The sequence below is a fragment of the Novispirillum itersonii subsp. itersonii ATCC 12639 genome (genome assembly GCF_000381985.1).
In the GTDB taxonomy this organism is placed as follows: Bacteria; Pseudomonadota; Alphaproteobacteria; order Rhodospirillales; family Rhodospirillaceae; genus Novispirillum; species Novispirillum itersonii.
Genome location: NZ_KB907337.1, coordinates 133,368 through 191,038, shown reverse-complemented (window position 1 = coordinate 191,038; position 57,671 = coordinate 133,368). Strand labels below are relative to the sequence as shown.

Here is a 57,671-nt window from a genome sequence, read left to right as displayed (position 1 = left end):
CGCCATGGACCGGGATCACCATCTGCGGACGCAACAGGCTGTAAAGCTCCGCCACTTCTTCCTGCCCCGGATGACCGGAGACGTGAATGAAGGCATCGCGGTCAGTCACCACCTCAACGCCTTCACGCACCAGCTGGTTATGCAGACGGAAGATGGCGCGTTCATTACCCGGAATCACGCGGGAGGAAAACAGGCAGACATCGCCCTTCCCCAGCTTGACATAGGGGTGGTGCCCCCAGGCGATACGGGTCATCGCCGCCCGCGGCTCCCCCTGACTGCCCGTGCAGATATACAGCACTTCGCGGTCCGGCAGCCGGTCTGCCTGCTCGGCTTCCAGAAGGCGGCCGACATCCTGCAGATAGCCGCACTCACGGGCGACATCAACGATCCGCCACAGAGAGCGCCCGACCAGACAGACCTGACGGCCATTGGCCCGGGCCGCACCGATCACCGTTTCCAGACGCGCCACGTTGGACGCAAAGCAGGACACCGCCACCTTGCCGCCATACTGGCCGATGACCTCGGTCAGGCTGCGCCGGACCTCCCCTTCAGACCCGGAGTGGCCCGGATTCATGATGTTGGTGCTGTCGCTGATGACCGCCAGCACCCCTTCATCCCCCAGCTCCCGCAGGCGCTTGGTATCGGCGTCGGGGCCGACCAGCGGCTCCGGGTCCAGCTTCCAGTCGCCGGTATGGTAGACATTGCCATGCGGGGTGCGGATCATCAGGCCGTTCGGCTCGGGGATCGAGTGGGTCAGCGAGACAAATTCCACCTCGAACGGATCAAGGGAAATCTTGCCCCCCAGCGGCACCACATGCACCGGCACCTCTCTGTCGATGCCTTCTTCCTTCAGCTTCAGCTTCAGAAATTCGGCCGCAAAGGGGGTGGCGTAGACCGGGCACCGCAGGTCAGGCCACATGTAAGCCACCGCGCCGATATGGTCTTCGTGCGCATGGGTGATGACGATACCGACCAGATCGTCAGCCTGCTCTTCCAGAAACAGGTGATCCGCCATCACCACATCGACACCGGGGATCAGATCGTCACCGAAGCTGACCCCCATATCCACCGCCAGCCACTTGCCGTTGCAGCCGTAGACGTTGAGGTTCATACCGATTTCGCCGGTGCCGCCCAGGGGGAGGAACACCAGACCATCTTTCGGGGCCCGCCGGATCTGCGGGAGGGTTTTGTCGCTCATGCTGCCTTATTTCTTCGGTAAATCTCGACCAGGCCCCGAAGGGTCAGATCCTGATCAAGGTGATGAATGGCCTCTGTGGCCTCGATAAACAGGGGGGCGAGTCCGCCGGTGGCGATGATCGTCATCGGGGCGCCGAATTCTTCCGATATGCGTTTGACCAGCCCGTCGATCAAGCCGACGTAACCCCAGTAAATCCCGGAGCGCATGGCCGGTACGGTGGATTTGCCGATAACCTGCGCCGGGCGGCCGACTGCCACCCGCGGCAACTGGGCAGCCGCCATGTGCAGCGCCTCCAGTGACAGGTTGATACCGGGGCAAATACAGCCACCGTGATAGTTTCCCTCTCCATCCACCACATCGAACGTGGTGGCAGTGCCAAAATCAATGACAATCAGCGGGCCGTTGTACTTAACGTGGGCGGCGACAGCGTTAACCAGCCGGTCAGCCCCCACTTCCTCCGGACGGTCCATGATGATCTGCAGCCCCAGATCCACCGTCGGCTCACCGATGACCAGCGGCTCGGTATCAAAATAGCGGCGGCACAGGGTCTTCAGGGTAAACAGGTTCGCCGGAACCACCGAGGCAATGATGGCGGCGTCGATATCTTCGCGCTTCAGGTTAATGAACTGCATCAGCTGCGACAGCCAGACGCCGTATTCGTCGGCAGTCCGGTCAGACCGGGTCGAAGACCGCCATTCGCCACGCAGCTCATCACCATCATACACGGCAAACACCGTATTGGTGTTACCGGAATCAATCACCAGAAGCATTTCTGACTCCGCTCTCTCGTCCGGTTCACCGGCCGTTGCTGTTTCCTCCGGGGGCTTTTCAGGATGACCCAACCCCTCTGTTCTCCGCGCAGCCTGTCAGCCTGACGATGGCCCGAAAAAGACATCGGCAGCCATGATACGGCTGCGCCCCATGTTGCTTTGCAACACAAGCGCCCCATCGGCGTCAAGGTCAACGAACTCTCCCTGCTGTTCTGTACCGTCATGCAGCCGGGCAATCACCGTCTGCCCCCGCCCCTGTGCCACCTCCAGCCATGCCGCCCGGATCGGGGCGAAACCGGCATCGCGCCACAGGCCGACACAGGCCGCCATATGGCGGCACAGCGCGGCGGCCAAAGTTTCCGGGGAGACAGCCGCCCCTTCCTGCCGCAGGTTGGTCGCCGCATACAGGGCCTGCCCGGGGGGAGGCGACCACGCCAGATTAACCCCAATGCCGACAATGACATATGGGTCATCACTTTCCAGCAGAATACCGGATACCTTCGCACCGTTGATCAGCAGATCGTTCGGCCATTTGCACCGAATCGGCACGTGCGGCGCCACTTCCCGCAGTGCATCAGACAGGGCCACCGCTGCCACAAAGGACAACTGGGCTGCCGTCGCCAGACCGCCGGGGCGGCTGTCCAGCCGCAGCGAAAGATACAGGTTGCCTTCCGGGCTCGACCATTCCCGCCCGCGTCGCCCGCGCCCGCTGGTCTGACGGGCTGCCATCACGGCCAGCCCCTCCCCCGGGTCGCTGTCGCGGCGGCGGCGCAGTTCCTGATTGGTGGAATCGGTTTCCTGCAAAAGCACAAGGCGCCACCCATTGGGCAGCGCCTCGCGGCTTACACGCTCATTCGCCGTGTCCAAGGGATCAGCCCGGGAACAGGACCTGAGCCGCCGTCTGCGCCGAGTTAATCAGCGCCGCCGGCCACAGCCAGAACAGCAGGGTGACGGCAGAGGTCCCCCACAGGATAACCGTGTTGGCAGTCGCCGGACGGTCGAAGCTATCCACCGGCTCATCGAAGTACATGATCTTGATGACGCGGATGTAATAGAACGCCGACACCACCGAGGTCAGAACACCGATGATTGCCAGACCGAACATCCCGGCCTTCACCGCCGCCATAAACACGTACAGCTTGGAGAAGAACCCGGCGAGCGGCGGAATACCGGCCATCGAGAACATGAAAATGGTCAGCGCGGCGGCCAGACCCGGCGAGGTCCGCGACAGGCCGGCGAGATCAGAGATACCTTCAACCGCACGGCCCTTCTGACGCATCGACAGCACGACGGCAAAGGCACCGACGTTCATGAACACGTACAGGGCAAGGTAGACCAGCGCGCCACGCACGCCTTCCGGCGAGGCAACGGTCAGGCCGACCAGCACATAACCCATGTGACCGATGGACGAATACGCCAGCAGACGCTTGATGTTGGTCTGGTTGATCGCACCGAAGGCACCGATGGCCATCGACAGGATCGAGATCAGCCATACCACCTGCTGCCACGCGCCGACCAGATCAGAGAACGGACCGGCCAGAAGGCGGATGAACAGGGCAATCGCCGCCACCTTAGGGGCAATGGCGAAGAACGCGGTGACCGGGGTCGGGGCGCCTTCGTACACATCAGGGGTCCACATATGGAACGGCGCGGCAGAAACCTTGAACGCCATACCGGACAGCATGAACACCAGACCGACCATCACACCGGTAGAGGGGTGATGCGACAGCACTTCCGCCAGTTTATCAAAGCTGGTGGTGCCGGTGAAACCGTAGACCAGCGACATACCGTACAGCAGCAGACCGGAGGCAACCGAGCCCAGAATGAAATACTTCAGACCGGATTCGGTGGACTTCAGATTATCGCGCTTGAACGCGGCAAGAACGTAAGCCGCCAGCCCCTGCAGTTCCAGACCGAGGTACAGGCTCATCAGGTTATTGGCGGAGATCATCATCAGCATGCCAAGGGTGGCGAAGATAACGATGACGGAATACTCAAACTTCTTCACCTGTTCCTGAGCCAGCCACGACAGCGACAGGATCAGGGTCAGGGCCGAGGCCCCCAGCGTCGCCAGCTTGGCGAACACGGCGAAACCATCGGTGATGAACAGGCCGTTGAACAGGGTGACCGGCCCTTTCGAGCCAGTCAGCACCAGACCGGCAGCAGCCACCAGCGCGGCGACGGCCAGCCAGCCGACCTGCGCGGTCGCGTCGGTCTTGCGGAACACACCCAGCATCAGCAGGACAATCCCCGCCCCTGCCAGGAACAACTCGGGAGCAGCAGCACCCAGGTTTGCGATCACAGTCATTGTGTCTATACCTTCTTCTGCCTGCCCGTCGTCAGTTCGCGGCAACCGAACCGCCGTTGGCGGCCGCCAGCGCGGACTGATAGTTCTCGATCAGGTGAACGACCGACGCATGCATCGGATCAAGGAACGAGGACGGATAAATCCCCATCCACAGCACCATCAGGATCAGCGGAACAAACATCGCGATTTCGCGCGGGCTCATATCCAGCAGTGCCTTCAGGTCTTCCTTGTCCAGCTTGCCGAAGCAGATGCGGCGGTACAGCAGCAGCGCATAGGTCGCGCCCAGGATCAGACCGGTGGCGGCAAACAGGCCAACCCAGGTGCTGGTCTGGAACGCCCCCAGCAGGACCATGAATTCCCCGACGAACCCGGCGGTACCCGGCAGGCCGACGGAGGCCATGGTGAAGAACAGGAAGATGGTGGCGTACTTCGGCATGGTGTTGGACAGGCCGCCGTACCGGGCGATTTCACGGGTGTGCAGGCGGTCATAGACCACACCGACGCACAGGAACAGCGCACCGGACACCACCCCGTGGGACAGCATCTGGAAGATCGCACCTTCGATGGCCTGCTGGTTAAGGGCAAACACACCGATGGTCACAAAACCCATGTGGGCAACAGAGGAATAGGCGATCAGCTTCTTCATATCATCCTGCACCAGCGCGACCAGCGAGGTGTAGATGACGGCGATGATGGACAGAGTAAACACCATCGGGGCGAAGAATTCAGTCGCTTCCGGCAGCATCGGGATGGAGAAACGGATGAAGCCGTAGCCCCCCATCTTCAGCAGCACACCGGCCAGAATGACCGAACCGGCGGTCGGGGCTTCCACGTGGGCATCCGGCAGCCAGGTATGAACCGGCCACATCGGCACCTTCACCGCGAAGGAAGCAAACATCGCCAGCCACAGCCACAGCTGCATTTCATACGGGAAACGGGTCTGCATCAGGGTCGGGATGTCAGTGGTACCGGCGACATACAACATCGCCAGCAGAGCAACCAGCATCAGCACCGAACCGAACAGGGTATAGAGGAAGAACTTGAACGCGGCGTAGACACGGCGCGGACCGCCCCACACCCCGATGATGATAAACATCGGGATCAGGACCGCTTCGAAGAAGATATAGAAAATCACATAGTCCAGCGCGCAGAACATGCCGACCATAAAGGTCTCAAGGACCAGAAAGGCCAGCATATATTCCTTCACGCGCTTTTCCACCGCGCCCCAGGTCGACAGAATGCAGATCGGGGTCAGGAAGGTGGACAGCAGGACGAAGAACAGCGAAATGCCGTCAATGCCCATGTGATAGTTGATGCCCCAGTCGGGCAGCCACTGCACTTTTTCAACAAACTGGAAGTCAGCCGTGGCGGGGTTGAACCCCTGCCACAGAGCCAACGACAGCAGAAAAGTGGCCAAAGAGGTCAGCAGGGCCACGTTGCGGGCATTGCGCGCAACCACGGCCTCATCACCACGGACGAACAGAATGAACGCCGCGCCGACCAGAGGAAGAAAGGTGACGAGTGACAGCAAGGGAAGGTCGGTCATCGGTGCTTATCCTGCCTTTGACATCAGGAACCAGGTCACAAACACCGCAACACCAAGGATCATGGCGAAGGTGTAGTGATACAGGTAGCCGGACTGGGCCCGCGACACGCGACGCGCGATGTCACGGGTGGCGGCGGCAATCCCGTCGGGGCCGACGCCATCGATCAGCGCACCATCCCCGCCCTTCCAGAAGTGGCGGCCCAGAACGAACGCCGGACGCACGAAAATGCGGTCATACAGTTCGTCAAAGTACCACTTGTTGAGCAGGAACAGATAAACCGGACGGAACACGCGGGCGATAACACCCGGGATGCCCGGAGCAAACAGATACAGCACGTAGGCCAGAGCAATCCCGCCGACGCTCATGTACAGCGGCAGCAGCTTCACCCAGGACGGAACATGATGGGCGTGGGCAACAGAGTCGGTGGCGTCGAGAACCTTGATCGCCTCGCCCCAGAACGCCTCACGGCCTTCACCGACGAACAGATCATAGCCGACATAGCCGGAGAACAGGGCCCCGACAGCCAGAACCAGCAGCGGGATCAGCATGACCGGCGGGCTTTCATGGATGTGGCCCATCACATGCTCATTCGCACGCGGCTTACCATGGAAAGTCAGGATCAGCAGACGCCAGGAATAGAACGCGGTCATACCGGCGGCAGCGATGCCGAGGACGAAAGCGTACATACCCGGGCCGGAGTGCGCGGCATAAGCCGCTTCCAGGATCATGTCCTTGGAGTAATAACCGGCGAAGAACGGGATACCGGCCAGAGCCAGCGAACCGACCCACATCATGGTATAGGTGACCGGAATGTGCTTCCAGATCCCGCCCATCTTGCGGATGTCCTGCTCGTCAGACATGGCGTGAATGACAGAACCGGCACCGAGGAACAGCAGCGCCTTAAAGAAGGCGTGAGTCATCAGGTGGAACACGGCGGCCTGATAGGCATGCACACCGATGGCGAAGAACATGTAGCCCAGCTGCGAGCAGGTGGAATACGCGATCACGCGCTTAATGTCGTTCTGGGTGCAGCCGACGGTGGCAGCGAAGAACGCGGTGGTGGCACCGACAACGGCGACAACGGCCAGCGCGTCCGGGGCATATTCATACAGCGGCGACATGCGGCTGACCATGAACACACCGGCGGTCACCATGGTGGCGGCGTGAATGAGGGCAGACACCGGGGTCGGGCCTTCCATCGCATCCGGCAGCCAGGTGTGCAGGCCAAGCTGCGCCGACTTCCCCATCGCACCGACGAACAGCAGCAGACCGATGATGGTCAGGGCATGCGCCTGAATGCCGAAGAAGGTAACAGTGGCGTCAGCATATTCCGGAACTGCGGCGAAGATTTCCTTGAATTCGACGGAGCCGAACAGGAAATACACCCCGAAAATCCCCAGCGCGAAGCCGAAGTCACCGACACGGTTGACCACGAAGGCCTTGATGGCGGCGGCGTTGGCCGACGGCTTTTCGTACCAGAAGCCGATCAGCAGGTAGGACGCGAGACCCACGCCTTCCCAGCCGAAGAACAGCTGCACGAGGTTGTCGGAGGTCACCAGCATAAGCATCATGAAGGTGAACAGAGACAGGTAAGCCATGAAGCGCGGCACCGACTTGTCATGGTGCATATAGCCCCACGAATAGAGGTGCACCATCGACGACACCGAAGTGACCACCACCAGCATGACGGCGGTCAGGGTATCGACATGGACGGACCAGGACACCTGCAGATCCCCGGAGGAGATCCACTTGAAAAGCTGAATGGTCTGCGGCTGACCGTTCAGGCCAACCTCGATGAAAATCATGATCGACATGGCGGCAGATGCCATGACTGAGCCGGTGGTCACCAGCTGCGCCCCGCGGTCCCCCAGAATGTGGCGGAAGAACCCGGCGATCATCGCCGCCAGAAGCGGCAGGAAGATTGCTGCGACGTACATTGCGTGGTTCCTCAGCCCTTCATCTGGTTGATGTCCTCAACCGCGATGGAACCACGGTTGCGGAAGAACACGACCAGGATCGCCAGACCAATCGCCGCTTCAGCAGCGGCAACGGTCAGGATGAACAGGCTGAACACCTGCCCGACCAGATCGTGGAGGAAGGTCGAGAACGCCACCATATTGACATTCACCGACAGCAGCATCAGCTCGATGGACATCAGGATGATGACCACGTTCTTGCGGTTCATGAAAATCCCGATCACCCCGAGAACGAACAGGATTGCCGAGACCGAAAGATAGTGCGAAAGCCCGATGGTCAGCATCAGATGCCCCCTCTGGTCGAGACCTTCTTCAGCTCCACCGTGCGGCCACGGTCAAGCTGCGCCGTGATGTTCTGCTTGTGCACACCCGGACGGGTGCGGTGGGTCAGCATGATCGAACCGATCATCGCCACCAGCAGAACCAGACCCGACGCCTGGAAGAGGTAAATGTAGTCGGTGTAAATGATGTTCCCCAGCGCCTGAATGTTGGAGACAGCCCCCGGATCAGCCAGTGGCTGCGCACGGGCGGCCTCCACTTCCGGGGCCAGCATCCAGCCGCCGGTGATGGCGGCGATTTCGGCGAACAGCACCACACCGATGGCGGCACCGACCGGCATGTATTCGGCCATGCCTTCCCGCAGGTTCAGGGTATTGATGTCAAGCATCATCACCACGAACAGGAACAGCACCGCAACCGCGCCGACATAGACGACGACCAGCAGCATGCCGAGGAACTCAGCGCCCATCAGCACGAACAGACCGGCAGCATTGAAGAAGGTGAGGATCAGCCACAACACGGAATGGACCGGGTTGCGGGCGGTGATCACCATCACCGCCGAGAAAACGGCGATGATGGAGAACAGATAGAAAGCCAGACCCTGGATAATCATCTGTTCCCCTCCCCCGCCCGCTGAGCGGGCATCTTGACCAGAGACATAATAGTGCCTTGAGAATTCATGGTGTCCCGGGCCTCGCCTTAACGGTAGGGCGCATCAAGTTCGATGCGCTTGGCGAGTTCCTTCTCCCACCGGTCCCCGTTCGCAAGCAGCTTGTCTTTGTTATAGAGCAGCTCTTCGCGGGTTTCGGTGGCGAACTCGAAGTTCGGCCCTTCGACAATCGCATCCACCGGGCAGGCTTCCTGACAGAAGCCGCAGTAAATGCATTTGGTCATGTCGATGTCGTAGCGGGTGGTACGGCGGCTGCCGTCATCACGCGGTTCGGCTTCGATGGTGATGGCCAGTGCCGGGCAGATCGCTTCACACAGCTTACAGGCGATGCAGCGCTCTTCCCCGTTGGGGTAGCGGCGCAGCGCGTGTTCACCACGGAAACGCGGGCTCAGCGGGCCCTTTTCCATCGGGTAGTTGATGGTCACCTTCGGCTTGAAGAAATACTTCAGCGTCAGCGACATCCCCTGCAGAATTTCGGTCAGCAGGAAGGACCGGACGGTACGGTCGATGAAAGCCATTTTGCCGTTCTCCCTTCCACTCAGTTCCACGGGGTCCAGCCGGTGGCCTTCAGCACACCAGCAGTCAGCACCAGCCACAGCAGAGAACCCGGCAGGAACACTTTCCAACCCAGACGCATCAGCTGGTCATAACGGTAACGCGGGAAGGCGGCACGGGCCCAGATGAAGACGTACAGCAGCAGCACGACCTTGATCAGGAACCACAGCGGACCCGGAATCCAGTTAAACGGCGCGATATCAACCGGGGGCAGCCAGCCACCGAGGAACAGGATGGTGGTCATCCCGCTCATCAGGATCATGTTGGCGTATTCACCCAGGAAGAACAGGCCGAAGGTCATCGCCGAATATTCGACGTTGTAACCGGACACCAGCTCCGCTTCCGCTTCCGGAAGGTCGAACGGGTGACGGTTGGTTTCGGCCAGGGTGGAGATGAAGAACATCACCGCCATCGGCAGATGCGGAATGATGAACCACACGCTGTTGGCCTGCGCTTCCACGATCTTGGTCAGGTTCAGCGAGCCGACGGTCAGCAGAACCGAGATCATGATCAGGCCCATCGCCACTTCGTAGGACACCATCTGCGCCGCAGAGCGCATGGCACCGAGGAAAGCGTAACGGGAGTTGGATGCCCAGCCCGCCATGATGATGCCGTACACGCCCAGCGAAGAAATCGCGAACAGGTACAGCACCCCGACGTTGAGGTCAGACAGAACCCACCCGGCATTAACCGGGATCACCGCCCACGCGATCAGCGCGAGGATAAAGGTGATCATCGGGGCCAGAATGAACACGACACGGCTGGCGCCGGTCGGGATCACGGTTTCCTTCAGCAGCAGCTTCAGGCCATCGGCCAGCGGCTGGAAGAGACCGAACGGTCCGACCACGTTGGGGCCACGGCGCATCTGCATGGCGCCGATGACCTTGCGTTCCATCAGGGTGAGGTAAGCGACGGCCCCCAGCAGCGGCAGCACAATCGCCAGGATCTGGGCAACAATGATGATGCCCGGCCAGATATAGCCTTGCCAGAGGTCAGCCATGGGTTCCCGTCTTCCGCTTCTGGTTGCCGTTCACGTAGACTTCCGTGCATTCCGCCATGGTGCGGCTGGCACGGCTGATCGGATCGGTCATGTAGTAGTTCTTGACCGGGCTTTCGAAGGCCGCGGCATCGGTGGTACCGGCAGCGCCAAAAGCGCCCCACTTACCGGCCGGCACAGCGGTATCTTCATCGAACACGGCACTGATGGCGGCCAGACGGTCGCGCACCTGCGCCAGAGTGTTCTGCGGCAGGGTGTGGCCCAGCACCTCGGACAGTGCCCGGATGATGGTCCAGTCTTCCTTGGCTTCCCCGATCGGGAACACGGCGCGGGCGGTGCGCTGCATCCGGCCCTCGGTGTTCAGGTAGGTTCCGCTCTTTTCGGTGTAGGCGGCACCCGGCAGGATCACGTCGGCGCGCATCGCACCGGCATCCCCGTGGGAGCCCTGATACACCACAAAAGCCTTGCCCAGACGCTTGGTGTCGATTTCGTCAGCACCGAGCAGATAGACAAAGTCCAGCTCACCCTTTTCGGCACCCGACAGAATGCCTTCGAGGTCACGGCCATTGGCACCCGGCACAAAACCGAGTTCCAGACCACCGACGCGGGCAGCGGCGGTGTGCAGCACGTTAAAGCCGTTCCAGCCGTCCTTAACCAGACCACAGCTGTCCACGACCTGCGAAGCCAGCGCCAGAACAGCGGCTGAGTCCTTGCGGGTCAGGGCCCCCATGCCGAGGATAATCATCGGCTTCTGGGCAGCCTTCAGCACCGCAGCGAACGGCGAGGAGCCGTCAGCCACAGCCTTCAGGGCATCCGGACCGGTACCGAGATGGTCAACCTTATAGGTCAGATCGGTGGCTTCACCGATCAGCGCGAACTTGGCCTTGCCGGTCAGGTAACGCTTGCGCAGACGGGCATTCAGAACCGGGGCTTCCCACCGCGGGTTGGACCCGACGATCAGAATGGCATCGGCCTCGTCGATCCCGGCAATGCCGGAATTGAACTGCCACGACAGGCGGTTCGACAGGTCGAACACCGCACCGTCCTGACGGCAGTCGAAGCTGCGCGACCCAAGGGCGGTCAGCAGGTCCTTCAGCAGGACCATCGATTCCGCATCGGCCATGTCACCGGCAACGGCAGCCATCTTGGCGCCGCTGGTGGTCTTGACCTTGGCGGCGATGGCAGCAAAGGCTTCCTGCCAGCTGGCCGGAACCAGCTTGCCGTCCTTGCGGACATAGGGGGTGTCGAGGCGCTGACGGCGCAGACCGTCGATGGCGTGGCGGCTCTTGTCGCCCAGCCATTCCTCGTTCACGTCTTCGTTCAGACGCGGCAGCACACGCAGCACTTCGTTGCCGCGGGCATCAACACGGATGTTGCTGCCCACCGCATCAAACACGTCGATGCTTTCGGTCTTTTTCAGTTCCCACGGGCGGGCATTGAAGGCGTAGGGCTTGGAGGTCAGCGCACCCACCGGGCACAGGTCCACCAGATTGCCCGACAGCTCGGACCCGATGGCCTTTTCCACGTAGGTGGTGATTTCCATGTGCTCGCCACGGTTGACACCGCCCAGATCCGGGGCACCGGCAACTTCCTGCGCGAAACGGACACACCGGGTACACTGGATGCAACGGGTCATCTCCGTTGCCACCAGCGGGCCCATGTACTTGTCCTGCACCGCACGCTTCTGCTCGGTGTAGCGGGAACGGTCGTAACCGAAGGCCACAGCCTGATCCTGCAGATCACACTCGCCGCCCTGATCGCAGATCGGGCAGTCAAGCGGATGGTTGATCAGCAGGAATTCCATCACGCCCTTACGGGCCTTGACCGCCATCGGGCTGTTGGTCTTGACGGTCATCCCTTCGGCGACCGGCATGGCGCAGGAGGCCGCCGGCTTCGGCGGACCCGGCTGCACTTCGACCAGACACATACGGCAGTTACCGGCAATCGACAGGCGCTCATGATAGCAGAAACGCGGGATTTCAATCCCGATCTGCTCAGCCGCCTGAAGGATCGTGGTGCCAGCAGGCACCTCGACTTCGATTCCGTCAATCGTCAGTTTGGGCATAACCCTCTGATCCTCCTTATTCGGCGGCCTGCGCCCGACGACCGAGGCGTTCCTCGATCTGCGGACGGAAATGACGGATCAGGCCCTGAATCGGCCACGCGGCGGCGTCGCCGAGAGCGCAGATGGTATGGCCTTCAATCTGCTTGGACACGTCAAACAGCATGTCGATTTCCTCGACGCTGGCGCGGCCCTGAGACATGCGTTCCATCACGCGCCACATCCAGCCGGAGCCTTCGCGACACGGGGTGCACTGCCCGCAGCTTTCATGCATGTAAAACTTGGCGAGACGGGTGATCGCCCGCACCAGATCGGTGGACTTATCCATCACGATCACGGCAGCGGTGCCAAGGCCCGACTGCACGGCGCGCAGGCTGTCAAAGTCCATCAGCACGTCGTCGCAGATGCTCTTCGGCAGCATCGGAACGGAAGACCCGCCCGGAATGATCGCCAGCAGGTTATCCCAGCCGCCGCGCACGCCGCCACAGTGCTTCTCGATGAGTTCCTTCAGCGGAATCCCCATCTCTTCTTCGACGTTGCACGGCTTGTTGACGTGCCCGGAGATGCAGAACAGCTTGGTGCCGGTGTTGTTCGGGCGGCCAAGACCGGCGAACCAGTCAGCACCACGACGCAGAATGGTCGGAGCCACCGCGATGGATTCGACGTTGTTCACGGTGGTCGGGCAACCGAACACCCCGACACCCGCCGGGAACGGCGGCTTCAGGCGCGGCTGACCCTTTTTGCCTTCGATCGAGTTGATCAGGGCCGTTTCTTCACCGCAGACATAGGCACCCATGCCCCGGTGAATGAACAGGTCAAAGTCCCAGCCGGAACCGCAGGCGTTCTTGCCGATCAGGCCAGATGCATAGGCTTCGTCGATGGCCCGCTGCAGGGCTTCCGCCTCGCGGTAAAACTCACCACGGATGTAGATGTAGCAGGTGTGGGCACGGATGGCGTAGGAGGCGATCAGACAGCCTTCGACCAGCTTATGCGGGTCGTGGCGCATGATGTCGCGGTCCTTACAGGTCCCCGGCTCGCCCTCGTCAGCATTGACCACCAGATAGTGCGGACGCTCACCGACTTCCTTCGGCATGAAGGACCACTTCATGCCGGTGGAGAAGCCCGCGCCGCCACGGCCACGCAGACCGGAAGCCTTCATCTGGTCAATGATCCATTCCGGACCCTTGTCCAGAATCGCCTTGGTGTTATCCCAGTCACCACGGGCCTGCGCGCCTTTCAGGAACGGGTCCTGAATGCCGTACAGGTTGGTGAAGATGCGATCCTTATCCTGAAGCATCAGGCATCTCCCTTCAGAGTGGTCGGGCCGCCTTCGGGGCAGGAGGTCTGACGGCCGATCTGCGAGCCGACCTGCACCGGCTTGCCATCCTTCAGCGCCTGGAACAGGGCTTTGGCGTTGTCGTAAGTCAGATCTTCGTAGTAGTCGTCACCGATCTGGGCCACCGGCGCATTCACGCAGGCCCCGGCACATTCGACTTCCTCGAGGGTGGCTTCGTCGTTGGACTGGCCGAAGCCAATGCCAAACACTTCCTCGGCGGCACGCTTCACGTCGTCAGAGCCGCGCAGCCAGCAGGAGATGTTGGTGCACAGCTGGACGTGATGCTTACCCACAGGGCGCAGCCGGTACATGGTGTAGAAGGTCGCGACCTCGTACACCTTGATCGGCGGCATGCCGAGCAGACCGGCGATGTAGTCCATGGCAGCGCGGGACAGCCAGCCGTCCTGACGCTGGGCCAGATCGAGCAGCGGCATCACGGCGGAGCGCTGACGGCCCGCCGGATACTTGGCGATGAACACCTTGGCCTGTTCCATCACTTCCGGGGTGAAAGCGAAGGTTTCCGGCTGCGGCACGTTGGGATCGGGATAATGCGAACTCATCGGTCAATCTCACCGAAAACGACGTCAATGGAGCCGATGATGGCCGGAATATCGGCCAGCATGTGACCCTTGGACATCAGGTCCATGGCCTGCAGGTGCACATAACCCGGCGAGCGGATCTTGCACTTGTACGGCCGGTTGCTGCCATCGGAGACGAGGTACACGCCGAATTCCCCCTTCGGGGCCTCGGTGGCCACATATGTTTCCCCGGCGGGAACATGGAAGCCTTCGGTGAACAGCTTGAAGTGATGGATCAGGGCTTCCATCGAGCCTTTCATTTCGCCACGCTTCGGCGGGGTCGCCTTGCGGTCGTCGGTCTTCACCGGGCCCTTCACCTTCTCCAGGCGGTCAAGGCACTGGTGAACGATGCGCAGGGACTGGTGCATTTCCTCGACGCGGACCAGATAGCGGTCGTAGCAGTCGCCGGTCTTGCCGATCGGAATGTCGAAGTCCATCTCCTCATAGGAGTCATAGGGCTGCGACTTGCGGAGATCCCACGCAAAGCCCGAAGCGCGCAGGTTCGGGCCGGTGAAGCCCCAGTCCAGCGCCTCTTCCGGGGTCACGACACCAATGTCCACCGTCCGCTGCTTGAAGATGCGGTTGTTGGTGATCATGGTTTCCATGTCCCGGACATAGTTCGGGAACTCGTTGGCCCACAGACGGATCCGCTCCGCCAGACCCGCCGGGAGATCCTGCGAGACCCCACCCGGACGGAAGTAGGCCATGTGCATACGCGCACCACAGACCGCTTCGCAGAATTCGAAGATCAGCTCGCGCTCTTCGAAGGCCCACAGCATCGGGGTCATCGCGCCGACGTCCATGGCGTAGGACGGCACGTTCAGCAGATGGTTGCCGATGCGCACCAGTTCCGCGAACAGGGTACGGATCAGCTTGCCGCGTTCCGGCACCTCGATGCCCAGCAGCTTTTCAACCGCCAGAACGTAGGAATGCTCCATATTGATCGGGGAGCAGTAATCGAGACGGTCAAAGTACGGCAGAGCCTGCACGTAGGTCTTGTGCTCGATCAGCTTTTCGGTGCCGCGGTGCAGCAGGCCGATGTGCGGATCCGCACGGTCCACCACTTCGCCGTCCAGCTCCAGCACCAGACGCAGCACACCGTGCGCCGCCGGATGCTGCGGACCGAAGTTGATGTTGAGGTTTTTGATTTGCGTTTCGCTCATCTTACTTCCCCTCGGCCTTGGCGGTGGCCTTTTCGTCACCCGGCAGCCAGCGGGTGGTCATGCCTTCCCACGGGCTGAGGAAGTCCCAGTTGCGGAAGTCCTGAACCAGCTTGACCGGCTCATAGACAACGCGCTTCTGGTCTTCGTCGTAGCGCATTTCGACATGCCCGGTCAGCGGGAAGTCCTTGCGCAGCGGATGCCCCTGGAAGCCGTAGTCGGTAAGAATGCGGCGCAGATCGGGATGGTCGGCGAAGAACACGCCGTACATGTCCCACACCTCACGCTCGAACCAGTTGGCGGTCGAGAAGACCGGCACCACCGAGGCCACCGGAGTGTTCTCGTCGGTGGAAACCTTCACGCGGATGCGCTGGTTGTGCTTCATGCTGAGCAGGCAATAAACCACGTCGAAGCGCTCTTCACGCTGCGGGTAATCCACCGCCGTCAGCTCCACCAGTTGCGAGAACCGGCAGTTGACGTCGTCGCGCAGGGTGGTCAGCACCTTCACGATGCTGCCGCGCACCACGGTGATGATCAGTTCCTGCTTGGCGATTTCGGCGCTGATCAGGTCCTGCCCCAGCAGGGAGGACACGTGATCGCGCAGATCGCCAAGGGCCTGCATCTGTTCGTCGGTCAGTTTCATGGTCAACCCGACCCCTTCCTCAAACCTGCATCAGCGGTGAAGACCGCCGGTGCGGCGGATCTTCTTCTGGAGCTGCATGATGCCGTAGACCAGCGCTTCGGCGGTCGGCGGACAGCCCGGAACGTAGACGTCCACCGGCACGATGCGGTCACAGCCGCGCACAACGGAATACGAGTAGTGGTAATACCCGCCGCCGTTGGCACAGGAGCCCATCGAGATCACCCAGCGCGGCTCTGCCATCTGGTCATAGACCTTGCGCAGCGCCGGGGCCATCTTGTTGGTCAGGGTCCCGGCGACGATCATCACGTCAGACTGACGCGGTGACGGGCGCGGCACGATGCCCAGACGGTCAAGGTCATAGCGGGGCATGTAGGCGTGGATCATCTCCACCGCGCAGCAGGCCAGACCGAAGGTCATCGGCCAAAGCGAGCCGGTACGGGCCCAGTTGACGAGACTGTCAACGGAGGACAGCAGGAAGCCGCGCTCCTGCAGCTCGGCATTCACCACGTCGGCGAAAGCGGCGTGATTGGCCCCGGCGGCGGGCAGCGCACCCGGAGCGGAAGTCTGGCCGGTCACTCCCATTCGAGTGCTCCCTTCTTCCATTCATAAACGAAGCCGATGGTCAGCACGCCCAGGAACACCATCATCGACCAGAACCCGAGCATGCCGACGTCGCCGAACGACACCGCCCACGGGAACAGGAAGGCAACTTCCAGATCGAAGATGATGAACAGAATGGCCACCAGATAATAGCGCACGTCGAAACGGGCGCGGGCGTCGTCAAACGCCTCAAAGCCGCACTCGTATGCCGAATCCTTCTCAGGATCCGGGCGCTGCGGGGCAACGATGTAGGATGCCAGCACGGCAATCCCTGCGACGGCGACCGCGATCCCGAGGAAGATCAGGATCGGCAGGTACTCGCGGAGCAAGTTCTCCATGAGCGTAGCTCCAACCTCCTGCTGCGGCGGCTGGCAGCCTGAAGCGCCTTGCATGCTGCCTCAACGCCCCCGAAGACCGGATACGCTGATAAACACGGCAGGCCGGGCGACGCCCCATGCGGGAAGCCGGTCCGGCAGCAATCCTTCAGGCGGCACACACCCCCGTGCCAAAAACAAGTGGTTCGCCCGGGGCGGCCCTGCCTGTTCAGGCAGGGCGCGGCTACCGTGGCCCGACGCGCCCTCTGTCAGCGTCCCTCCCGACTGAAAATCCATCCCCAGTCAGGATCTTCAGTCTGTACGTCAGCCCGGGGGCGCTGGATCTGTCCGCCACAGGGCTGACAGATTTTCGCCACGGAAAAGCCGTGCAAAGAAGGTACGCAGGCACAGGACGCGCGGAAAACGGGCCCCGCGCGGAATCGCCGTGATGTAATCCCTGCCCTTGAAACAAGTCAAGCAAACAAGGGCATTGACAGGGAAGTTTCTGCACCGCCACATCAAGGAAGACCCTAGGTTTTCTGCACTGCAAACCGGGGCCGCCGGGCCGGGTGTTTTTCGCGAACGCCCGTCACGGTTCGCGTACGCTGGCCACCGGCGGACAGTCGATTTCTCTGCCCCGGCGGCCTGCCTGTCCGCCGATTACGGCAGGATGATGGCAAAGGCGGTGTTTTCTGCGGCACGATCCGGCCTTATAGCGATGGATCGGTGCCGCCCCTGCCACCGCTCTTCCGGCAGGCGGCACCGCAGTATGTCGCCCGGGGTTTCCGGGGCGGAAGACTTTTTCGCGGCACGGTTCCGGGGTAGCGGAAACCCCGGACCGGCCATACGATCACGGCAAAAGGGGGAAACATGCCGTCCACCACCGTTACCCGCGAGGTCTATTACTCGCAGGAGCAGATGTATTCTCTGGTCGCCGATGTCGAGTCCTATCCCGCCTTTGTCCCCAGCTGGCAGGCGGTGCGGGTGCGCAACCGCAAGGAAGACTCTTACATTACCGATCAGGTGGTGCGGCTGGGGCCGGTGCGTCATACCTTCAGCACCCGCACCCGTCTGGTCGCCCCCTCGGTGATTGAGGTCACCTCTTCCGATCCGCCGTTCAGATCCTTCCGTCTGAACTGGTCGTTTGAAACCGCCGAGGACGGCGGATGCCGCATCACCCTTGTCTCGGAATTTGAGCTGCGGATCCGTGCTTTTCAGATTATCGGGTCGCTGCTGTCCTCAGACTCGATCCACCGGATGATTTCCGCCTTTGAAACCCGGGCCCGCGCCCTGTACGGCCCCCCCGGAGCAGAAAGCCATGCCTGACGGTACCAATCCCCTGCCCCCCCGCCGCCCTCAGCCCGCCCCTGCCGGACACGGCAGCCGGGATGTGCCCGCCTATCTGTCTGACACCTACACCTGGGCCTATCTGTCCGGGTTCGGGACCCGGTTCTTTGACTATCAGGCCGTGGTCAACACCATCCTGTGGGGCAATGCCAACCGCCTGATGGACTGGGTGGCGCGCGACATCACGGCGGGCAGCAGCGTCTGGCAGCCTGCCGCGGTGTATGGCGGCTTCTCCCGCCGCCTTGCCGCCCGCGTCGGCCCGGGCGGCAGCCTGACCGTCAGCGATGTTGCGCCGGTACAGGTGGAACTGACCGCCCGTAAGCTGGCCGACCTGCCGCAGGCCCGGGTGATCCGTCACGATGCCCGCGAGTCTCTGCTGTCCCCCGATACCGCAGAGCCGGTCTGCGTCGATACGGTGGCCTGTTTCTTTCTTCTTCACGAAGTCCCGGCGGACGCGAAACGGCAGGTGACAGCCAGCGTTCTGCGCACTGTCAGGCCCGGTGGCAGGGCTATTTTTGTCGATTACCATGCCCCGGCGCTGTGGCATCCGCTGCGGCCGGTTATGAAGGCGGTATTCGCCCTGCTGGAACCGTTCGCCCGCGAACTCTGGACTACAGAGATCAAGAGCCTTGCCGACGGTGCAGAAACCGGAAACGTCACCTTTGAGTGGAAGAAAGAAACCCTGTTCGGCGGACTGTATCAGAAGGTCACTGCCACCCGCATTTCTTAAGTTCCCGACTGTAAAAATAGGGCTTTAATTTTCCGGAGCCGCAATCCCCTACCTGCCCTGTCATACCAGAGGACAGGGCAGACCGTGCCCTGACCTGCACGCCGTCACAAGGACTTAACGTTTCCTTACGGCAAATCCTCGGCTATCATCAGACGAATGTGATGCTTCGCTCATGCGGGGCAGCGCAGCGTGACTTTTCAGGAGGCAGCAGGGCATGGATGTCCTTCAGACAGATGTGGTGATCGTGGGCGCCGGGGGCGCGGGTCTGCGTGCCGCCATTGCGGTGGCCGAAGCCGATCCGGCGCTGTCGGTGACGCTGATCTCCAAGGTGTACCCGATGCGCAGCCACACCGTGGCGGCGGAAGGGGGGGCTGCCGGGGTCATTAAGGAAAATGACAGTCTGGAGAACCACTTCAACGACACCATCGGCGGCTCTGACTGGCTGGCCGATCAGGATGCGGTGGAATTTTTCGTTGAGCAGGCCCCGAAAGAGCTGACCCGGCTGGAACACTGGGGCTGCCCGTGGAGCCGTGATCCGGACGGCCGCGTCGCCGTCCGCCCGTTCGGTGGCATGAAGATCGAGCGGACGTGGTTTGCCGCCGACAAAAGCGGCTTCCACATCCTGCACACCCTGTTCCAGACCTCGATGAAATATCCGTCGATCAGGCGGCTGGATGAATACTATACCACCGACCTGCTGCTGGAAGACGGCCGGGCTGTCGGCGTGCTGAGTCACGAGATGCGCAGCGGCAAGCCGGTGGTGGTTCTGGGGAAGGCGGTGATCCTCTGTACCGGTGGTGCCGGGCGAGTCTTCCCGTTCACCACCAACGGGGCGATTAAAACCGGGGATGGTATGGCGATGGCCTACCGCGCCGGGGTGCCGCTGCAGGATATGGAATTCGTGCAGTACCACCCCACCGGCCTGCCCGGCACCGGCATCCTGATTTCTGAAGCGGCGCGCGGTGAAGGCGGGATTCTGGTCAATAAGGACGGCTACCGCTACCTGCAGGATTACGGCATGGGCCCGCCGGACCCGTGGCCGCGCAAAAAGGCCATGGAGCTGGGGCCGCGTGACCGCCTGTCGCAGTCGTTCTGGCAGGAACAGCAGAAGGGCCGCACCATCCAGAGCAAATGGGGCGATGTGGTTCACCTCGACCTGCGGCATCTGGGTGAGAAGAAGATCAACGAGCGCCTGCCGTTCATCCGTGATCTGGCCAAGTCTTACGTCGGGGTTGATGTCGTCAGCGCCCCGATCCCGGTGCGCCCGGTGATTCATTACACCATGGGCGGCATCGCCAGTGACATCACCGCAGGCACCCCTCTGCCCGGTCTGTTCTGCGCCGGGGAAACCGCCTGCGTCTCAATCAACGGAGCCAACCGTCTGGGGTCAAACTCGCTGGCGGAACTGCTGGTGTTCGGCAAGGTTGCCGGAGAAGCGGCGGCAAAGCTGGCCCGCAGCCTGCCAGCCCCGTCAGAAACGGCGGCACTGGCGCAGGCCAAGGCCCACCGCGCCCGCGCCGAAGCGCTGGTTGACGGATCGCGCGGAACCGAGGCCGTCGCCACCATCCGCCGCGACATGATGGCAACCATGGAATCCGGCTGTGGCATTTACCGCACGCAGGAAGGTCTGGAAGCCACCTGCGCCACTCTGCGCGACCTGCGGGCCCGCTACCGGGACGTCAAGATTTCTGACCGCAGCTGGGTGTTCAACACCGATCTGACGCAGGCGCTGGAACTGGGGGCGATGCTGGAAATCGCCGAAACCATGGCCCTGTCAGCACTGCTGCGCACCGAATCACGCGGGGCACACCAGCGCCTTGACCACCCGCAGCGTGATGACAGCGCGTTCCTGACCCACAGCATGGCGTGGCGTCAGGGCGATGAGCCGCCACGCATTGACTATAAGCCGGTGACGATCACCAAATCCCAGCCCGCCGCCCGGGTGTATGGGGGGGCCGCATCATGAGCAACACCACAACCGTCACGCTGGAAGTCCTGCGCTATGATCCCGAGCGGGATCAGGAGCCGCGCTTTCAGAGCTTTGAGGTGCCCTATGACGAAGACTGGGTGGTGCTTGACGCCCTCAACTGGATCAAAGACAACACCGACAGTACCCTGACCTACCGCTGGTCCTGCCACATGGCGGTGTGCGGGTCCTGCGGCATGGTGGTCAACGGCGAGGAAAAGCTGACCTGCAAGGCCTTTCTGCGGGATTACCTCGGCCGCGGCCCGATCCGGGTGGAGCCGCTGCGCAACTTCCCGATTGAGCGCGATCTGGTGGTCGATATGGAAGGGTTCATGGCAAAACTTGAATCCGTGAAGCCGTGGATCATCCGGGACGAGGAAAAGCCGGTCGAAGACGGCGAATACATCCAGTTGCCCAAACAGCTTAAGCGGTTCAAGCACCATACGCTGTGCATCAACTGCCTGCTGTGTTACAGCGCCTGCCCGCAGGTCGGGCTTAACCCCGGCTTCATCGGTCCGGCGGCGCTGGCACTGGCCCACCGCTATAACCTTGACTCCCGGGATCAGGGCCGCCATGAGCGGCAGGAAGTCACCGGATCCGCTGACGGGGTGTGGGAATGCACCTTCGTCTCCGCCTGCTCTGATGTCTGCCCGAAGCATGTCGAACCGGGCGGTGCCATTCAGGAACAGAAAATCGCCAATTCCGTGGACTGGTTCCTTGATCATCTGATCCCGGGCCGGTCCAGCGCGGGGAGGACCAAGGAATGAGCCGTCGCCCCTATACCCCGAAAATGACATATGGCTGGTGGCTGGAACGGCCTTTCTATACCCGCTACATGATCCGCGAGCTGTCCAGCGCCTTTGTCACCGCCTACAGCGGCCTGCTGATCGTCGGCCTGTGGCGGCTGGCCGAAGGGGAAGCCGCCTGGAACGGCTATGTCAGCGCCCTCAGCCATCCGGCAACGCTGGTGTTTCAGGGGATTGCCCTGCTGTTCGCGCTGTATCACACCGTGACGTGGTTTGCCGTCACCCCGCGCACCACGCCGGTGATCGTCGGCGAGGATTTTCTGCCGCCGCAGCCGGTGATTATCGCCCAGTATGCCGCCTGGATCTTCGCTTCGGCGGTGATCATCGGCGCGGCCCTGTGGTTTTAAGGACGGAGGGAGAGATATGGCCCGTTCCAGCAAGCCCATCGTCTGGCTGCCCTTTGCCGCCGGGGGAACCCTGTCGGCCTTTCTGCTGCCGGCCCTGATCATCGTCACCGGGGTTCTGGTACCGCTGGGGCTGGCGTCAGGGGCGTTTTCCTACGGTACCATGCGTGCCTTTGCGGCCTCTTTGATCGGCAAGGTGATTCTGGCCGGGGTGATCCTGCCCTGCCTGTGGCACGGTGCCCACCGCCTGCGCATGACCCTGCAGGATCTGTTCCTGCGTGGCGAAGACGGGCACCGTATCGCCGGAGCCCTGTGCTACGGCATTGGTGCGGTGCTGACTCTGCTGTGCGGCTCCGCCCTGCTGACCCTGTGGTAAACACGGCTGTTTTGCCCCTTTCCGGTGAAACCCCATTGATCGCCATCGGTCAATGGGGTTTTCTCTGTGCCTGTTTCCCCACAGCCCTGTGCCCCCGACTCGTAAAGCAGACGTCATGACTGAAACCGCCACCGAAATTACCCATCTTCAGGAACGGATTAACGATCTGGAAAGCCATGTTGCCCATCTGGAACGGGCACAGCAGGAGATGAGCGACCAGATGGCGGCCCAGTGGGACCAGATCGACCGCCTGACCCGCACGATGGAACTCCTCCATCGCAAAATGACCAGTCTGGAACCGGCCCATGAGGTGACAAAGCCGCCGCATTACTGACCGGATCGGAAAACCGTGTTCTGTCAGGGACCTGCCCTGCCCCAGCCCGGTTTAATATCTTTTCGGGGAGAATGCCGCTTCGCCGGAATACCCACAAAATTTTTAACCATTACAATTCGCTCTTGCAACATCTCTGTCACGACCTATAGTCCGTCGCGAATGAGCGGATAGTCCACTGCCGAGGGACTCTCCGCAGGGTCCTCCGCCGGTGCGACGGGCCCGCTGTCGTGAGAGAGGATCGACATGCGTTTTCTGCCTTACGTTCTCGCTGTGTTCATGATTGCCCCGATCGGGATCTGGATCGCCCTTGAATCCATGCTGAACGGGAAGAGCACCAGCTTTGCCGGAGAAACCCAGCAGCAGGTCTTCACCCTGTTGCCGGTCGCCGTTGTCGCGATCTTCATGCTGGCTTTCTGGATGAGCCGCCTGATCGCCCGCACCTCGGGCCGCCCTTCCTGATTCTGTCTTTACAGCAGGATATGATGCAAAAGGGCGCTCCCCCCGGGGCACCCACATCGATAACAAACCCCGCCGGATTTCGGCGGGGTTTGTTTTTTCATAACCTCCTGCAATAACCGGGGCCGGTTCTCGATTGATCTCAGCAACCATGTCAGACGACCAGCCTGACGGAGGGGCCTGGCCTCTAACGGCGATTGCATGGTCATACCCCAAAACAACAAGGCGCCCCCCGCAGTGCGGGAAGCGCCAAAGGAGGGTCATGAACCAGACAACAGACCAAAAAGCTGTCGACCAAGACCAGATCTGGGAAGGGAAGGGAAGGACCAAATTACAAAAGCGACCGGACGCTCCGTGGGATTGCTCGGGGGGGATGCACGGAGCGTCCGGTCTTTTTTGCCTGCCGGGGTCGGTCAGGCCTCTTTCACGGCTTCAATCACGAAGCCGCGGTCTCGGGGATACCGATTAAAAATCTTCGCTCGGGCTCGGTCGGCGTTTTCAGCCACCACCTCAACGTAGTGCGTTTCACTCCAGCTGTCGGCCAGATCGCGGTGATGATCTCCGGTATAGACCAACCGCCGGACTTCGGCATTGTAGATCGCAACTTCGTATCGGGCGGTCATGGGCTGTGCCCCCTTGCCTGATGAACTGACGATACGCCGACTGCCAGTTTTCAACAGTGACGATCATCACAGGGTTTTCTTTTTTGCAGACCCCTGCCGGTTTTTTCCGCCCGCAGGTCTCCGTCCTGTCAAAACAGACCCCGGATGACAAAGAGAGTTTGTACCCGTGTTATGGCGGAAAAAGGGCCCTGAAACGCACCGCTATCCCGCCTGAATATCAGCAAAAAGCCGCCCCGGAACCCCGGAGCGGCCTTTGTTTGGTCACAGTTGACGGAACAGACCGCCTTACGCCCCCAGATCGTCACCGGCAATGGCGCGGTCCAGCAGTTCCACCGACTTATCGACGCCGTACAGGGCAAAGAAGCTGCCCATGCGCGGCCCCTGATCCTGCCCCAGCAGAATTTCATACTGGGCCTTGAACCAGTCGCGCAGCCCGGGGAACGTTTCCGCGTGGGCCTTGCCGATTTCGTAGACGATGTTCTGCAGCTCTTCCGCCCCCGCCCCGGCCGGGGCAGCCTTCAGCTGGTTCCGCAGGTCGGTCAGCGCCTTCAGCTCGGCTTCGCTGGCCTTCCGGAACTGCTTGGTCGGCTTGACGAAATCGTTGTAGTAGACGATCGCATGCGACACCAGCTTGTTCAGGAACGGGGTCGCTTCCGGGCTGGCATCCGGGGCGTAGTTGCGGATGTAATGCCACAGCACGTCCGGGTCATCGGTGTTCGCCACCCCGACCAGATTCAGCAGAATCCCGAAGCTGAGCGGGCTGGTGCCCTTCGGCGGGTTGGCGTGGTGAATATGCCAGGCCGGATTGTTGAACTTACCCTTGTCATCCTGCCCGTGGAAGCTGTCGACATGGGCGATATATTCATCCACCGCACGCGGAATGACATCGAAGAACAGCCGCTTGGCCGCTTTCGGCTTCTGATACATGAACAGGGCCAACGATTCTTCCGGCGCGTACTTCAGCCAGTCTTCCACCGACAGGCCGTTGCCCTTCGACTTGGAAATTTTCTGGCCCTTGTCATCAAGGAACAGCTCGTAAGACAGGTTCTTCGGCGGGGTGCCGCCAAGGATGCGGCAGATCTTCGCCGCCAGATCCACCGACGGGATCAGATCCTTACCGGACATTTCATAATCAACGCCCAGCGCGTACCAGCGCATACCCCAGTCCGGCTTCCACTGCAGCTTACAGGCACCGCCGGTAACCGGGGTTTCCATCTTCTCGCCGGTTTCGGGATCGACATAGACAATCGTCCCGGCGTCAGCGTCGTGGTGGATCACCGGCACCTGCAGCACCACACCGGTGCGCGGGCAGACCGGCAGGAACGGGCTGTAGGTCGCCTGACGTTCAGCGCCCAGCGTCGGCAGCATCACCGCCATGATCTCGTCATAGCATTCCAGCACCCGCTTCAGCGCGTGGTCGAACATGCCGGAGGCATAGCATTCGGTCGCCGACTTGAACTCGTACTCGAAGCCGAAGCTGTCGAGGAAGCCACGCAGACGGGCGTTGTTGTGATGGCCGAAGCTTTCATGGGTACCGAACGGATCGGGGATCCGGGTCAGCGGCTTGCCGAGGTGCTGGCGGACCATCTCCTTATTGGGGATGTTGTCCGGCACCTTGCGCAGGCCGTCCATGTCATCGGAGAAGGCGAACAGCTTGGTCGGCATGTCGGGCGCCAGAACCTGAAAGGCGCGGCGCACCCAGGTGGTGCGGGCCACTTCGCCGAAGGTGCCGATATGCGGCAGGCCCGACGGGCCATAGCCGGTCTCGAACAGGACGTAGCCTTTCTCCGGTTTTTTACCACCCAGGCGTTTTTCCAGCAGGTCACGGGCTTCCTGAAAGGGCCAGGCCGAGGAATCGCGGGCGAGATCAACCAGAGAGTCGCTCATCAGTGTTCGGGTCCAGATGATAGTGTTGAAGGGAACAGCCCGGCTGCGCATGACGCCGGAAACGGGCGGCAGCGGGCTAAGGCTGGCACCCTATGCCGCACCGGGGGTCTGCGTCAACGCCGGAGCGGACCTTCCCCGCATCCGTGATCACATTTTTTGCGACTGCGGCATAAAAACAGCAAAACGGGGGACGGCGACCATCCGCCTCCCCCGCTTGTGCATCAGACCTTAAAGAATAAGGCGGCCCTGCCCCTTACTTCTGTTCAGCCACCTGTGCCGCGTCATCGCGGTAGGTGACGACCAGACGGTTGCCGATCATTTCAGACTTCACCACGTCCCGGTTCAGCACCGGGCGGGTCACGGCTTCGTCATAGACCGGCTGGGCATCGCGGCCGGAGGTCCAGCCGACCGGCTTGGCGGAGGTGATGACATAGGTCTTGTCGCCATACACCGGGGTCGCCTCACCGCCGATCTGTTCCATGCCGACCGGCACCCGGCCCTTCAGCAGCTGGTCGCTGGCCTGAGCGGCAGAGAAAGAGGCAACAACGGCAGCGGAGAAAGCGGCAGCGGCAAAAGCGGTCTTGAAAGCAGACATGATGTGCTCCTTATAAGCGGTCATCCGGGGGGCTGTCCTGATTGGGGCCCCGCTCCGGGAGTGGCCTGAAGTCGAACTGAACTGTTCAGTTCTGTTGAGGGAAACTTAGTCCTGTCGCATCCTGACCGCAAGATCAAACTGAACAGTTTAGTTCAGATTTTTTCGATGAAAGACTGCGCTTTTTCCGATCATAGGAAATAATCATTTCCTTACAGGGAATTAGAGAGCGTCAGATCAGATCCCCCGACTTTTTGACAGATCCTGACAAGAAAATGCTTGCACACCCCGGCCACGACTGATAAATACGCGGCCCTCGACGGGATGTTCCGGTGTAGCTCAGCGGTAGAGCCCCCGACTGTTAATCGGGTTGTCGTAGGTTCGAATCCTACCGCCGGAGCCAGTCGAGACTAAAAAAGCCACGGCCTTCAAAAGCCGTGGCTTTTTTACTTTCAAGTCCCGGCCGGACCCGGCGGTAAAAAATGAAATCAGAGTCAAAACAGGGCTTGCCGGAGCAGGAACAGGCTGTTACAACCCCGGTCCTCGACGGGTTGTTCCGGTGTAGCTCAGCGGTAGAGCCCCCGACTGTTAATCGGGCTGTCGTAGGTTCGAATCCTACCGCCGGAGCCAGTCGAGACTAAAAAAGCCATGACCTTCAAAAGTCATGGCTTTTTTATTTCTCCCCTGCGATTTCTCCGGCCCGCAGGGCCAGCCACAGCACCGTTACCCCGTCTGTGCTGTCCAGCGCATGGCCGGTCAGGCTTTCCACCTTGCGGATGCGGTAAATCAGCGTGGTTTTATGAATCCCCAGCCGCGCCGCCGCCGCCTGCCACGACCGGTTCTCTTCCAGAAACACCCGCAGCGACACAATCAGGTCGCTTCCCTGTGCCGCGTCATAGTCCTGCACCGGGCCCAGAACCTGCTGAAACACCTGCGCCGCCTCGGTCAGGGTGGCAGGCAGCCACGGCACCCGGCCACCCCCGGCATAAGCGTTGATCCCCTGCGGTCCGGCATGGCTCAGGGCCAGCCGGGCTTCCCGCAGCGCCTCTGCCCCACGGTCAGCCCGCCCCAGCGGCTGGCTGTGGCCGATGGCTGTGCCAAACGCCCTATGCAGATGCGGCAGATCCGCCCCTGCCGCCAGCATGATCAGGTCTTCCCCCTGCCGCCGCAGCAGCACCGGCCCTGCCTGCCGCTGCAACCGGACCATCCGGTCACACAGCCCCCCGGCTGTCAGCGCCGCCTCAGCCGGGCGGGCCAATGCGACGCAGGCGGTTGCCGGATCCAGCCCCTGCGCGGCCAGCCGCCGCGCCGCTTCCGGGGCCGACAGCCGTAACGCCAGAAGATCATCCAGAAGATCAGCCCCAGCAGATAACGCCTGCTCCACCCGGCTCAACAGCCGGTCCAGCGCCATCCCCATAACCGTTACCAGATGGTGCAGCACCCCATAATCCGGTGCCGCATCCCCCGCAGGCTGCACCAGCAGCACAAAAGCCCGGCGCGACGGCACCGCCACGGCCAGCACATCCCCGGCCTGCCCCGGATACCGCCGTACCAGCGGCTGGGTGTCGGAAAATTCCGGCGGCTGCCGCCGCAGCACCGCACGTAAGGCAGCAGGCAGATCCCTGCCCTCCGGCAGCCAGACGCGCCCCAGCTCCGCCGGATCGAGCAGGCACAGCCCTGCCCCGATGTCTTTTTCCAGCCGCCGCAGCAGGTCTTCCGGCCCCAGACCATCCATCGCCGCCCGCGCACTGACAAACAGACGGTTAAGGGTGTTGCGCCGGTCAAATTCCGCCTGCCGCCCGGCATCAATCACCGCCCGGGTGACACTGGCGAACGGCACCCCGTATTCCGTCAGCAGCACCGGGAAATCAAGGTCAGCCGCCGCCGCACACAGCGCCGACAGATCCGCCGGGGCCTGCATATTGTCACCGATCATCACCCCGGCCAGCCCTGCCTGTGACAGCGCCGCAATATATGCCGCCTGCCCCGGCGGCGTGGCCGGAATGCCGATGCCGGTGGTCATCAGCAGATCGCCTTCCCCCAGCCATTCGGTCGGGTCGGGCAATTCGCAGACATGGGCCCAGCGCACCGGGCGGTCAAACGTCCGCCCGGCCAGCGGGCGGGTCCGCAGCTCCGGCATGGCAATCAGGTCAGCGATCCGCAGCGGCATCAGCACAGGGCCCCGGACAGAAAATCAGGACTTATCTTCTAACCCGGATGGCGCCAGCCCGGCCAGCAGACGATCCAGACCGGACGGGGCCCGGCCCTGTATCTCCGCCCGCTCCTTCCGGATCACCGCCTGCCGGACCAGCGACCCGCCAAGAAAGCGCAGCGGCTCCGGCGGAAAAGCCCGGCACGACCGCCCGACCAGCGCGCAGGTGCTCCACTCATCGCGGCGGCCCAGCGCCAGACTGGCCAGAATCCGCCCCCCCAGACGGCTGGGGCCGACACCGTTACCGCTCCAGCCGATGCCATAATGAATGTTCTCATGGCCGCTCAGGCTGCCAAACACCGGCAGGCTGTCATAGGCCCGGTCTATCGGGCCGGACCAGCCCCCGTCCACATCCTCCGCCGACAGGGCGGGATAGGTCCGGAGCAGATCAGCCCGGGTCATCGCCAGACTGTCGGCATGCGCGCTGAAGGTGCCATCAATTCTGCCGCCGTAGGTTATTGCTCCGGTCCCCTTGCCGAACGCAATCCGGCCATCGCGGGTGGTGCGGTAGTAATCGACCATCAGCTGAGAGTCGGTGATCGACTCCCCGCCGGTCCAGCCGCCCCCTTCCGCCACCGGCCCCAACGGACGGGTGATGACGATGGAACTGTTGACCGGCGTGATCAGCCGCGCCAGCTCCGGGATTGCCGCCGACCACGCGTTGGTCGCCAGCACCACCGCCCCGGCCCGCACCGACCCGCCCGCCGTCTGCACCCGCACCGGAGAGCCGGGATCAATCTGCGTCACCGCCGAGCCTTCATAAATCCGCACCCCGGCCTCCGCCGCCACCCGCCGCAGGCCCTGCGCCAGCGCCGCCGGTTGCACCGTGGCGTTAGAGGCCTCAAACACCCCGGCCAGATGCACCGCCGATCCGGCCCGGCGTGCCACCTCCGCCGGGGACAGCCGCTCAAACGGCTGCACCCCCAGCCGGGTGCAGGCTTCCAGTGTGCCGTTCCAGGCATCAACATGCGCCGGGGTGGTGGCCGTCCACAGCCAGCCCTTCTGCACAAAATGGGCATCAATCTGATGCTGCTGACAGAACGCCCCCAGCTCCGTAATCGCCCGCTCGGCGCTGTGGCCGAGGAACAGCGCCTGATCCGCCCCATACTGGGCCAGTAACGTGCCGACCTTCGGCCACCACGACATGACAAAGCCGCCATTGCGCCCGGATGCCCCGCCGCCGCAGACATCCTGCTCCAGAATCACCACCCGGCATTCAGGCGCCTGCTGCTTCAGGGTCAGCGCCGTCCACAGGCCGACAAAGCCGCCGCCGAGAATGGCCACATCGGCTTCCTCCGCCCCCGCCAAGGCCGGAAACGGGGTGACAGAGCCCAATGACTGCTGCCAGTGGCTGCGCTTCAGCGGGGCGGTGTGCGGAAAACGGATCATCGGGCCGGACCTTCTGAAGGGGGACAGGCCCCCACTCTCCCGCCCCTGCTCCGGTGCCGTCAATGCGACGGCGGTCGAAAATATGGGGGAGATTTGCGACGATCGGAGGAAATGGGAGGGGGAGAACGCAGGGCGCTGCCCTGCACCCGCAAGGAGGCTTGGCCTCCTTGACCTTTTTATATCAGCAAAACTTATCTCATCAGCACTGGGTTTATTTCTGCTGCCAATCTGTCTGAAGGGACAGGGTACGGCTCATGGGTGAGGCCTCTTAGTGGTATTGTCCAAATCTAGGACGTAGGCACCACCATCCCTAAATTCAAAGGTGATGCACCACGGTGCCTATACGACGCTTTCCAACAGCGCAATCTCATCGGGTGTTAGGTCGAAAAGCTGGTAAACGATCTTATCAATCTGGGCTTCGGCTTGGGTGATTTCTGCCGAGAGGCGGGCAATTTCGGCACGGTCGCGGGTGATCCAGTCTTCCCAGTCGGACCTTTCAGACAACGGAATATCGGCCTTAAACGTCCTTTTGACCTCAGCCCGGAACGCGGCGAAGTCAGGCAGAGTCCACCATTCTTTCAGCTTGGTAGTCAGTCTGGGTGTGCGGTCCGGCGGGCAGAGGTCAGGAATGCGGCGGGTCAGGGCTGTTTGAAGGGCAAGGCGCTGATTGGCAATCAGTTGGCACTGCATCGCCATTGAAGCAAGTATATGTTTTTGATCATCTGTCGCGGAAGGGATTGGGATCTTAGTTGTATTCTGCGTTGTGGCCTCGAAAAATCCTCCTCGAATATAAGAGGTCACTCCAGTAAGGAAAAACCACACAGCCTTGCTGTTTAAAATAGCTACTTCAAAATATCCGCCCTTCCATATATATCCACGGTTATTTGTGTAAAACATTTTATCATCAAAGAAGAATGACGGGCTATCCTGAAAGTGAGAGAATATTATCTTTGGTTCATCATAAGTTCCAATATAATCACACGCCCTTAATTCCCACCAATAATCACCCTTATCAGATCTCTTTAATGCATCATTGTAGAACCCTGACAACCAACTAGATATTCCTGGGAACTCAATATTTAGCCTCTCCCATTGTTCTGCCTCGTTACCCTCTCCATACCGCTTCCGGGTCCAGCCCTTAGTGAGCATGATTCCCCAGAGTCCACGCGGCTCTGCCCGCCATCGCCGTATATCCTTACCCTCCAAAAATGGCTTAAGAAGTTCTATGGACTTTGGGTCTTGCGAACAAATTCGCTCTTTGACTGCATCGTCTATGACAAAGGCCTTATTTAAACCCGTCTTAATTCCATAAAGAGGTGCATCGTAAACGTCTTGCAGCCTTGGCTTTCCAAATGCGATCTTCATTCTCAATTGCTGAAGATGAGGCTTCTCTAGCTCCCAAGACCCAGCGCTAAGGGCGGCTTGCGGATAGACTCCGGCGGCTTTTTCCCATGTTGCCTGAAAGTTGGCCTCTGGCAGGGCGTCAACCTTCCAAAATTGCACATCATGGCCTTCTGGGGCAACAGCACGCTTCATGGTCAGAATGGCCGGGTAGGTGGTGACACCCTCAAAAATTTGCAGGTCGCCAAAATCAATGACGCTTTCCAGCGTTGCCTCGCGCAACAGATATTCCCGCAACGGTTTTCCCGATCCGGTCTTAAAGAAGGTGTTAGAGGAAATATAGCCCAAGCGCCCACCCGGTTTGAGTAAGCGCAAGCCCCGTTCAAAAAAGTAGCAATACAGGTCTGCCCGGTCCGAAACGACTTCGTAGCGTTTTTCTAGATAGGGTTTAATGGCCTTGAGCTGTTCCATGCGGACATACGGCGGATTGCCCAAAACAACGTCAAACCCGCCTTCGGCAAAGACGTGTGGAAACGCTGTTTCCCAGGTGAAAGCGTGATCAAGATAAGCAAAGTTACTGTCTTCGATCAGGCTATCACCGACGCACAGGCTGCTATCAAGGCTGTCTAGAACTTTGCCACGCCGAGCCGTCTTAATCCACAGCGAGAGTTTGGCGATTTCAATGCTTTCCACATTTACATCAACGCCAAATAGGTTATTGGTCAGAATCTCACTGTCTGGAACATATTCCAGCAGGTCGCCATAGTGTTCGGCCTTTGGCGATAGGTCTTTGATCTTTTCGTTTACGCGGGTTAGCTCGGCTTTTAGGAAATCAAAAGCCATAATCAGGAATACCCCTGACCCACAAGCCGGATCAACAATGCGTAGAGTCTTTAGCCGCTCGCGGTAGGCCTGCCACGCCTCCAGCTCGGACGATTTTTTCCGCCAAGGAATTGCAGCGTAGTCGGATAGGTCAGCCTTTGGTTTGGCATGGATACCCAAGATCCCGGTAAAGATTTCCTCTAGGTGTGCGCCTAGGGTCTCGGCAACGATAAAGCGGGCGATGTAGTCAGGGGTATAGACCACCCCATCACGCCGCCGCCGCCCAGTCGTACCCGTCGCACGCGCTTCTTCGACTTCCTCGCCTCGTGCTTGTGCCTGAAGGCGTTCAACGTCTGCAATTGATTGCTCAAAGATATGCCCTAGAACCGTAACCGAGACTTCAGAGGCAAAGTCATACTCCCCAAGAGCCTTAAACCCCTCGCAAATATCATCGGGTATGCTTAGGGCATCAATGGCGTCATCTTTGTGGAACAGGCCCCCGTTATAGCGGGGGATTTTTAAGGCCTCGCTCCCCTGGTCAATGCCATGGAACAGGCCCTTGAAGTTATCCCACACCGGACGCGGGTTATAAGGATCACGGGTGACAAAAGCCTGAGACAACGTGCTACTCGGCAACAGGCCTGTATCTTCGGCAAAGGCAATAAAGAGCACGCGATCAAGAATTTTTTGTGCAATCGCAATGCTTTCGAGCGCGGTAACTGAGGAAGATACCTGTTGGACAGCTCCGATAAGCTTTAGTCGCAGCGCCTTATAGTCTTGATAGAGGCTGTCCGTAATATCACGGTCTTCTGCACGGCTTTGTTTCAGCAGATCAAGCGTGCGCCCTGATAGAAGGCTCTCAGCAGAGAGCAACAGCATAAACCGAGCGTATTCCTTTGGGTCTGTCAATTGATCGAGCTGAAAGACCTCGTAGGCGGTGGTGCCCTCACCAAAGCCATAAAGGCGCAACTCAATCATATTTGAAACAAGAACCCACTTAACGCCCCGTGCATTCATGGCGTATTCCCACGCCTGCTGAACTGGGGTTTTATTGCGCCCTGGCATGATGGCGTCTAGGTCGCGGGTATCCGCCCCTTTTAGCTCGAATGGGGCCAAAATTTCTGGCTCTCGCCCACCAAAATGACCCAGGGCAAGATCAACGCTACCCCGTAGAATCGTTTCTTCGGTGGCAACGGTATAAGACGATCCTGCCGCAGGGCCGCGATAGCCAAGAACGCCTTCAACGATGTTTGCCGCGAATTGCCCGTGAAGGGAAACTTCTTTAAGGGAGTAAACTCTTTGAGAGCGAATCATTTCCGCCCAGGCCTCTAGCTTATCTAGATGCGCTTGGGGAATAGGAGCCGCTTTAATATGACGTTCTAGAGTCTTACGGTTAAAGAGGTTCATAAACTTACGGACTTCCTAAAATCAGCACTACTATCTGGGGTAGATTAATGCCCAATACCGAATAGGAATATCAAAAAATGCCGAACCCAATCGGGATTCTTTGGGGGAAGTTCAAAACGCAAAGACGCTTTTGGTAGCCACAGAACGGGGGCTAACACCGCTCAACTTCGCGGGCTATAAGTTTTCCGACACGATAAAAAAGGGTGGCAAAAGCGCGAAATCATCCCTCTACCATGGTCAACAAAGGGTTCATCACGGAACCCCGAGAATCAACTCCCCGCTTTTTGGGTCAAGCCTTTTTCCCGGAAAAAGGCTTGCTCCCATCCTCCGCAGGAGGCTCCTCCCCCCCCTACATCTCCCCCACCCAATCCTGCGCCAGCACATCGCGGCCAAGGCCGAGGCTGAGGGTGAGGTGCAGTTTGGTCAGCGCGGCTTCCCGCGTCATGTGGCCCCCGGCGATCACTCCGGCGTCGGCGAAGGCGGCACCGGCTTCGTAGGTGTCGAAGGCGATGCTGCCGTGCAGGCACTGGCTGACCGCCATCATCACCGTACCGCCGTCGCGCAGGCGGTTGAGCAGGCGCACCAGCCCGGCGTCGGCGGTCGGGCCGGTGCCGCTGCCGAAGCATTCGACGATCAGGCCCTGTGGCGGCACCGCAAACAGGCTGTCGGCGTGCAGGCCGATGCCGGGGTGCAGGGTCAGAAGGGCCACGGTCGGCGCAGGCGCGGTTTCGGCCACGGGCGGCAGGCTGGCATGGCCGGGGGCGGCAATCGCGGTCTGCGGCCCCGGCTGCCCTTCCAGCAGGGCGGCGGCGTCGCGCATGGCGTCCATCTCGTGGGCCATCAGTTTGCGGGCGCGGGCCCCGTGGATCACCCGCCCGTTAAAACAGACGGAAACCCCGCGCTGTGCCGCCGGGCCGTCGGCCATGGCCGTCACCGTCTTCAGGGCCAGCCCGAGGTTGGCCCCGCCGTCAGATCCATCGGCCACCATCGGCACCATCGCCCCGGTCACGGCGACCGGAATACCGGTTCCCGCCAGCTGGAACGACAGGCTGGCGGCGACGTAACACAGGGTATCGGTGCCGTAGATCACCACAAAGCCGTCGTAGTCCGCCGCCAGCGCCCGGATATCGCGGCCAAGGCGGTACCAGACATCCGGCCCGGCGTTGGCGCTGTCCAGCAGCGGGCTGTATTCCAGCACCTCCGCCCCGTTGCGCAGGCCGGGGTGCAGGCGGTCCGTCAGCGCGGCGAAGGACGGGGCCGGGCGCCAGCCGCGCTCCCCCTGCTCCATGCCAATGGTGCCGCCGGTGTAAAGAATGCAGATGCGACGGGTCATGGTGTCTCCCAATGCTTTCTTTTTAGAATTGTGTCTCTGAGGCTTTTTTTGGTTTAGGGCGGCACTTTGCCATGCCGGGGCTGATTGGCAACGGTTTTGCGATCTCCGGGCAACCGGGGGCAACGGCAGGCTTGACTTGGGCGGGGCGATGCGGTTTCTTCCGCCCCTTTTTCGCCCCCACAGGAGTCCCGCCATGCACTGCGGTTTCGATTTCGGCACCAGCAATTCCGCACTGGGGATTCATGATGGCGTTACCCCGGTGCTGCTGCCGCTGGAAGGGCAGCACCGCACCATGCCGACCGCCCTGTTCTACCGCCCGGAGCGCCCGGCCCCCGATCTGGGGCGCGAGGCGATGCAGGCCTATCTTGGTGGCGATGAGGGGCGGCTGATGCGCTCCATCAAGTCGGTTCTCGGCACCAGCCTGATCGAGGAAACCACCCGCGTCGGCAACCGTCAGGTGCCGTTCACCGCCGTTCTGCATGACTTTATCGCCGAGGCCAAGCGCCGGGCCGAAGCCGCCTGCGGCCACGCGCTGACCGCCATCGTACAGGGCCGCCCGGTCAACTTTGTTGACGGCAACCCCGATGGCGACCGCGCCGCACAGGCGACGCTGGATGGCATCCTGCGTTCGGTCGGTTTTAAGCATATCGAATTTGAGTACGAGCCGGTCGCCGCCGCCTGCCTGTATGCCGACCAGCACGCCGGGGCGGTGAAGCCGGATACGCTGGCGCTGATCGTCGATATCGGCGGCGGCACGTCGGACTTTTCGCTGGTGCGGCTGACCCCGCCGGTGTCTGACCACGGGCGCACCCGGGCTGATGTGCTGGCCAGCACCGGCCTGCGGCTGGGCGGCACCGATTTTGACGCCTCCCTCTCCTTTTATAAGGTGATGCCGCTGCTGGGTCTGGGGCTGGAAGTGACGGAGAAGAAAATCCCGGCCCCGCGCTGGATCTATTCCACCCTGTCAAGCTGGCCGCGCATCAACACCCTGTATGCCCCCAAGGCAGAGCGGGACGTGCGCTGGCTGGCGGAAACCGCCCCGGATCAGGCGGAGTTCCAGCGGCTGGAAACCGTGGTCGAACACCGCCTTGGCCACCGGCTGGGGGCGGATGTGGAAGGGGCGAAGATCGGCCTGTCCAACGCAGCCGACCATGCCCTTGCCCTGTCTTACATCGAAGCCGGTCTGGCCCCGGTGCTGCACGAACACGACCTGCGCGAGGTGCTGACCGAGGGCATGGCCCGCCTGACCGGCGGCATTGATGCCTGCCTGAGCCAGAGCGGCGTCACGGCGGAGGATGTCGGTCTGGTGATCCTGACCGGCGGTTCCACCGAAATGCCGGTGGTGCAGGATGCGGTGCGGGCCCGCCTGCCCGGTGCCGAAATCACCCCCTGCGACACCTTCGGGGCCGTTGCCTCCGGGCTGGCGGTGGAAGCGGCGCGGCGGTTTGCCTGACGGACAGAATAAAACAGACGCCCCCCACATCTTGCGCGGCCGGCAAACTCTCCCTATGGTTATGCCGTCTTCAGCCGAAGACAGTCTTTAACATAAAGGCACTTGTTCTCAGGGCAGGGTGAAAATCCCGACCGGCGGTACATCGCCGCCCCGCGTCCGCGGGGTCCGGCGGCAGCCCGCGAGCGCCTGTCTCCGTGCAGAGGACCGCACACCCGGGACAGGGTCAGCAGATTCGGTGAAAAGCCGAAGCCGACGGTAACAGTCCGGATGGAAGAGGATAAGGCCGCGTCCGCATACCGCCCCCGAACCGGGGATGGTGTGGCGTGGTATGTGCGCATGCGTGCGCCTGACCGTGGGGGAAACCTGCGGGCCGGGTTGCTGCCTGCGGTCTTCCTGCGTGCCCTGATTCTGGTCAGCCGCCCCGATTGTAACGGAGCATAACCATGAATCAGATGTTTTCCGAAACCCCGTCCCTTCTCGCCGGTTACGGCACCCCGCAGGAGCGGGTGAAGCGGGCCGTGGCTGCCCTGCAGCGCGGCGAGGGGATTCTTGTGGTCGATGATGAGGACCGCGAGAACGAAGGCGACTTTATCTTTGCCGCCGACAGCCTGACCGACCAGCAGATGGCGCTGATGATCCGCGAAGGCAGCGGCATCGTCTGTCTGGTCCTGACCGGCGAGCAGTGCGACCGCCTGCACCTGCCGCCGATGGTGGCCGACAACACCTCGCGCATGGGCACCGGCTTTACGGTGTCGATTGAGGCGGCGCACGGCGTCACCACCGGCGTTTCCGCCGCTGACCGGGTGACCACGGTGAAAGCCGCGATCAATCCGCAGGCAAAGCCGGAAGATCTGGCCCGCCCCGGCCACATGTTCCCGCTGCGGGCCCACCCCGGCGGTGTGCTGGCCCGGGCCGGACATACCGAGGCCAGCCTTGATCTGGTGCGTATGGCCGGGCGTGCCCCGGCGGCGGTGCTGTGCGAACTGACCAACCCCGATGGCACCATGGCCCGCCTGCCGGAGGTGATCCGCTTCGCCCGGGGCCTTGGCATGCCGGTGATGACCATCGCTGACCTGCAACTGGTGCTGCGCGGCCAGCAGGCCGCCGCCTGATACCCCGGTAGCCGCCTGATACCCAGGTAACGGCTGACAGAGGCCGGTCAGAACAGCCCGGTGGCCGCAATGCCACCGGGTTTTGTCTGTTTTATAGCAGACCGAAATGACTCAAGAATGTTAATTGCCGACACAATCATCCCATGAGAGCATTTCTGCCGTAACTCTCATAGGGGGCCACCGATGACCACCGCATCGCGTCACCATGTCCTGATGGCACTGGCCCACACCTTGAGCAACGGGCGCCCTGCGGCCCTGCTGGTCAAGCGCAACGGCAACGCTATGCCAACGATGTTTCTGTCGATGGACATGCACCACGCCTACCCCGGCCATACCGCAGTGGTTAACGTGATCCAGCATGTCTACAAAGAAGGATGGGCCTATCTGCAGAATGCCGAAATCTATCTGACGGCTGAACCCAGCGATGCTGACTACGGCATCTTTATCGAGCAGATCAAACAGCAGGGAAAAGCCGGGGAACCGCGCCTGTTTTTCACCCGTGGCGATGACCGGATCTGCGAGTGCCGCCCAAGCAAACTGACGGCAGACCCCCGCAACATCAAATCAATCCTGCCGGATGTGCGGCAAAACACCGGGGCCATGCTGCCATCCCTGAACGCACTGTGGAACAGTCTGGGTCATGCTGGCCCGAAAACCATCCAGTATCTGGGCCATACCTTTACTGCCGCCGATGCCGACGCCGCCCTGATAAAGACCCTGCTGACCACCCCCGCCGCAACGACCCGTGCCGTTCTGCGCCGCTTCGGCATTGTGCCCTATGCCAACGACGGCACGGCCCCGCCTTTTGATCAGGCGGAATACCCGGATGCGGGCAACGGTGTCACCTTCAATCACCTGACCCAGAAGGAGCAGTATATCTTCGACAGCCTGTTCCTGCTGGTCTGCTACGCGCTGGCGGCCCCCTCGCCCCCGGTCAAAGGCAAACATGGCGAAACCGCCAAGGTCGGTGCCCTGATGGTCAGCCCGCGCGGGGGAATCCTCAGCTGGGGGGCTGACTTTTCCGCCACCTTCCATGCCGAGGTTTCCGCCGTAAAACTGTATCAGGACGGTGGGTTAAACATGCCGCCACCGCCGGACACCCGGTTTTATACCTCGCTGGAACCCTGCTTTATGTGTTCCGGCCTGCTCAACACCGCCTACAGCCTGATCCCGCACTTTGCGGTACGGTATGGGCAGATCGACCCCGCCGTGCGGCAGATGGCAAAAACATTTCTGAAAAACAGCTACATCGACGAACGCAAGGCCACCACCCGCTATGATATCGACAGCGCCAAAGGGCTGTTTGCCGACCGGCTGGATCTGAAAGGAACGCAGGAGCTTGGCACCTTCGATTCCGGGCGCTTCAAAAAATCGGTGATGCAGCAGCTTGACGTTCCCTCGTTCCGCCGCCGCTACGCCAAGGCGGCGCTGGATCTGCTGGCAATGCCCTATGTCATCATGCATATCCCCGATACGCAGGGGCACCGTGCCTTTCTGCTGCACGCCTGGAAGAATGCGATGGCGGTTCTGTCACGGGCCAAGGGATCATCCGTTGACCCGCTGATGCGCCGTATGGGGCACTATCTTGACCAGACCCGGGGACAGAACCCGATCAAGGCACAGGATCAGGCGTATCAGGCCAAACATGCCGGTGATGCGCCGGACAAATACCGCAGTATGGCAGACACCTTCCTGCGGGCCTTCTGGGCCCAATAGCAGGGGAACAGGCCGGGAACCCCCGTCAGGGCGACGCCACACCTTGACCACCACCGGGGGTTATGCTGTGGTGCAGGCATGACCCAGCACGACCTTTTCTCCGCCCCGCCGCCCTCCCTCCGCGCCGACAGCAGTGACGGGGGACCGTCCCGCGTGTTTTCAAACGCAGAGCGGCTTGACCTGCTGCGCCTGATCCGCAGCGAGAATGTCGGCCCTGTCACCCTGCGCCGCCTGCTTGACCGCTTCGGCACTGCCCGTAAAGCGCTGGAGGCCCTGCCGACACTGGCCCGCAACGGCGGGCGGGCCAAGCCGATCAAGGTCTGCCCCGCCCTGACGGCGGAGCGGGAGCTGATGCAGGCCGAGGCCCTGGGGGCCCGCCTGCTGTGCGTGGGGGAAAGCACCTACCCCGCCCTGCTGGCACAGGTCGATGATGCGCCGCCCTGCCTGTATGCGCTGGGCCATGCCCCGCTGCTGGCCCGGCCCTGCATTGGCATGGTCGGGGCCCGCAACGCATCGGTGGCCGGAAAGCAGTTTGCCCGTAAACTGGCGATGGATCTGGTCTCCGCCGGGGTCACCGTGGTTTCCGGCCTTGCCCGGGGCATCGACACCGCCGCCCATGAAGGGGCGCTGCATGCCGGGGCACAGCACAGCGTGGCCGGAACCGCCGCCGTTCTGGCCGGGGGCGTTGATGTGATCTACCCGCCGGAGAATGACCGGCTGTACCGCCAGATGGCCGAACAGGGGGTGATTCTGTCGGAAATGCCGCCCGCCACCGTGCCGCAGGCCCGCCACTTCCCCCGCCGCAACCGCATCATCTCCGGTGCCAGTCTGGGGGTGGTGGTGGTCGAGGCCTCGGCAAAGTCGGGGTCGCTGATCACCGCCCGCTATGCTGCCGATCAGGGGCGCGAAGTGTTCGCGGTGCCGGGGTCGCCGCTGGAAGCCCGCAGCGAAGGCCCCAATCTGCTGCTGCGTGACGGTGCCACCCTGATCCGCCACGCCGGGGATATTCTGGAGGCGATCACCCGCCATCCCCCGGCGCTGGAAGAGCGCGGGCGCGCCGGTTTCAGCGGCCCCGCCCCGTCCCTGCCGCCGGAACAGGATCTGGCCCGGGCCCGGGCGGAAGTTGTCCCCTGCCTGACTGTCACGCCGGTGACGGTTGACGAAATCATCAGGCAATGCCAATTGTCTTTCGCCGTTGTGTCCATGATCCTTCTGGAACTGGATCTGGCGGGCCGTCTGGAACGGCACCCCGGCAACCGCGTCTCTTTGCTGCCAGCCCTCTGACTCTTCAAAGGGATATGGCTGCGGGGAGGCCCCTGACACCGCTTTTCAGCCCTTGCGAGCCCCATGAACGTCGTCATCGTCGAGTCCCCGGCCAAAGCCAAAACCATCAACAAGTACCTCGGCGGCGGCTATACCGTTCTGGCGTCGTTCGGGCACATCCGTGACTTGCCGCCGAAAGACGGCTCCGTGCGCCCGGACGAAGATTTCGCCATGGACTGGGCCACCGATGCCCGTTCGGAAAAGCATATCCGCGAGATCGTGCAGGCGGTCAAAGGGGCCAAGCGCCTGTTTCTCGCAACTGACCCGGATCGCGAGGGAGAAGCGATTTCGTGGCACGTGCTGGAAGAACTGAACCGCCGTAAGGCCCTGAAGGATGTCGAGGTCAAGCGCGTCACCTTCAACGCCATCACCAAATCGGCGATTTCCGAGGCGATGGCCCATCCGCGTGACCTGTACTTTGATCTGGTCCATGCCTATCTGGCCCGCCGGGCGCTGGATTATCTGGTCGGCTTTACCCTGTCGCCGGTGCTGTGGCGCAAGCTGCCGGGGTCGCGGTCAGCCGGGCGCGTGCAGTCGGTGGCCCTGCGCCTGATCTGCGAGCGGGAATCGGAGATTGAGCGCTTCACCTCGGAAGAATACTGGACCGTTGCCGCCGATGCCCTGTCAGCGGGGGGCAAGCCGTTTCTGTCGCGGCTGACCCACCTGGACGGCACCAAGCTGGACAAGTTCGGCCTGCCCGACGCCACCGCCGCCGAGCGGGCGCGGCAGGCGATTGAGGCCGGGGCCTTCACGGTTGGCACCATCGAACGCAAGCAGGCCAAACGCCACCCCTTCCCGCCGTTCACCACCTCCACCCTGCAGCAGGAAGCGGCGCGCAAGCTGTATTTCTCGGCCACCAAGACGATGACGCTGGCGCAGCGTCTGTATGAAGGCGTGCCGGTCAATGGCGAGACGGTCGGCCTGATCACCTATATGCGTACCGACGCCGTCAGCATGGCACCGGAAGCGGTGAATGACGTCCGCACCCTGATCGGTCAGAACTGGGGCGATAAGTTTGTGCCGTCGGCCCCCCGCGTCTACAAGACCAAGCAGAAGAACGCGCAGGAAGCACACGAGGCGATCCGCCCGACCAACGTGTTCCTTAAGCCCGGCGACGTCCGCGATGTGCTGGATGCCGACCAGTTCAAGCTGTACGAGCTGATCTGGAAACGCACTGTCGCCAGCCAGATGGAAAGCGCGGTGATGGACCAGATGGCCGTTGATCTGGCTGACGGCGGCAAGAAGACCGTGCTGCGGGCCACCGGATCAGCCGTGCTGTTTGAAGGCTTCCTGAAGCTGTATACCGAAACCGTCGATGATGCCGCCGACGATGACGAAAACAGCCGCCTGCTGCCGCCGCTGAAAGAAGGCGAAGCGGTGCAGATCACCAAAATCACGCCGGAACAGCACTTCACCCAGCCGCCGCCGCGCTATTCTGAAGCCAGTCTGGTCAAGCGGATGGAAGAACTGGGCATCGGTCGCCCGTCCACCTACGCCTCGATCCTGCAGGTGCTGCAGGACCGTGATTATGTGCGCCTTGACTCCCGCCGGTTTGTGCCGGAAGACCGGGGCCGGATTGTCACCGCTTTCCTCGAAAGCTTCTTCCGCCGCTACGTCGAATACACCTTCACCGCCGATCTGGAAAATCAGCTCGACGAAATTTCCGCCGGGCATCTGGACTGGAAAGAGGTGCTGCGCCGCTTCTGGCAGGAATTCATCGCCGCCGTCGAAGGCACCCAGACCCTGCGCATTTCCGAAGTGCTGGACGCACTGGATGCCGACCTCGGCCCGCATCTGTTCGCAGCCCCGGCAGATGCGCCGGAAGGTCACGATCCGCGCCAGTGCCCGGCCTGCGCCGCCGGCCGCCTGTCGCTGAAACTGGGCAAGACCGGGGCCTTCATCGGCTGCTCGGCTTACCCGGAATGCCGCTACACCCGGCCGCTGGGCGGCGGGGCCGATGACACCGCCACCGACCGCGTGCTGGGGGATGACCCGGAAACCGGGCTGCCGGTCAGCGTCCGCAAGGGCCCCTACGGCTGGTACTGCCAGCTTGGCGAGGCCACCGGCGAAGGCAAGGCCAAAACCAAGCCGAAACGGGCCGGACTGCCCAAGGGCATGGACCCGACGGCGGTGGAGCTGGAACAGGCGCTGTCGCTGCTGTCGCTGCCCCGTACGGTCGGCCTGCACCCGGAAAGCGGCCTGCCGATTCTGGCCGGTATCGGGCGCTTCGGCCCCTATATCGTCCATGACGGCAAATATGTGAACCTGCGTGACGACAGCGTGCTGGAGATCGGCATCAACCGGGCGGTTGACCTGCTGGCCACCGCCAACAGCCGCGCCCGCAAGGCCGAAGGCAAGGATCTGGGGGCTCACCCGGCGGACCAGCAGCCGGTTAAGCTGCTGTCCGGGCGTTATGGCCCCTATGTGGAACATGGTGGCGTCCGCGCCAACCTGCCGCGCGACACCGACCCTGAAACGGTGACGCTGGAACAGGCCACCGAATGGCTGGCTGCCAAAGCCGCCAAGGATGCGGCAGCGGGCAAAAAACCGGCGGCGAAAAAGGCCCCGGCGAAGAAAGCCGCAGCAGCCAAAACCGAAAAGGCGACGGCGGAAAAGAAGCCTGCCGCCAAGAAAGCCGCCCCCAAGAAGAGCGCAGCCAAAAAGGCCGCTTCTGACGATGGCGTCGCGGTCGCCCCGCCGGTCGATGACAGCCTGCCGTGGGATGATGACGCCCCGGCAGCGCCCGCCAAAAAGCCCGCCGCGAAGAAAGCGGCGACCACCAAGACATCAGCCGCCAAGACATCGGCGGCCAAAAAGCCTGCGACCAAAAAAGCCCCGGCTAAAAAAGCCGCGGCAAAGACAGAGGACGGCGGCGCATAAAGGCGCCGGTGGCCGCCGGGGTATCCTCCGGCGGCCGTTTGTCCATCTACACCAAGACCAACAGAAAGCACTGATCCATTGACCAAACACCCGCGCAAGCCCGCCCCCCTGCCCAGCAAGGCCCAGGTTCTGGAATTCATTCAGGACAGCCCCGGCCGTGTCGGTAAACGGGAACTGGCCCGCGCCTTTAATCTGTCCGCCGACCAGCGGCCGTTCCTGCGCCAGATCATGAAAGAGCTGGAGCAGGACGGTAAGGTTCAGCGCGGTCACAAGCGCACCCTGCACCGCCCCGGTGCCCTGCCCGATGTGGCGGTGATACAGGTGACCGGCACCGATGAACATGGCGAGCTGATTGGCCGCCCGTTCACCTGGACCGAAGACAGCCCGCCGCCGCGCGTGTTCCTCCAGCCGGTGCGGCGTGACCTGCCGAGCGTCGGTGTCGGCGACCGTGTGCTGTGCAAAATGCAGTTTACCGGCAACAACCAGTATCAGGCCCGGGTCCTGAAGAAACTGGTGGAAGCCCCGGCCCGGGTCCTCGGCCTGCTGGAGGTCGGGACCAACGGGCTGTTCCTGCGCCCGACCGACCGCCGTGACCGGCAGGACTATGTGGTGGCGCGCGGTGATACCGGCGGTGCCGAAGCCGGGGAACTGGTGGAAGCCGAAGTGCTGCCGGGCCGCGCCCATGGCCTGCGGCAGGTGCGGGTACTCGACCGCCTCGGGTCGCTGACCGCGCCGAAAGCGGTCAGCCTGATCGCCATCCACGCGCAGGGCATCCCCACCGAGTTCACTCAGGGCGCGCTGGATCAGGCTGAAGCCGCCGGGCCGGTGCCGCTGGGCACCCGGGAAGACCTGCGGGAAATCCCGCTGGTGACCATCGACGGGGAAGACGCCCGCGACTTTGACGATGCGGTCTGGGCCGAACCCGACGGCAACGGTGGCTGGCATGCCATTGTTGCCATCGCCGATGTCGCCCATTACGTCTACACCGGCAGTCCGCTGGACAAATGCGCCTACGAACGCGGCAACTCGGTCTACTTCCCCGACCGGGTGGTGCCGATGCTGCCCGAGGCCCTGTCCAACGGCTGGTGTTCGCTGCGCCCGCACGAAGAGCGCGGCTGTCTGGCCGTGCATATGTGGTTTGACGCCAAAGGCAACAAGACCAGGCACCGCTTTGTGCGTGGCCTGATGCGCTCCGCCGCCCGTCTGACCTATACGCAGGTTCAGAATGCCCTCGACGGGCGCGCCGATGACACCACCGGCCCGCTGGTTGACAGCGTGATCACCCCGCTGTTCGGCTGTTATCAGGCGCTGCGCTCCGCCCGCAATCACCGGGGGGCGCTGGAAATCGAAATCGCCGAGCGCAAGGTGGTGCTGGCAGACGACGGATCGGTGGTCGGCATCGTGCCGCGCCCGAGCTGGGACAGCCACAAGCTGATCGAAGAGCTGATGATCGCCGCCAACGTCTGCGCCGCCGAGACGCTGGAAGAACGGCAGCAGCCCTGCATGTACCGCGTCCACGACGAGCCGCCGATGGAACGGCTGGAAGCCCTGCGGAGCTTTTTGCAGACCATCAACCTCAATCTGCCGACCGGGGCGCTGCGCCCGCAGAACTTTAACACCGTTATCAGCAAGGTACGCGGCACCTCGCAGGAACACCTGGTCAACACCGTTATCCTGCGCAGCCAGTCACAGGCCATCTACACGCCGGAAAACCGCGGCCACTTCGGGCTGGGGCTGCGCCGCTATGCCCACTTCACCTCGCCGATCCGCCGCTATTCCGACCTTCTGGTCCACCGGGCGCTGATCCGGGGTCTTGGTTTCGGTACCCCGCAGGAAGCGCTGACCAGTGAGCAGGCTGCCGATTTCGAGCTGATTGGCGAACACATCAGCCAGACGGAACGCCGGGCCGCGCTGGCCGAGCGCGACGTGATCGAACGCTATACCGCCCTGTATCTGTCGGAACGGATCGGGGCGGAATTCGCCGGGCGCGTCACCAGCGTCACCCGCTTCGGCCTGTTTGTTGAACTGGAAGACAGCGGGGCCAGCGGCCTGATCCCGATTTCGTCACTGGGCACCGAGTTCTTTGTCCATGACGAAGCCAACCACCGCCTTGTCACCCGGTCGCAGCGCACCATCCATCAGCTGGGGGATGCGGTGATCGTCCGGCTGCGGCAGGCCGATCCGGTGACCGGCGGCATGCTGTTTGAGATGAAAGCCAATCTGGGCGGTGCCCCGCGCGACGGCTGGAAGGCTGACCTGAAACCCGCCCCGGAGCGGCCACAGCGCCCGCCCCGGTCGATCACCGGCACCGCAGACGGCGATGACAGCGGCGACTCCGCCGTTGCAGACAGCGCCGACGGCGGCTTCCGCCCCGGCAGCCGCAGCAGCCGTAAGCGTATTTCGGGCGAACCGTCGGGCCGCAGCAAAACCGTCCGGATCGGGCGCTCCGGCCCGCCGGGCGGCAAAAAGCCGCGCCGCCGCTGACCGGCTGCTGCCCAAGCTGCTGTAATGCCAGAAAACCCCCTGTCAGCCTTCGCCGACAGGGGGTTTTGCTGAAATAAGCCCCCGCAGGCAAGGCCGATGCTTACATCTTGTTAAGTCAAAGCTGCCATGGTCTGATACTCGGAAGGCAGGGGGCTTACCGCCGTTATCCCTGTCTCCTTCCGCCGACCGCCGTTTCCAGGACTGGACCGAGTATGGCAGCAGGTACCGCAGACCGGATTCTCCGGGCCGTTTCCGGCCACCCCAGTTCTGTTGCCGGATGCCCTGTTTTGGGGTGGCCAGCTTTCAGACAGCCAGCCTTCAGACGGTGCGTGTCCGGGCGGGTTCTCGCCGGGCTGATCTGCCTGTGGCTGTCCGCTGGCGTGCCTGCCGGGGCCGCAGCCCCCCGCGATGACCCGGATTTCTCCCGCGATGAAGCCCTGCGGATGGTCGGCTTCACTTTCGACGTTGTTGCCGAACGCCACCTTGACCCGCTGTCAGGCCGCGTACTGGCCCTTGATACGCTGCGTGGCCTGACCACCCTTGACCCGTCGGTCAGCGTGTCTGCCAATGACCAGTGGATCCAGCTTCTTGACGAGCGCGGGGTGGTCGCCAGCTATTCCGCCCCGCCAGACACCAGCCTGTCAGCCTGGGCCCGCATCACCGTCGATATGACGCAGGCGGCCCGCAAGATTTCTCACCCGATCTCCGATGCCGGGGCCGAGGAGATTTATCAGGCACTGTTTGACGCCCTTGTCAGCCGTCTTGACCCGTATTCCCGCTATGCCGGACAGACGGAAGCCAGCGAGAACCGGGCCAACCGCAACGGCTTTGGCGGTATCGGTATCCGCTATGTTCTGGAAGACGGCAAACTTGCCATCACCGAAGTGATGCCCGATACCCCCGCCGCCGATGCCGGGATCCGGGCGGGCGATCTGGTGACCTCCATCGACGGTACGGCAATCACTAAAATGGGCGGCACGCTGGAAGCGGCGCGGCAACGGCTGCGCGGGCCGATCAATTCCCCCGTCAATCTGGGGATCGAACGCCCCGATGGCAAAACCCGCACCCGGCCGATGGAAGTGACCCTGCGGCGCGGGCTGGTGGTGCCGCAGACCGTCTTTGTGATGTCGGATTCCGACAGCATCGCCCATATCCGCATCAGCAGCTTTAACCACCGTACCGCCAAGGCGCTGGAAGAGGCAGTCACCAACGCCGTGCAAAGCCCCAGAGTCAACGGTCTGCTGCTGGATCTGCGCGGCAACCCCGGCGGCCTGCTGGATCAGGCGGTGGCAGCGGCGGATCTGTTCATGGACCGGGGTAAGATCGTCACCACCCGGGGGCGTCACCCCGAGGCGATGCAGAGCTATTCGGCCCACCCTGATGACATTGCCAAGGGGCTGCCGATCGTGGTTCTGGTTGATGGCAAATCAGCCTCTGCCGCCGAAATTCTGGCCACCGCGCTGGAAGACAGTGGCCGGGCCGTGGTGGCGGGCACCTCCTCCTACGGCAAGGGCACGGTCCAGACCGTGGTGCGCCTGCCCAACGACGGGGAACTGACCCTGACATGGTCACGCTTTCACAGCCCCACCGGCTACGCGCTGGAAGGGCTGGGGGTGATGCCGGGGGTGTGCATCTACGATCAGACCATGACACCGGACCTGACCGTGCAATCCCTCGCCCGCTCCGTGGCCGATCTGGAGGCCTTCAGCCGCCAGTGGCGGTCGGTGGCCGTCACCGATGCCAGCACCCGCGCCGCGCTGCGCAACCGCTGCCCGCCGGGCAACCACAGCGGATGGAGCACCGATGTTGCTGTCGGCAAGGCCCTGCTGCGGGACGGTACCGCCTACAGCCATGCCCAGACGGTGCTGACCCCGCCGGACGACACCGCCGCCCTGCACCGCTGAGCCCGCCCGCGTCCCTCTCCGGACTCCTTTGCCCTGAAGATTTTGGCCCGTATGCGCCATCCCCCGGAAAAGGGGGCTTCCGGGGACCGGCAAAATCGCTTATAAAGACTGGAAAATGCTGGGTTTTTCAGTTTTCTACACAGTTTTCCCCAGCTTTTCCTTGACACCTTTTCCCATCACTGTATTGTGCGCCCCTCGACACGCACGCTGTTTGACCAGGATTTAAGGCGATGGCTAAGCCGACCACTATTCAGATTAAGCTCGAAAGCACCGCGGATACCGGTTACTTCTACGTTGCGAAGAAGAACCCGCGGAATACCACCCAGAAGCTGGAATTCCGTAAGTATGATCCGGTGGTGCGTAAGCACGTCGTCTTCCGTGAAACGAAGATGAAGTAATAACGGGTAACACCGTTTTCTATGCAATAAGGCCGCTGACACCCGTCAGCGGCCTTATTGCATTGCCTTACACAGACTGCAAAAAGCACAGGACATCCGCAGGCCCAAAGATGGCTTAGCCGATCACCGACAGCGTGGTCTTCTGCATCTCATCGGCGGTGCGGATCAGCGCGGCAGAGGCCTTATACGCGGTCTGCGCCAGTTTCATCTGCACCAGATCCGTGGTCAGGGAGCTGTTGGGAAGCCCGTAAGCGGTTCCATCGGTTCCCGGTGCCGGCATATAGGCCGGTACCACCGGGCGCGCCCCGGTGACCACCCCACCGCCGGCAACACTGGATGCCGTCGGCTGCAGCGGCTGATAGCCCTGATACCCGTCGCGATCACTGATTACCCCGCCGCTGCGGGCATTGACGATGTTTGAGGCAGAAATCTGCACGGTCCGCGCCGCAGCGTTCAGGCCGGAAACGGCGATGGAAAAGCTGTCAGCCATGACCCGATATCCTTTCCTGCATCAGACAGACGGGATAGCACCCGGGCAGATCAGCCGGGGCAAACCAGTCTTATGGAAGGAAGAGAATACACCCGGCACCCTGTCAGGCCTGTGAACAGAATCACATCCAGCGGCTATAGACTTCGCCGGTCTGACGGTCTTTCCCACCGGAGGAAATCGCCCGGATCGCCCGCTCATACTGGCTGACGCCGCTGCGGACAGTCGTACCGGCGCTTCCCGAGCGGTCGCCCTGATTGCGGTAAGCAACCAGAACGGCGGAAACCTCGGTGGTGGTCAGGATATCGCCGAAGCGCACCCCTTCCATCCGGGCCTTCTGCTGCTGCGCCTGCCGCTGCGACTGCTGGAACAGGCTGTTCCAGTTCTGGGCAAAACGAAGGGCCTCATCCTCCGGCCCGACATTGCCCGAGTTGGCCATGTCGGTGACATTGCGGAAGGTCAGGGACGACGAAACAGTACCGTTGCTGCCCGCCCGCAACGGGGAGGCAGCGATCGGCTGTCCTATCTGCTGTCCTACCTTCGCAACCACGGTGAGGTTTCCAAATCGCTGTGGGGGGTATGGGTGACACACAGCGCGTCACCCCGGCCCGCCGGGTATCAGTCCTGTTACCGTGGATGCCGGAAAACACGGATCGGGGGATACGGTGCCCCACAGTTAAGGGCTACAGAACCGACCGTTCTATCAGAGTGCAGGTATGGGCCTGCGCGATTCGCCGCGACACGGCGCCCGTCAGCCTGATGAATCCTTGTTTTCCGGCGGTCTGACCACGGATGAAAGACCGCATGGTTTTATGATGACCCCCGGATTGAGCTGTGTCAAATGCCGTGGTCGATCAAAGTCTAACAATTCGCAGACAATCATGCGGCACTGCGTCAAATCAGCCCCGGCCCCACGTCAGGGTTGTCAGCCCAGACACAAAAAGAAACGCCTGCGCACCCTTGGCTGGTCCTTTCGGATCAGTGCCACTTTTCAGACCTGATCGGCCACCTGCCGCAGGGCGGGCAGATTACAGCGGAAGTGATTCCGTCCCAGCGTTTCCAGCAGGGCAGAACGGCGGAACTCGGCAATCGTCCGGCTGGCGGTCTCGGTGGTGATGCCTAAAATGGCCCCCAGATCTTCCCGCGTGAACAGATCACTGATTTCGTCACTGCCGCCGGTTTCAGCCAGATGCAGCAGCAGCCGGGCAACCCGGCAACGGGCATTGCCGGTTGACAGGCCGGTCAGCCATTCGTCCGCTTCCCGCACCGCCTGATGCCAGCGGCGCATCAGCTGGGTATGCAGGCGCGGTGTCTCCCGCTGCAGGCGGGTGACCACTTCCAGCGGCAAACGGCACAGTACCGCATCCTGCACCGCCACCGCGTCATGCTCGTAAGGCAGGGACAGCAGCACCTCCAGCCCCAGCGTATCCCCGGGGCGGCGCAGGCGGACAATCCGCTGCGCCCCGTCGGGCAACGACTGCACCAGCTTGATCATCCCGGAGCGCAGGGTAAACAGGGCACTGCCCTGATCCCCGAGATGATACAGCGGGGCCCCGGCAGGCAGACGCAGCTCATCAATCGGCACATGGATCAGCGCAAAATCAGCCTCCTGCAAATCGGCGAACAGGGCCATCTGTCGGATGCCGCAACTGCGGCACCCTGATGCCCCGGCCCAGGCGGCCTGAATGTTGATACCCGTTGCCACAGCGGCAGGTTTCCTTTGCTCCGGCCCTTTGCAGAGAAGGGGTTTTCGATGATACCGCCGGTATTTAAGCACGTTCCCCCACCGCCGGGGAAGCCGCCAGTCGGGCCGTCAGTCCGCTGACCAGAAAGGAGATCAGCACCCGCACCCGCCGGGGCTGGGCTGCCGTCGCCGGATAAACCAGCTGCAGGGCGGTTTCCCCGGCAGAGAACAGCGGCAGGACCTCGCGCAGGGCGCCGCTGTGCAGATCACCGGCCACATCGAACAGCGACTTGCAGGCAATCCCCTGCCCGTCCAGACACCAGCGGCGGATCAGGTCGCCATCATTGGCCACCCGGTACGGGCGGATCAGCACCCGCTCTGCCCGCCCCCCGATCCGGAACGGCCACGTCGTTTCCACCACGCTGCCGAAGCGCATCAGCAGGCAGCGGTGCCCCGCTGCCGCCTGCGCCAGATCCTGCGGATGCACCGGCACGCCGTGGCGGTCGAGATAGGACGGCGCGGCGCAGATCACCCGCCGGGCCGCCCCCAGCGGCCTGACTTTCAGCGAGCTGTCGGCCAGCACGCCATGACGCACCGCCAGATCCATCCCTTCCGCCACCAGATCGACATGGGCATCAGACAGATGCAGATCAAACGTCACATCCGGGTGATCCTGCCCGAAAGCATCCAGCAGCGGCACCAGATGCCGCCGCCCGAAATCCATCGGGGCCGTCAGCCGCACCGCGCCGGACAGCCGGTCAGCCCCAAGCCGGATACGGCTGTCGAGGTCATCAGCCTCGGCCAGCAGACGGCGCGCCCCTTCGGCCAGAAGGCGCCCTTCCTCGGTCAGTGTCACCGCCCGGGTGGTGCGCACCAGCAGGGCGACGCCATAATGGCGTTCCAGCGCGGTCAGACGTTCTGACACCGAAGACGGCGACAGCCCCATTTCCCGCCCGGCAGCGGCCAGCCCCCCCTTTTCGATGATCCGCAGGAACAGCGCCAGCCAGTCCAGATGCATCAGCCTGCCCTCCATTCTACGGATAATCCGAATTATCATTTCAGATTATTCACCATTCTTCAGAAAATCCAGATCCCATAGTCTGACCGGCAGGATGTTTTCTCTGTCTGCGGGCCCCTGTATGCGGCCCCATGCCTTCCGGAAGGAGACGATGATGTTCACTGACCAGACTGTTTCTGTGGTGATCGGCGGGACCAGCGGCATCGGGCGGGCCGTGGTGTCGGCTCTGTCGGCGCGGCCCGGCACCGTTCATGCCCTCGGCCGCTCCACCGGGCTGGATGTCAGCAACCCTGCCGCCGTCGCCCGGGCCTTTGCCGCCCTTGGCCCGGTCGATCATGTGGTGATCACCGCCGGATCACAGGCCCCCGGCGGCTCGTTGACCGCGCTGGATCTTGTTGCCGCCAAAGCCGCCTTTGAGGTCAAATTCTGGGGCAGTGTCACTGCGGTGCAGGCCGCAGCCCCGCATCTGCGGCCGGGCGGCACCCTCACCCTGACCTCGGGGTTTCTGGCCCGGCGTGCCACTCCCGGCACCTTTGTCAAAACCGCGATGAATGCGGCACTGGAAGCCACGGTTAAGGTGCTGGCGCGCGAACTGGCCCCCCTGCGGGTCAATGTGGTCAGCCCCGGCCTGACGGATACCGAAGCCTATGCCGCCCTGCCTGCCGAGGCCCGGCAGGCGATGCTGGACCGTGCCCGCGCCACCCTGCCGGTCGGGCGGGCCGGTCATCCCGACGATCTGGCCAAAGCCTATCTGTTCGCCATCGACAGCGGCTTCGTCACCGGGGCCGTGCTGGATGTGGACGGCGGCGCGCTGATCGCCTGAGCCCCGCCTTGCCCGCTCACGCCCTTCATGGCCGGTTTACTCTTTTCCTCTTTTTCTCAGGATTTCATCATGCCGTCTTTGTTTGACCCGGTGCGGATCGGCAGCCTGCCGCTGCCCAGCCGCCTGATTATGGCCCCGATGACCCGTGCCCGCTCCGCCCAGCCCGGCGATGTGCCGACCCCGCTGATGGCCGAGTATTACGCCCAGCGGGCCAGCGCCGGAATGATTCTGACCGAAGCAACGCAGATCTCGCCGCAGGGGAAGGGCTATTCCTTCACCCCCGGTATTTACAGCCCTGCTCAGATTGACGGCTGGAAACAGGTGACGCAGGCGGTTCACGCCGCCGGGGGCAGCATCGCCCTGCAGCTGTGGCATGTCGGGCGGATGAGCCACCCCAGCCTGCACGCAGACGGCCAGACCGTCGGGCCATCTGCCCTTGCCCCGGATGCCACGGTGTGGATTGTCGATCCGGCAACCGGAACCGGCAGTATGCTGCCCTGCCCGGTGCCGCACGCCCTGACCACCGCCGAAACCGAAGCGGTGGTTGATGATTACCGCCGGGCAGCGCTGAATGCCCGCGAGGCCGGATTTGATGCCGTGGAGATCCACGCCGCCAATGGCTATCTGATTGACCAGTTCCTGCGGGCCAGTGCCAATCAGCGCACCGACCGTTACGGCGGGTCGGCAGACAACCGCATCCGCTTTCTGCTGGAAGTGGTTGATGCCGTCGCCGGTGTCATGGGGGCCGACCGGACCGGCATCCGCATCTCGCCGTTTATCACCCAGCGCGGCATGACGGACCCGGAAGCCCCGGCCACCCTGCTGAAAGCAGCGGCAGAGCTGAACCGCCGCGCTCTGGCCTTCATCCATATCGCCGAGGCTGACTGGGATGACGCGCCGGAAACCCCGCCCGCCTTCCGGCAGGCACTGCGACAGGCCTTTTCCGGCAGCATCATTGTTGCCGGGGGCTACACGGCGGAAAAGGCGGAAGCCATCCTCGCATCCGGTCTGGCCGACGCGGTCGCTTTCGGGCGGCCGTTCATCGCCAACCCGGATCTGCCGCGCCGGTTGCGGGACGGGCTGCCGCTGGCAGAGGCCGACACCACAACGCTGTTCGGCGGCGGGGCGGAAGGCTACGTCACCTATCCGCCGCTGCCGTAATCCATCCCCATGCTGACGGCAAGGCCGGGGCCAGCACCGGGCCCCCGCCCGGGCGGCTCCGGCCCGGGTAGCTCCGGTCCGGGTGGCTCCGGTCCGGGTGGCTCCGGTCCGGGTGGCTCCGGTCTCCCGCGCAGGGGTCATGCATGCAGGGCATACCCCAGCATTCCCCACAGATAAATCATGACCAGCATCGACAGCAGGGCAAAAAATTCTGACACAAAGCGACCGATCGACATGGTGTCCTCCATCGGGGAACGCGCAGCCCTCTGCGCGGAAAGAGGGGGAGACAGCAACACCGGAACCGGATTTGTTCTTATTTTGTTCCGATATCGCAAATGGGAACATAAGAAGAACAAACTGTCAATCCTGCTGACTCCGGGCTTGCCAGTGCCCCCTATCCGGCGCACTGTCAGCCTGTGTCTGAAACCAGCAGGAGCCCCCGCCCCCCGATGAGCGACCGCGCCGAATACCGCCGGAACGCCCGGATGCCGGGGCTGGTGCTGGGCCATGCCCGCTTTGAGACCACCCACTTCGACCGTCATTATCACCTTGATTATCATATCGGTCTGGTCACCGATGGGGCACAGCGGCAGTCTTTCGCCCACACCAGCGCCCTGCTGGGGCCGGGGGCAATCTCGCTGATGCCGCCGGGCGAAATGCATGACGGCCTGCGCGCCGGGGATCAGCCGTTCACCCTGCTGACCTACCGGATTCCGGCCCCCCTGATGCAGTCCGTGCTGGAAGACTTCAGCGACTCCGGGCTCAGGCCCGCCTCAGCGGAAATGCCCGCACTGGCCCCGGCAGCCGTTGAGGCCCCGGATCTGGCCCCCCGGCTGATCAGCCTGCACCACACCCTGTTCACCACCCCGGACGCCCCGCCACTGGCCACCCAGACAGGCTGGCTGATGCAGCTCGCCACTCTGCTGACCCGCAGCCGGGCTCTGTCAGCACCGCACCAGTCCCCCGGGACCCTGTCCCCCCGCGATCTGCGGCAGGTACAGGCGTACTGTCACGCCCATCTGGCGGAAAAAATCAGTCTGGATGATCTGGCCGGGCTGTGTGGCCTGCGCCGCTTTACCTTTCTGCGGCAGTTCCAGCGCAGCCTTGGCATGACGCCCTATGCGTGGCTGCTGCGCCTGCGGCTGGAACAGGCCTGCGCCCTGCTGACGGAGCGGCGGCTCTCCGTTGCCACCGTTGCGCAGGAGACCGGGTTTTATGACCAAAGTCATTTCAACCGCGCCTTCCGCCGGGCTTATGGCGTCGCCCCATCGGCATACTGACGGCGCAGGCCCCGGATGCGCCCCCCCTGTTGCGACAGCGCACTATTTTACAAGTCGGCTCGCCCGGACACCGGGCAGGATCAGGCATCCCTGATCTGATCCGACGGACCCCCGGAATGACTGAACGCCTGTACTTTTTCAGCGATGCCCTTGATGCCACCGCCACTGTCACCGCCTGTACCCCGCTGGAGGATGGCACCTTTTCCGTGAGACTGGACCAGACCCTGTTCCATCCGCAGGGCGGCGGGCAGCCGTCCGACACCGGTACGGTCGGGGGTGTCCGGCTGCTGCGGGCAATCAACGACGGTGACACGGTGCGGCACATCACCGACGGGGGCCTTTCCCCCGGCCCGGTGTCGCTGGAGGTCGATGCTGCGGCCCGCCGTCTGCATACGCGGCTGCATTCCGCCGGTCATGCGCTGGCAGCGGCTGCCATACCCTTCGGCTGGAAAACCTGTAAATCGCACCACTGGCCCGGCGAAGCCCGGCTGGTGCTGGAAAGCCCGGATGCAGCCCCAGTGCCCGATGCCGGGGCCCTGACCACCGCCGTCAATGCCCTGATTGCCGCCGGTCATCAGCGGTGCCAGAGCCTGACGCCGGAAGGGCGGACGGTGGGCTTCGGCCTGTTACCGGCCACCCTGTGCGGCGGCACCCATGTGCGGGATCTGGCAGAAATCGGGCCCCTGCACCTGACCCGCCTGAAGCAGAAACAGGGGCATCTGACAGTTTTCTATGACCTGACGCCCTGAAATATGCGCCGCAGCGCCCCTAACTGCCTTCTGCGGTCTTCAGGAACGCTTTCAGGCCATCCGGGCCGGTCGGCATGGCGCACAGGTCGTCTTCCTCCGGCGGCTGGGGCCGGGGTTGGGCCGGACGGTCCGGCCCGCCCCACAGCAGCGTATCGGTCTCTGCCGCAGGATTTTCCAGCCGGGCGCAGGCCCAGACGTCATAGGACACCAGATTGATCACCGCCGCAAAATGCCCGGTGTTGCAAGCATGCGGGGTGCAGCCGCCGAACAGCAGCCAGCCGTTCTGTTCCGCCACCGGCTCGGCCACCGTCATCGGGCGGACGGCGGCAACGGTTTCCGCCCCCAGCACCGCACTCAGGCGGGCTTTCAGGTCCGGCACATCCAGCAGAATATGCCCCCGGACCCGGTCATGCGGGTGTTTGCCAAGCCACGCCCGCAGATCACCGGGGCCGGAAAACAGCGGTGCGGTTCTGGGCCGCCACAGCGGCAGATCCCGGCGGATCACCGCCGCCTGTGCCGGTGCGGTCTCCGCCTCGGCCTGTGCGGCGGCAGCCTGCGCGGCGGCGCGCAGCTCCGGCTGCTGCAGGCGGTCGGCGGCCAGAAGCAGCCAGTGCAGGGCCGAAGCCGGGTCTTTGCGACCGGCGGAGCCATCCAGCAGACTTTGACCCAGCGCATACTGGCCGGTGGCGTCACCCTGATCCGCCGCCAGCCGGAACCAGCGGGCCGCCGCAGGCGGATCAGCGGTCACCCCACGGCCATCGGCGGTCATCTGCCCCAGACGCACCATTGCCGGGGCAAACCGCAGCTCCGCCGCCAGACCGAACAGCTCCAGCGCCCGTGCCGGATCAGCCGCCATCCCCTTGCCCGACAGCGCCATCAGGCCGGTGGTATAGGCGGCCTCCGGCAACGGCGACAGCCGCAGCGGCCACAGCAGACTCAGCGCGGTCTCGTACTCCCCCCGGCCATAGGCATCAACCCCGGCCCGCACCTGCTGCTCCGGCAGCTGCGGCGGCAGTTTCTGCATTCCGGCGGCGGTGGAGTAGACCCAGACCTCGGTCTCAAAATCGAAAATAAGCTGGCTGTCGGTCGGCAGCAGCGCATAGATGCCGCAGGTCCCGATCTGCGGGCTGAGGACCGGCACCGCCCCGGACAGATCCAGCACCCGGTACGACCCTTCGCAGGCGTTGCCGCCGTCGCCATAGGCCAGCACCACCCACTTCGGGGCCTGCGCGGTGGGATAGGCCCCGTCAACCGACAGACTCCAGGTTTCCGTATCCGGCGGACCGAACGGGCGACCGTTGAGCAGAATCTGATGCGGGCCACCGGCCTCGCCCGTCACCTGAACCGGGGGGACCGTTTCAGCGGCAACAGGTGACACGGCCAGCAACAGCCCGGTCAGACATGCAGCAATCACCCCGGCCCGCATCCACCAGCCCCCCTGTCCCGGTTCCCGCAATCAGGCGCGGCCGTACACAGCCGCCCTCAGCTTTCCTTCGGCTGCAGCCATTCCTTCGCCCAGCGCAGCCCGGCGGTGGTGTTGATGCGCGGCTTGTATTCGCAGCCGATCCAGCCGTCATAGCCCGAACTGTCCAGCAGGTCGAACAGATAGCGGAAATTGATTTCGCCCAGCTGATCCGGCTCGTGCCGCCCCGGCGCCCCGGCAATCTGGATATGGCGGATCTTTTCGAAGTTGCCTTCGATGAAGTCGGTCAGATTCCCCTGCGTCATCTGGGCGTGATAAATGTCGTACAGCAGGTGCAGGTTGGGGCGGTCCAGCTCCTCAATCACCCGCGCCGCGTCATCCGGACGGTTGAGGAAGTAATCCGGCATATCGACCGGGTTGATCGCCTCCACCAGCACATGCAGGCCTTCGGCATGCAGTTCATCGGCGGCATAGGCGATGTTCTTCAGATAGGTGTCCAGTGCCTCGTCCCACTGCTCTTCCGGCACGACACCGGCCATGATGTGGACGTTGGTGCAGTCAAGAAACTCGGCGTATTTCACCACCAGCTCAAGATTCGCCTTGAACTCATCCTCGCGCCCCGGCACCGCGGCCAGACCACGCTCCCCCTTCGCCCAGTCACCCGGCGGGGCGTTGAACGCCGCCACTTTCAGCCCGGCCATTGCCGCCTTGTCTCCCACCACTTCCGCCGCCTCAAGATAGGGGAACTGCATCTCGCAGCCCTTGAATCCGGCCTGTGCCGCCGCCGCAAAACGGTCAAGGAACGGCAGATCAGTGAA

51 protein-coding genes, 2 tRNA genes and 1 riboswitch (2 of these 54 cut by a window edge) are annotated in these 57,671 nt (G+C 62.7%); of the genes, 23 read left to right on the top strand and 30 right to left on the bottom strand.

The annotated features are described in order from the left end of the window. From G365_RS0100885 to G365_RS0100805, 17 genes are all read right to left on the bottom strand, one after another. Positions 1–1,198 carry the 5' portion of a ribonuclease J gene (locus G365_RS0100885; RefSeq protein WP_019643610.1) on the bottom strand. Its footprint begins 485 nt before the window's first position, so 1,198 of the gene's 1,683 nt are visible here — the first part of the coding sequence; its start codon is at positions 1,196–1,198; its stop codon lies beyond the left edge, outside the window. Further along, the gene (locus tag G365_RS0100880) at positions 1,195–1,968 is read right to left on the bottom strand and encodes a type III pantothenate kinase (RefSeq protein WP_019643609.1); all 774 of its coding nucleotides are present in this window, start codon (positions 1,966–1,968) and stop codon (positions 1,195–1,197) included. The genes G365_RS0100885 and G365_RS0100880 overlap by 4 nt, the downstream gene beginning before the upstream one ends. A 96-nt stretch (positions 1,969–2,064) precedes the next feature. Then, a complete protein-coding gene (locus tag G365_RS0100875; RefSeq protein WP_019643608.1) occupies positions 2,065–2,778 on the bottom strand; it encodes a biotin--[acetyl-CoA-carboxylase] ligase in 714 nt (237 codons plus the stop codon). A gap of 61 nt (positions 2,779–2,839) precedes the next feature. Next, positions 2,840–4,276: an NADH-quinone oxidoreductase subunit NuoN gene (gene nuoN, locus G365_RS0100870; protein ID WP_019643607.1), complete on the bottom strand. Its 1,437-nt coding sequence runs from the start codon at positions 4,274–4,276 to the stop codon at positions 2,840–2,842. Positions 4,277–4,307: 31 nt separating this feature from the next. Then, the gene (locus tag G365_RS0100865; RefSeq protein ID WP_019643606.1) at positions 4,308–5,822 is read right to left on the bottom strand and encodes an NADH-quinone oxidoreductase subunit M; all 1,515 of its coding nucleotides are present in this window, start codon (positions 5,820–5,822) and stop codon (positions 4,308–4,310) included. Positions 5,823–5,828: 6 nt separating this feature from the next. Continuing rightward, positions 5,829–7,760, bottom strand: a complete 1,932-nt coding sequence (gene nuoL / locus G365_RS0100860) for an NADH-quinone oxidoreductase subunit L (protein WP_019643605.1) — start codon at positions 7,758–7,760, stop codon at positions 5,829–5,831. 11 nt (positions 7,761–7,771) lie between these two features. Then, positions 7,772–8,080, bottom strand: coding sequence for an NADH-quinone oxidoreductase subunit NuoK (nuoK, locus tag G365_RS0100855; RefSeq protein ID WP_026344985.1), 309 nt, complete (start codon positions 8,078–8,080; stop codon positions 7,772–7,774). 2 nt (positions 8,081–8,082) lie between these two features. Then, positions 8,083–8,691, bottom strand: a complete 609-nt coding sequence (locus G365_RS0100850; protein ID WP_019643603.1) for an NADH-quinone oxidoreductase subunit J — start codon at positions 8,689–8,691, stop codon at positions 8,083–8,085. An 86-nt stretch (positions 8,692–8,777) separates the two neighbouring features. Then, positions 8,778–9,266: an NADH-quinone oxidoreductase subunit NuoI gene (nuoI, locus tag G365_RS0100845; protein ID WP_019643602.1), complete on the bottom strand. Its 489-nt coding sequence runs from the start codon at positions 9,264–9,266 to the stop codon at positions 8,778–8,780. 20 nt (positions 9,267–9,286) lie between these two features. Next, the gene (gene nuoH / locus G365_RS0100840) at positions 9,287–10,303 is read right to left on the bottom strand and encodes an NADH-quinone oxidoreductase subunit NuoH (RefSeq protein ID WP_019643601.1); all 1,017 of its coding nucleotides are present in this window, start codon (positions 10,301–10,303) and stop codon (positions 9,287–9,289) included. After that, on the bottom strand, positions 10,296–12,365 hold the full coding sequence (gene nuoG / locus G365_RS0100835; RefSeq protein WP_019643600.1) for an NADH-quinone oxidoreductase subunit NuoG: 2,070 nt from the start codon (positions 12,363–12,365) through the stop codon (positions 10,296–10,298). Before nuoG ends, nuoH begins: the two co-directional genes overlap by 8 nt. Before the next feature lie 16 nt (positions 12,366–12,381). Next, complete coding sequence (gene nuoF / locus G365_RS0100830; RefSeq protein WP_019643599.1) at positions 12,382–13,659, bottom strand: NADH-quinone oxidoreductase subunit NuoF; 1,278 nt, start codon at positions 13,657–13,659, stop codon at positions 12,382–12,384. Next, positions 13,659–14,258 carry an NADH-quinone oxidoreductase subunit NuoE gene (nuoE, locus tag G365_RS0100825; RefSeq protein WP_019643598.1) on the bottom strand — a complete coding sequence of 200 codons (600 nt, stop codon included), beginning with the start codon at positions 14,256–14,258 and terminating at the stop codon, positions 13,659–13,661. The genes nuoF and nuoE overlap by 1 nt, the downstream gene beginning before the upstream one ends. Next, positions 14,255–15,439, bottom strand: coding sequence for an NADH-quinone oxidoreductase subunit D (locus G365_RS0100820; RefSeq protein WP_019643597.1), 1,185 nt, complete (start codon positions 15,437–15,439; stop codon positions 14,255–14,257). Before G365_RS0100820 ends, nuoE begins: the two co-directional genes overlap by 4 nt. 1 nt (position 15,440) lies before the next feature. Continuing rightward, positions 15,441–16,079, bottom strand: coding sequence for an NADH-quinone oxidoreductase subunit C (locus tag G365_RS0100815; RefSeq protein ID WP_019643596.1), 639 nt, complete (start codon positions 16,077–16,079; stop codon positions 15,441–15,443). 30 nt (positions 16,080–16,109) lie between these two features. Next, positions 16,110–16,661: a NuoB/complex I 20 kDa subunit family protein gene (locus G365_RS0100810; RefSeq protein ID WP_019643595.1), complete on the bottom strand. Its 552-nt coding sequence runs from the start codon at positions 16,659–16,661 to the stop codon at positions 16,110–16,112. Further along, a complete protein-coding gene (locus tag G365_RS0100805; protein ID WP_019643594.1) occupies positions 16,652–17,017 on the bottom strand; it encodes an NADH-quinone oxidoreductase subunit A in 366 nt (121 codons plus the stop codon). Before G365_RS0100805 ends, G365_RS0100810 begins: the two co-directional genes overlap by 10 nt. A gap of 846 nt (positions 17,018–17,863) precedes the next feature. Here G365_RS0100805 and G365_RS0100800 point away from each other — a divergent pair. The 8 genes from G365_RS0100800 to G365_RS0100765 all read left to right on the top strand — a co-directional run bounded on the left by G365_RS0100800 (position 17,864) and on the right by G365_RS0100765 (position 23,355). Then, complete coding sequence (locus tag G365_RS0100800; RefSeq protein WP_019643593.1) at positions 17,864–18,319, top strand: type II toxin-antitoxin system RatA family toxin; 456 nt, start codon at positions 17,864–17,866, stop codon at positions 18,317–18,319. Next, positions 18,312–19,070 carry a rhodoquinone biosynthesis methyltransferase RquA gene (rquA, locus tag G365_RS0100795; RefSeq protein ID WP_019643592.1) on the top strand — a complete coding sequence of 253 codons (759 nt, stop codon included), beginning with the start codon at positions 18,312–18,314 and terminating at the stop codon, positions 19,068–19,070. Before G365_RS0100800 ends, rquA begins: the two co-directional genes overlap by 8 nt. Positions 19,071–19,284: 214 nt before the next feature. After that, complete coding sequence (gene frdA / locus G365_RS0100790) at positions 19,285–21,036, top strand: fumarate reductase (quinol) flavoprotein subunit (RefSeq protein WP_019643591.1); 1,752 nt, start codon at positions 19,285–19,287, stop codon at positions 21,034–21,036. Next, positions 21,033–21,803 carry a succinate dehydrogenase/fumarate reductase iron-sulfur subunit gene (locus G365_RS0100785; RefSeq protein ID WP_019643590.1) on the top strand — a complete coding sequence of 257 codons (771 nt, stop codon included), beginning with the start codon at positions 21,033–21,035 and terminating at the stop codon, positions 21,801–21,803. The genes frdA and G365_RS0100785 overlap by 4 nt, the downstream gene beginning before the upstream one ends. Continuing rightward, entirely contained in the window at positions 21,800–22,189 is a 390-nt protein-coding gene (locus G365_RS0100780; protein WP_019643589.1) for a hypothetical protein, read from the top strand. Before G365_RS0100785 ends, G365_RS0100780 begins: the two co-directional genes overlap by 4 nt. A 16-nt stretch (positions 22,190–22,205) precedes the next feature. Next, entirely contained in the window at positions 22,206–22,562 is a 357-nt protein-coding gene (gene frdD, locus G365_RS0100775; RefSeq protein ID WP_019643588.1) for a fumarate reductase subunit FrdD, read from the top strand. Positions 22,563–22,677: 115 nt separating this feature from the next. Then, the gene (locus G365_RS0100770) at positions 22,678–22,896 is read left to right on the top strand and encodes a SlyX family protein (protein ID WP_019643587.1); all 219 of its coding nucleotides are present in this window, start codon (positions 22,678–22,680) and stop codon (positions 22,894–22,896) included. A gap of 243 nt (positions 22,897–23,139) precedes the next feature. Then, a complete protein-coding gene (locus G365_RS0100765) occupies positions 23,140–23,355 on the top strand; it encodes a hypothetical protein (RefSeq protein WP_019643586.1) in 216 nt (71 codons plus the stop codon). A gap of 410 nt (positions 23,356–23,765) precedes the next feature. Here G365_RS0100765 and G365_RS0100760 read toward each other — a convergent pair whose 3' ends face one another. From G365_RS0100760 to G365_RS0100750, 3 genes are all read right to left on the bottom strand, one after another. Then, positions 23,766–23,975 carry a hypothetical protein gene (locus G365_RS0100760; RefSeq protein WP_019643585.1) on the bottom strand — a complete coding sequence of 70 codons (210 nt, stop codon included), beginning with the start codon at positions 23,973–23,975 and terminating at the stop codon, positions 23,766–23,768. Positions 23,976–24,260: 285 nt separating this feature from the next. Beyond that, positions 24,261–25,862: a lysine--tRNA ligase gene (locus G365_RS0100755; protein WP_019643584.1), complete on the bottom strand. Its 1,602-nt coding sequence runs from the start codon at positions 25,860–25,862 to the stop codon at positions 24,261–24,263. Between the two features lie 253 nt (positions 25,863–26,115). After that, the gene (locus G365_RS0100750; RefSeq protein WP_155976073.1) at positions 26,116–26,457 is read right to left on the bottom strand and encodes a hypothetical protein; all 342 of its coding nucleotides are present in this window, start codon (positions 26,455–26,457) and stop codon (positions 26,116–26,118) included. Between the two features lie 325 nt (positions 26,458–26,782). Here G365_RS0100750 and G365_RS0100745 point away from each other — a divergent pair. Continuing rightward, positions 26,783–26,857, top strand: a tRNA-Asn gene (locus G365_RS0100745). Between the two features lie 152 nt (positions 26,858–27,009). Next, positions 27,010–27,084, top strand: a tRNA-Asn gene (locus G365_RS0100740). A 43-nt stretch (positions 27,085–27,127) separates the two neighbouring features. On the opposite strand, the gene G365_RS0100735 is transcribed toward G365_RS0100740, so the two are convergent. The 4 genes from G365_RS0100735 to G365_RS0100720 all read right to left on the bottom strand — a co-directional run bounded on the left by G365_RS0100735 (position 27,128) and on the right by G365_RS0100720 (position 34,958). Continuing rightward, entirely contained in the window at positions 27,128–28,624 is a 1,497-nt protein-coding gene (locus tag G365_RS0100735; RefSeq protein WP_019643582.1) for a PucR family transcriptional regulator, read from the bottom strand. A gap of 24 nt (positions 28,625–28,648) precedes the next feature. Next, positions 28,649–30,055, bottom strand: coding sequence for an NAD(P)/FAD-dependent oxidoreductase (locus G365_RS0100730; protein ID WP_019643581.1), 1,407 nt, complete (start codon positions 30,053–30,055; stop codon positions 28,649–28,651). A 339-nt stretch (positions 30,056–30,394) separates the two neighbouring features. Then, a complete protein-coding gene (locus tag G365_RS0100725; RefSeq protein ID WP_019643580.1) occupies positions 30,395–33,625 on the bottom strand; it encodes an Eco57I restriction-modification methylase domain-containing protein in 3,231 nt (1,076 codons plus the stop codon). A 349-nt stretch (positions 33,626–33,974) separates the two neighbouring features. After that, complete coding sequence (locus G365_RS0100720; protein ID WP_019643579.1) at positions 33,975–34,958, bottom strand: asparaginase; 984 nt, start codon at positions 34,956–34,958, stop codon at positions 33,975–33,977. A gap of 193 nt (positions 34,959–35,151) precedes the next feature. Here G365_RS0100720 and G365_RS0100715 point away from each other — a divergent pair, with 193 nt between their 5' ends. The 9 genes from G365_RS0100715 (at position 35,152) to rpmG (ending at position 48,228) form a co-directional block, all read left to right on the top strand. Further along, positions 35,152–36,411, top strand: a complete 1,260-nt coding sequence (locus G365_RS0100715; protein ID WP_019643578.1) for an Hsp70 family protein — start codon at positions 35,152–35,154, stop codon at positions 36,409–36,411. A 100-nt stretch (positions 36,412–36,511) separates the two neighbouring features. After that, positions 36,512–36,694: riboswitch (FMN riboswitch) on the top strand. After that, positions 36,679–36,852 (top strand): hypothetical protein, encoded by a 174-nt coding sequence (locus G365_RS23720; RefSeq protein ID WP_019643577.1) that lies wholly within the window; start codon positions 36,679–36,681, stop codon positions 36,850–36,852. Its footprint overlaps the riboswitch before it by 16 nt. Before the next feature lie 2 nt (positions 36,853–36,854). After that, a complete protein-coding gene (gene ribB / locus G365_RS0100705) occupies positions 36,855–37,523 on the top strand; it encodes a 3,4-dihydroxy-2-butanone-4-phosphate synthase (RefSeq protein ID WP_019643576.1) in 669 nt (222 codons plus the stop codon). A gap of 183 nt (positions 37,524–37,706) precedes the next feature. After that, the gene (locus tag G365_RS0100700) at positions 37,707–39,239 is read left to right on the top strand and encodes a cytidine/deoxycytidylate deaminase family protein (protein WP_019643575.1); all 1,533 of its coding nucleotides are present in this window, start codon (positions 37,707–37,709) and stop codon (positions 39,237–39,239) included. A gap of 78 nt (positions 39,240–39,317) precedes the next feature. Continuing rightward, positions 39,318–40,523 carry a DNA-processing protein DprA gene (gene dprA, locus G365_RS0100695; RefSeq protein ID WP_019643574.1) on the top strand — a complete coding sequence of 402 codons (1,206 nt, stop codon included), beginning with the start codon at positions 39,318–39,320 and terminating at the stop codon, positions 40,521–40,523. A gap of 63 nt (positions 40,524–40,586) precedes the next feature. Next, entirely contained in the window at positions 40,587–43,442 is a 2,856-nt protein-coding gene (topA, locus tag G365_RS0100690) for a type I DNA topoisomerase (RefSeq protein WP_019643573.1), read from the top strand. A gap of 78 nt (positions 43,443–43,520) precedes the next feature. Then, on the top strand, positions 43,521–45,926 hold the full coding sequence (gene rnr / locus G365_RS0100685) for a ribonuclease R (RefSeq protein ID WP_019643572.1): 2,406 nt from the start codon (positions 43,521–43,523) through the stop codon (positions 45,924–45,926). A gap of 329 nt (positions 45,927–46,255) precedes the next feature. After that, positions 46,256–47,830, top strand: a complete 1,575-nt coding sequence (locus tag G365_RS19775) for a S41 family peptidase (protein ID WP_019643571.1) — start codon at positions 46,256–46,258, stop codon at positions 47,828–47,830. A gap of 230 nt (positions 47,831–48,060) precedes the next feature. Next, positions 48,061–48,228 (top strand): 50S ribosomal protein L33, encoded by a 168-nt coding sequence (rpmG, locus tag G365_RS0100675; RefSeq protein ID WP_019643570.1) that lies wholly within the window; start codon positions 48,061–48,063, stop codon positions 48,226–48,228. Between the two features lie 115 nt (positions 48,229–48,343). Here the strand turns inward: rpmG and G365_RS19770 are convergent, their stop codons facing one another. From G365_RS19770 to G365_RS0100655, 4 genes are all read right to left on the bottom strand, one after another. Next, complete coding sequence (locus tag G365_RS19770) at positions 48,344–48,718, bottom strand: flagellar basal body rod C-terminal domain-containing protein (protein ID WP_019643569.1); 375 nt, start codon at positions 48,716–48,718, stop codon at positions 48,344–48,346. 121 nt (positions 48,719–48,839) lie between these two features. Beyond that, on the bottom strand, positions 48,840–49,265 hold the full coding sequence (locus G365_RS19765; RefSeq protein ID WP_155976072.1) for a hypothetical protein: 426 nt from the start codon (positions 49,263–49,265) through the stop codon (positions 48,840–48,842). Positions 49,266–49,706: 441 nt separating this feature from the next. Next, the gene (locus G365_RS0100660) at positions 49,707–50,420 is read right to left on the bottom strand and encodes a Crp/Fnr family transcriptional regulator (protein ID WP_019643567.1); all 714 of its coding nucleotides are present in this window, start codon (positions 50,418–50,420) and stop codon (positions 49,707–49,709) included. Positions 50,421–50,484: 64 nt separating this feature from the next. Then, the gene (locus tag G365_RS0100655; RefSeq protein ID WP_019643566.1) at positions 50,485–51,417 is read right to left on the bottom strand and encodes a LysR family transcriptional regulator; all 933 of its coding nucleotides are present in this window, start codon (positions 51,415–51,417) and stop codon (positions 50,485–50,487) included. Between the two features lie 151 nt (positions 51,418–51,568). Between G365_RS0100655 and G365_RS0100650 the strand changes: the two genes are divergently transcribed. The 4 genes from G365_RS0100650 (at position 51,569) to G365_RS0100630 (ending at position 55,430) form a co-directional block, all read left to right on the top strand. Continuing rightward, the gene (locus G365_RS0100650; RefSeq protein WP_026344981.1) at positions 51,569–52,240 is read left to right on the top strand and encodes an SDR family oxidoreductase; all 672 of its coding nucleotides are present in this window, start codon (positions 51,569–51,571) and stop codon (positions 52,238–52,240) included. A gap of 69 nt (positions 52,241–52,309) precedes the next feature. After that, positions 52,310–53,401: an alkene reductase gene (locus G365_RS0100645; protein WP_019643564.1), complete on the top strand. Its 1,092-nt coding sequence runs from the start codon at positions 52,310–52,312 to the stop codon at positions 53,399–53,401. A gap of 449 nt (positions 53,402–53,850) precedes the next feature. Beyond that, positions 53,851–54,681, top strand: a complete 831-nt coding sequence (locus tag G365_RS0100635; protein WP_019643562.1) for an AraC family transcriptional regulator — start codon at positions 53,851–53,853, stop codon at positions 54,679–54,681. Positions 54,682–54,797: 116 nt separating this feature from the next. After that, the gene (locus tag G365_RS0100630) at positions 54,798–55,430 is read left to right on the top strand and encodes an alanyl-tRNA editing protein (RefSeq protein WP_019643561.1); all 633 of its coding nucleotides are present in this window, start codon (positions 54,798–54,800) and stop codon (positions 55,428–55,430) included. A gap of 19 nt (positions 55,431–55,449) precedes the next feature. On the opposite strand, the gene G365_RS22545 is transcribed toward G365_RS0100630, so the two are convergent. Beyond that, entirely contained in the window at positions 55,450–56,844 is a 1,395-nt protein-coding gene (locus tag G365_RS22545; RefSeq protein ID WP_169545015.1) for a tetratricopeptide repeat protein, read from the bottom strand. 68 nt (positions 56,845–56,912) lie between these two features. Then, positions 56,913–57,671: the 3' portion of a 2-oxo-tetronate isomerase gene (otnI, locus tag G365_RS0100620; protein WP_019643559.1), read on the bottom strand. It continues 33 nt past the right edge of the window; 759 of the gene's 792 nt are visible here — the last part of the coding sequence; the start codon falls outside the window, past its right edge; it ends in the stop codon at positions 56,913–56,915.

Excerpts from the sequence above, each read along its gene's own strand:
- nuoL (WP_019643605.1), bottom strand. The coding sequence starts at position 7,760 with ATGTACGTCGCAGCAATCTTCCTGCCGCTTCTGGCGGCGATGATCGCC.
- G365_RS0100850 (WP_019643603.1), bottom strand. The coding sequence starts at position 8,691 with ATGATTATCCAGGGTCTGGCTTTCTATCTGTTCTCCATCATCGCCGTT.
- G365_RS0100735 (WP_019643582.1), bottom strand. The coding sequence starts at position 28,624 with ATGCCGCTGCGGATCGCTGACCTGATTGCCATGCCGGAGCTGCGGACC.
- G365_RS0100645 (WP_019643564.1), top strand. The coding sequence starts at position 52,310 with ATGCCGTCTTTGTTTGACCCGGTGCGGATCGGCAGCCTGCCGCTGCCC.
- ribB (WP_019643576.1), top strand. The coding sequence starts at position 36,855 with ATGAATCAGATGTTTTCCGAAACCCCGTCCCTTCTCGCCGGTTACGGC.
- G365_RS0100780 (WP_019643589.1), top strand. The coding sequence starts at position 21,800 with ATGAGCCGTCGCCCCTATACCCCGAAAATGACATATGGCTGGTGGCTG.
- G365_RS19770 (WP_019643569.1), bottom strand. The coding sequence starts at position 48,718 with ATGGCTGACAGCTTTTCCATCGCCGTTTCCGGCCTGAACGCTGCGGCG.
- nuoH (WP_019643601.1), bottom strand. The coding sequence starts at position 10,303 with ATGGCTGACCTCTGGCAAGGCTATATCTGGCCGGGCATCATCATTGTT.
- G365_RS0100815 (WP_019643596.1), bottom strand. The coding sequence starts at position 16,079 with ATGAAACTGACCGACGAACAGATGCAGGCCCTTGGCGATCTGCGCGAT.
- nuoF (WP_019643599.1), bottom strand. The coding sequence starts at position 13,659 with ATGCTTCAGGATAAGGATCGCATCTTCACCAACCTGTACGGCATTCAG.
- G365_RS0100715 (WP_019643578.1), top strand. The coding sequence starts at position 35,152 with ATGCACTGCGGTTTCGATTTCGGCACCAGCAATTCCGCACTGGGGATT.
- G365_RS0100800 (WP_019643593.1), top strand. The coding sequence starts at position 17,864 with ATGCCGTCCACCACCGTTACCCGCGAGGTCTATTACTCGCAGGAGCAG.
- rpmG (WP_019643570.1), top strand. The coding sequence starts at position 48,061 with ATGGCTAAGCCGACCACTATTCAGATTAAGCTCGAAAGCACCGCGGAT.
- rquA (WP_019643592.1), top strand. The coding sequence starts at position 18,312 with ATGCCTGACGGTACCAATCCCCTGCCCCCCCGCCGCCCTCAGCCCGCC.
- G365_RS0100785 (WP_019643590.1), top strand. The coding sequence starts at position 21,033 with ATGAGCAACACCACAACCGTCACGCTGGAAGTCCTGCGCTATGATCCC.
- nuoE (WP_019643598.1), bottom strand. The coding sequence starts at position 14,258 with ATGAGTTCGCATTATCCCGATCCCAACGTGCCGCAGCCGGAAACCTTC.
- G365_RS0100810 (WP_019643595.1), bottom strand. The coding sequence starts at position 16,661 with ATGGGAGTGACCGGCCAGACTTCCGCTCCGGGTGCGCTGCCCGCCGCC.
- nuoN (WP_019643607.1), bottom strand. The coding sequence starts at position 4,276 with ATGACTGTGATCGCAAACCTGGGTGCTGCTGCTCCCGAGTTGTTCCTG.
- frdD (WP_019643588.1), top strand. The coding sequence starts at position 22,206 with ATGGCCCGTTCCAGCAAGCCCATCGTCTGGCTGCCCTTTGCCGCCGGG.
- G365_RS0100820 (WP_019643597.1), bottom strand. The coding sequence starts at position 15,439 with ATGAGCGAAACGCAAATCAAAAACCTCAACATCAACTTCGGTCCGCAG.
- G365_RS0100730 (WP_019643581.1), bottom strand. The coding sequence starts at position 30,055 with ATGATCCGTTTTCCGCACACCGCCCCGCTGAAGCGCAGCCACTGGCAG.
- G365_RS0100650 (WP_026344981.1), top strand. The coding sequence starts at position 51,569 with ATGATGTTCACTGACCAGACTGTTTCTGTGGTGATCGGCGGGACCAGC.
- G365_RS0100700 (WP_019643575.1), top strand. The coding sequence starts at position 37,707 with ATGACCACCGCATCGCGTCACCATGTCCTGATGGCACTGGCCCACACC.
- G365_RS0100805 (WP_019643594.1), bottom strand. The coding sequence starts at position 17,017 with ATGGAGAACTTGCTCCGCGAGTACCTGCCGATCCTGATCTTCCTCGGG.
- G365_RS0100630 (WP_019643561.1), top strand. The coding sequence starts at position 54,798 with ATGACTGAACGCCTGTACTTTTTCAGCGATGCCCTTGATGCCACCGCC.
- dprA (WP_019643574.1), top strand. The coding sequence starts at position 39,318 with ATGACCCAGCACGACCTTTTCTCCGCCCCGCCGCCCTCCCTCCGCGCC.
- G365_RS0100770 (WP_019643587.1), top strand. The coding sequence starts at position 22,678 with ATGACTGAAACCGCCACCGAAATTACCCATCTTCAGGAACGGATTAAC.
- topA (WP_019643573.1), top strand. The coding sequence starts at position 40,587 with ATGAACGTCGTCATCGTCGAGTCCCCGGCCAAAGCCAAAACCATCAAC.
- G365_RS0100765 (WP_019643586.1), top strand. The coding sequence starts at position 23,140 with ATGCGTTTTCTGCCTTACGTTCTCGCTGTGTTCATGATTGCCCCGATC.
- G365_RS0100720 (WP_019643579.1), bottom strand. The coding sequence starts at position 34,958 with ATGACCCGTCGCATCTGCATTCTTTACACCGGCGGCACCATTGGCATG.
- G365_RS0100750 (WP_155976073.1), bottom strand. The coding sequence starts at position 26,457 with ATGTCTGCTTTCAAGACCGCTTTTGCCGCTGCCGCTTTCTCCGCTGCC.
- G365_RS0100865 (WP_019643606.1), bottom strand. The coding sequence starts at position 5,822 with ATGACCGACCTTCCCTTGCTGTCACTCGTCACCTTTCTTCCTCTGGTC.
- G365_RS0100760 (WP_019643585.1), bottom strand. The coding sequence starts at position 23,975 with ATGACCGCCCGATACGAAGTTGCGATCTACAATGCCGAAGTCCGGCGG.
- frdA (WP_019643591.1), top strand. The coding sequence starts at position 19,285 with ATGGATGTCCTTCAGACAGATGTGGTGATCGTGGGCGCCGGGGGCGCG.
- G365_RS0100755 (WP_019643584.1), bottom strand. The coding sequence starts at position 25,862 with ATGAGCGACTCTCTGGTTGATCTCGCCCGCGATTCCTCGGCCTGGCCC.
- G365_RS0100635 (WP_019643562.1), top strand. The coding sequence starts at position 53,851 with ATGAGCGACCGCGCCGAATACCGCCGGAACGCCCGGATGCCGGGGCTG.
- G365_RS0100655 (WP_019643566.1), bottom strand. The coding sequence starts at position 51,417 with ATGCATCTGGACTGGCTGGCGCTGTTCCTGCGGATCATCGAAAAGGGG.
- G365_RS0100880 (WP_019643609.1), bottom strand. The coding sequence starts at position 1,968 with ATGCTTCTGGTGATTGATTCCGGTAACACCAATACGGTGTTTGCCGTG.
- G365_RS0100725 (WP_019643580.1), bottom strand. The coding sequence starts at position 33,625 with ATGAACCTCTTTAACCGTAAGACTCTAGAACGTCATATTAAAGCGGCT.
- nuoI (WP_019643602.1), bottom strand. The coding sequence starts at position 9,266 with ATGGCTTTCATCGACCGTACCGTCCGGTCCTTCCTGCTGACCGAAATT.
- nuoG (WP_019643600.1), bottom strand. The coding sequence starts at position 12,365 with ATGCCCAAACTGACGATTGACGGAATCGAAGTCGAGGTGCCTGCTGGC.
- G365_RS23720 (WP_019643577.1), top strand. The coding sequence starts at position 36,679 with ATGGAAGAGGATAAGGCCGCGTCCGCATACCGCCCCCGAACCGGGGAT.